This window comes from Desulfoluna spongiiphila (genome assembly GCF_900101345.1).
GTDB lineage: Bacteria > Desulfobacterota > Desulfobacteria > Desulfobacterales > Desulfolunaceae > Desulfoluna > Desulfoluna spongiiphila.
In genome coordinates this window covers 1-57,671 of record NZ_FMUX01000027.1, presented here as the reverse complement: position 1 = coordinate 57,671, position 57,671 = coordinate 1, and the positions used below count along the sequence as shown (strand labels likewise).

Genomic DNA, 57,671 nt, shown 5'->3' with positions numbered 1-57,671 from the left:
ACAGACTGTTTTCATCCCCACTTATGTTTGAACTGGTATCATCCACAACAGCCCACCTGGCATCACCTTGAGCTGACCAGGAGAACAAAACCAAATCACCGGTTTCAAAATTTTCAACGGAAGGTATGCTGTACGCGTTTGAAGGATCGCTTCCCCCAAAAAATTCATCGACATTGTTAACACTGTCATTGTCTTTGTCGAGAAGCGCATCCTCGGCGTTGAATGGGTCCAGGTTGTTTGCCGTTTCCCATGCATCTGTCATGGAGTCATTGTCGTCATCCATATCGGCATTGTCACCGACACCGTCGCCATCAAAGTCGGTTGACTCTTCGGGATCATCGGGAAACAGGTCAAGGTGATCAGGGACCCCGTCCCCGTCACTGTCCCTGTTGACGGTAATAAGAAATGGATTATAAATATGTCGCGTGGTGTTCTCGTCTTTGACGATTGCGTAGAGGTAAAATTCCCCTGAAAGGCCGCTGACATCCCAATCGGATATTCGAATCTCTTCATCCCTGCCGGACGTGATGACCGTTCCGTCTTCACCCTCACCATCGGTATCGAAATAGATGGCCGTCAGAGCATCGCTGTCCGGATCGAAGGTACGCCACTTCAACTCAAGAATGTCTCCTGAATCAACGGTCGAGTCAGCCGAAGGACTTACCCACTCAAACGACGGAGGCGTGTTTATGCCTGCTGATCGGACGAAAAATGGCGACGCATCTGTCCATCCGCCAGAAAGACCGTTCTCATCCTGGGCAGCGGCGCGCACATAATACCGTGTGTTGTCTGATAACTCGTCAGCGACTTTCCACTCTGTCCCTTGAGAAACCCCATCTGAAACGAGCGTTTCCATGGCTTCATCTGAAAATATCTCGAACTGATATGTAACCGCATCAGCTTCGGGGTCCGTTGAAGGGTGCGCCGAGAAAGTCGGCCGTGTTTTTCTTACCCATGCCTGTCCGCCAGGATTTTTCAAAACAGGGACATCAGGCGCACCATTATATAGAGAAACAAAAAAACGGCTTAAAGCCCACCGGCTCTCAAACTCACCGTCGACTGCTTTGCAACGCCAGTAGTAAAGGCTGTCATCTTTCAGGCCGTCCACGTGCCACTTTGCGGCATCACTTCCGGGAATGACCGGCTGCGAGGTAATTTTATCCGGAGAGTCAAAGGTGTCCACGCAATCGACTTCAAAATGGTACACCACCGTATCGCTCTCGCCGGTATCCCTAACAGAAAGGGTCACCTCTTCGGCCGCCAGTTCGGTTCCGGCTTCAGGCAACAACCCGGCGGGGTGTTTCGGAACAGCTCCTGAGAGGTCTACGGTAAACGATGACGCCGTGGTTTCAGTCACAAGACCATGGGCATCTTCTGCGACAGCGTTCCAGTAATAGGTTTCCCCATCTTCCAGGGAATTGGTACCTCCAGGCACTGTCCAGGATGTTGCCCCAAGTGCTCCCAGCGGGACACTTCCTGAGAAAGCAATCTGATCCGTCATCCCTGCATCGGAATAGACATCGAATTTACAGAAGAGAAGATCCCGGTCCTTATCCTTGGGATTGGTAATTTCAAGAGCAGGATTGAGTGAATTGACCTTGCCACCGTCGGCAGGAGCCGAAAGAAAGAAGGCATCCGGTGCATCGTTTTCCGTATTTACAAAAAAACGCCCATGATTCCAGAGGCTGTACCCGGCACCGTTTGTTGCACGTACCCGGACGTTGTATTCATGGTTGTCCATAAGATCTGCGTCGGGTGCCCAAACAGTCTGCCCATCCCCCTCATCCACAACACCTGAAACCGCAACAAGCTCATTGAAACCCTGGTCGGAATATATCTCAAATTCATAGGTCGTCTTTTTGCCGTCAAACGGGATGCTGTTCTTAAGGGTAAAGACAGGACGGCAGGACGTCACCTCCTCCCCTTCGCAGGGAGAAAGTATCATGGGAACCCCGGGAACGTTGTCTACGCTCGTTGGATCAGCCCCCAGCAGGAACTCATCCAAGTCTGAAATTCCGTCGCCGTCTGAATCTCCGAGACCATCCCGGTCAAGGTTACCAAAATATGTCATCTCCCAGAGATCTGCCATCTGGTCCCCGTCCGTGTCATCTTTGGTACGGATGACGAGGGTGCAGCTCTTGGAAGCTGTCAATTCACCATCTGAAGCGATGAAGGTAAGCCCGTAGCTGCCTGCCTGTCCTACGGCAGGGGTCCATTCAAAGGAGCCTTCTCCATCACCTCGATCCGTAAACACAGCCCCCACGGGGAGGTTCTTTCCAGTTAAGGTCGGTATGGTTCCATTGGGGTCAGACGACTGCACAACAAACGAGAGATTCGTCATCTCGACGCCTGTCCTGTCAGAAACAAATTGAATAACAGGCGGCTTGGGTGTTCCGTTTATCTCGTCAAAATACAAGGTATACGTGCCGGTTGTGTTCACATCAAAAATATTCAGAGAATAGACCCATTTCTTTTCGGCGTCTTTTTCTTTGCTGAACCAGACGTTTTCTTCCCGTATCTGTTTGCCATCTGACCTGACGGCTCGCTTCATCTGCTTCGTGCCGTTGAAAGGATCGTTGAAACGGGCATAGACAAAGCCAGCCGTCAATGGAATATGGACAGCCCCATTGGACTGAAAAGAAGATGTCTCAGACTGATCGGTCACAACCGTGTCCGTACCATCGGACTCAAAAACGGTCATGTTACTTGCTGCCTCATCAACGGCGAGGAAGTCACAGACGGCATCCCGCCCCGGAAGGTCGGCAATCACATCGCGCACGAGGAAATGCGTATTTACAGACTCGATCAGCGACGTCATTTCGCCACCAAGCTCATCGGAATGAGAAAAATCGGCAGTAAACTCCGTAAACCGACCGGACAGGCTGCAGGTCATGATCCAACGGGCGATTTTGGATGTGCTGGAAGGAATATCCCCAAAATCAGCGAGCAAGGTGGGTTCCTTGGGTTTATTGTCCACCTCGCATCCTTCAATAACAAAGCCGACCAACAATCCCTGCTCGTTTTCCACAATTTTGGGCTGTGCCGATTCGATTTTCAGTTTCCGGGCCGTCCCTTTGCCGGTGTTTTTAACTCGGACACCAAGGGTAAAGGGCTCAATACCCTCAACCTCATCCGTCAAGGGATCATCGCCTATAACGTTTTTGGTTAAAAAGTAGTCCAGCACGAGGTCAGGCATGGGCTTAACGAAAATATAGTCGGGATTAACCTCCGTCTTATTCTCCTCACCGCCGAGGGTATAGGTAAGGGTGGCACCGACATAGTACAATTTGCCCGCCTCGAGCCCGTTGGATGCCCCGGGTGAAGGAATGATCAGCCAATGGATATCAGCTGATGACGCAGGCTTTACGACTCCGGAGCCGGAGATATTCTCGATGTTGTCCTTGGTATCCACTCGGATAAAAAAAGAGGCGTCCTTGTCATCCGGATCAGAACTCGCCAGAACTGCCGTGCCCTCTTCATCTATAAATCGAACGGTTATCGCTACATCCTCTAAGGCAATGCTTGTCAAGCCGTTGTTGATTCTCATGTGGGCATCAAAAGCCTGCCGTTCAAGGGTGACTTCCTGCCTGATTTCGATCTTCACCTCTGCGCACAGGGTTTCCGCAGACCATGCCACCCCTGAAGCAAAACACAGAGAGTTTAATAAGAGAAAACCCACCAGCCATTTCATCATCCAACAGTATCGATAACCCATGCTGTCTCCTGACCGATCTTTGCATCCGTCATTGGCAATACAATTCCGTTATTATTCCTCAACAGCGTTTCACTTCAACCAAAACGCACTGTGCAGAACCCGTCTATAGCCCCTTAAGATGAACGACAGACGTGCACGTCCGCTCCCACGAAATCATGATGCGCTCCAAATCGCGATTGTCAAAGCCAGAGCGAAAACCCATCCGGATTGGTTAAAAAGCGCAAGGCACGATTCAATCAGCGGGCATGCTCGTTTAATTGTGGATTGACGATATATGCATCAGTGATTCATTTTGACTTTTAAATTGCTGTCCGAAATATCAAATCGTTCGAAGCTCCCCGGGCTTTCCCCGTGTTTTCCGTAAACCCTCATGGCAATGTAATCCGACCGTTCCGTCAAAAATTTCCCCCGTTGAGGATCAGCAATCTGCCAGGACCGACCATCGTAAAATTGGGCCCAATTATGGTACTCAGAGGGGCCCACAACACGGTCCCCCTCTGCAACATACCCGGCGACGCAACGTGCTGGAATGTTGACTGCTCGGCACAGGGCAACGAAAAGATCCATGTACTCCGTACAATCTCCGGTCCGTTTTTGTAGCGCATACAGCGCGCCCCTCTCATTCTTGAGATATCCAGAATAGTGGAGGTTATCGACAATCCATCGGTGAATTTTCTCTGCGGTTTCCCGGCTGTTATTCCCTTTCAGCTCTTCCGCTTTTTCGATCAGCAACGGATGGCCCGATTCTATGTACTTTGTCGCAGCCGTGTAGTCATCATGATCGGAACCAAGGGATTCCTTTACCGGCTGTTCACGCAGCACCAGCTTTGCTTTGACACGAATGATTTCGTCTGAGAAGGGGGTTATTGCGGGAATCCGGAAAGTAAGAATCTGGTTACCGTCATCATCGGAAAATCTCTCAAAAGAATGCGATGCGGTAAGTTCCGTGCACACCTGATTGGATGTCTCTGCAACAGGAGAATAAATCCTCAACACAGCATCATGAATGGTTCTGTTTGTCGTGTTGCGAACGCTCCACGAATATTTAAGCAGTTTCTCCACATCAACAGATGCCTGGTCCTGGGAATCTTTCATGCGAAAACACAACGACAAAGCCACAGCACATACCAGAATAACAGAAATAATAAATTTTGATTTCATCAAGCATCCGCCACAGCCGGCGTAGAACTCAGCCCGGAGTTAAAATTCTATATTTAGATATACTACAAAGAAGCATGACAAGCTTGACGCTCGCCTGTCGAAAAAATTTTACTTAGAAGAGCACGCACCAAAAACGTCTTTACTTTTGCGACCAGCAATATAGCGAAACACTAACAGTAGTGTTTAATACACAGCTTATTATTAACTTTCAAGAAAAATAATCAGTTTTAAAAAAAACCAAGCGCATGAATTATCGTGATTAAAACGCCCCATACAAAAAGCCATTCATCCTGACAGCCCATGATTGATTGGGTTCAGGCAAAGACATGTCACATCAAATTAAGGGGGAAGCCAGCCAGACACAGAGGAAAATGCGAAGCCGACTAAGTTAGACAAGACAGAACTGTGTCGCCGCAAAGCAACAAGAATACGACTGACTCGCATTTCACCACCCAACAAACAGCTCTGACTTGTTGCTTGGAGAATAGTTGTTGCCGATTTTTTGGAATATTGAGAAGAGATGAAATTTGCGGGAATAATATTTTTATCTTTTACCGTTTCTTGACAAGAAACCATTGAATGGTCTATTCGAAATACTTAGAGAAAAAAGCTATATTCAGTGTGGTTCCAATATTATTTTAAGCCCATATCTCGCAGATATACTTCTGGTGAGGCACATTGCCATAACGATCAGCGATTAATGTACACGGCAACCCCGGTATTTCAAATAAAAGTTACCTGTAAACAAAGGATACGGTTGAGACATGGACACTGTGGATCTGGAAACGACTCAGGAGGCATGTGACTTAATACTTACCGACGGCGTGTACGACTTTCATGTCCTGGCGAGTGATGGAACAGCCGACCCAGGAGCCGAAACCATCCGGTATTCAACGGTACGTGAGGCGGAAGAGCTTATCGAAACGTCCATAAGCTGCACAGGGGACACCCACGACCTGCAGAGTTTTGTCGCGAAACATCATCACGGATCGGCCTGGACCTCTTCGGACATAATGCTTCGCAAAAAGGCTGCCGAACTGGTCGTAACACGCGACATTGCCGTTGAATTAAGAGCTGTGACAGACACGGCACATGGGATGTCCGCCAACCATACTCCGACAGAGGCGATCGCAAAAAACTTCAGCATGGGAAGTTTGCTCCCCGACTTCGGGAGTTCGACCATTACGTATAAAATCGTCGAGGACCAGCCCGACGATTACATCCCCGGTGTGATGTTGAAAGTCACCCTCACCGATGACCGGTACAAAGAGCTGATCTCGGCAAACGACGGCAGGGTGGTCATTGAAAACGTCAAGGGGCGAACCAGCGGGTTTGAGCTTGACGGGCCCGGACTGTTCGGCGCCACCCTCGATAATACCTTTGCCTATGTTGCCATGGGGAACACCCCCACCGGCTCGGAAGAAGAGTCTCCCGGCAAGGCAACAAGGGTTCACCACCGCCGAAGTATCAAAAACAGGCAAAGCATGCGCTACATTGCTCAGATTAATGAGCATAAGGTCTCAGAAGGGGAAACACTCTCCTCCATTGCCAAAGACAACAACACGACATTCCGGGATCTCGCATTTTTCAACTGGGGAACCCACGACAGGGAAAAGGTCCTGGCGCGCATGACCCACGACGTGGGCTGCAAAACAAAATCGCCTGACGGCCGGGACCTTCGCTTCACGGGCGACGAATCCCCGGGGATTGTCTTCGTCCCCACGCCCCTTGCCATCTCCGATCTTCCCACCAACACAGAGCACACCATCCGGGTCAAAAAAACCGGATTCGACCTGACCTACCTGTACAAAATCGACCTCGACGACCCGGAAGTCAAAAACGACACCGTCACCTTGACCAGCGATGACGATACCTGGAAATACACCCTGCCCATGAGTGACCTCCAGGAGGCCGAAGAAAACTGGGTCCGGCTCGTGTTTCCATGTCCTCCGAAGAAGAAAAAATACACTCTCACCCACAACTCGGGAGACACCAAGGACGCTGTCGTTATCTTTGATAGCCTGCCCGAGGACCAGTTGCGTTATGACGTTACAAAAGCCTTGGAGCCAGGGGCGTTCACCTGACTAAAGGATGCGTTCCGGGCAGCAACAGGCTCGACAAAGCCTTCAACACAACCAGCACGGAGTATGCATTCCACTTCCAGGCCCCACCGACTATTCGGCCGTGGAAAAATGGAACGGCATCGCGTCCATCGATAAATGGGTCGGGGACATCCCGAGAATCATTGATGCACGATAACCCGTCCCCCTGTCGTTCAGCCAAACGCAAAACAAAGCACTGCCGCCAGGTTAAAAACCACATGGATGATCAGGTACACCACCAGATAAGCGAAAAACACGCCGGGAGTGGCGTCCCCGGTATTTGAGCGCTCTGTTGCAATACCCCAGGTGAACCAGCCTATGGATACGGCGTGGAGTCCAGGCACGAGGGCATAGAGCCAGTGGGAATGAAGACTGAGTTGAGCCGTCAGCGAAATGGTAAGAACAAGTGGTGCGAAAATGATCAGAAGGATCAGGAAGGATTCCATGGTTGCTCACCGCCCCTTTCTTGAGCATGAAGACATCCATACGTGTAATCAGCAGCTAAACATCACCGGATCCGCATCAATACAATACGTTGCATGCGCATAGCCCGGATATTTCATTAAAAAAACGCACCTATGCAGCTTGCAGTTGCCTCCGGCGGCCCTGCCGGGGGTCAAACGTTTGAAAAGTCCAACAAACAGGATTCACGAATTATTCCTATTTATTGGAGTTTCTTAGTCTATCGGCTGATTCAGCCCCCACCAATCCAGACCAACTGGTTATCACTGATGGTTACTGTAAATTAATCAAGAGATATCACAGAGTCAAACCGAAATTCACTGTTCTCTGTTCGATTTTCTCACCCTTCGGATAGAGGCTCGACTTCATCCGCACAAGTAAACCTTTGGTTTGTACTAAGGAGGTTAAAATGAGAATACTCATGGCGACGGTGCTCACCGTTCTCTTATGTTTTGAATGGGCCGCAGCCCAAAGCGAAGAACGGGCCGATACCACCTTCAACCTGGGGTCTGGCTGGGTGCTGGAACTGGACCCGAACGATCAGCCCTACCCGGACTACCTGGCCGATCCGCGACGGCCACAAATGCAGTTGGGCGTATCCGTTACAGACAGCGACATTCCGGAAACCTCATCCGGCCGCATCATGTGTGATCTGGGGACACGCTACACACTGTTCAAAGTCAGCCCCACAAAGGAAGGCAAAAACGAATTTGCCCTGGACGTCGAAGGCTGCCTCTTCACCCAGTTCGATCCGGGCAACAACCTGGACAACATTGGCTGGGACGGTCGTTACGGGATCTTTGGTGTCTGGGACTGGAGCGATAAGGTGGTGGCAAGGGTGGGTTACCGTCACATTTCAGCCCATTTAGGTGACGAATATATCGAGGAAACCGGTCGGCAGCGCATCGGCTACACCCGCGATGACCTGGCCTTCGGCATGGGCATTTACCTGAATCAGGAGCTCTTTATCTATGTCGAACCCAGCTGGGCCTGGTCCCTGGGCAATGACGACCGTCAGAAGCGATGGGCGGCCGAAGGCGGTCTCCAGTATCAGGGACCGCACGACCTGTGGAACAACTCCACGGCCTTTTATGCTGCCGCCCATGTGCGGGCCTTCGACGAAACCAGCTGGGAGCCCGGGGTAAGCTTGCAGGCCGGTTTTCACGTGACAAGGGATCAGAACAGCTCGAATCTGCGGATAGGCCTGGATGCTTATACCGGAAGGGCCATTTTAGGCGAGTTCGCCCTGGATTACGACGAATCCTACCTGACGTTGGGTATCTTTTTTGATTTTTATTAGATGCCAGACACCTACCCGACCATGGGTTTTCATGACCGTTACGCATCTTCGACTGTGCACAAGCACACCCCCATACCCGCGTCATCCCGTAGGAGGGGCAAAGGCAAACCGCCACCCCTACGAGCGACAAAAGCCTTGGCGCCGTGCCCATCTGGTGTAACGAGGAATTCCCACCGATGATTACTTCATGGGTGCGGGAGCCGCACCTCTACCCCGCCTTCTTCCCCAAAAACACCGCATGGCGATACCCGCCCTTGCCCGGACGCTCGCAGGTGGCTTTAAAGCCACCCCTGGTCATGCGTTTTAAAAAGGCCTCATCAAAGGTTTCGCCCCACACCGCAAAGGTGCCTCCGGGCTTCAAGGCCTTGCAGGCGTTGGCGATGGCCCTGGAGCCGTAAAAGGGATCGTTGGTTTTGTCGGTTTTGGGATGGGGGCCACGGTAGAGGTCGATGATGATGGCATCAAAGGGCTTTTCACCTGTTCCGCATGCGGTTCCGGCAATAAGGGCCGCCACGTCCCCCACGGAAACAGTCACCCGCGGATCGGAGACGGCACCGCCGGTAAGCGGTGCCAGGGGGCCACGGCACCACTCGACAATACGGGGGTTAAGCTCGGCCACCACCACCTCGGCGGTTTCGGGAAGGGCGTCCAGGACCGCCCGGAGGGTGCAGCCCATGCCCAGGCCGCCCACAAGGACACGGGGGGCCCCATGGTGTTCGAGCCCTTTGCATCCCATGGTCCCCAGGGCCATCTCCGATCGCTGGGCCATGCTGTTCATGAGCACCTGGGAGCCCAGGGTGATGAGAAAATCCTTTGCTCCGCGCTGGCGAAGCTCCAGGGTTTCGTTGCCGTCGGTAAAACGATCTAAAGTCTTCCAGGGTAAAGCCATGGGGTTCCTTAATAATAAAGTACATAGAATGCCGGTGCGCTTTAACCCGAGGGGCGTGGTTTAAAGCTGATTCCGGTGGCCCTGCCGGAGCCTAAACATCATATTCAATTCTTAAAAAACTGCCTCCGGCGGCAAGGTGTGCCACCTTGAAAGCAGGTTGCCACTGCGCTTTGCCACTGGAGCGCCGCACTCCTGTGCGGCACGGGTAACGACGGACTAAAAAGCCGCACCGGAGTGCGGCGCTCCGTTGCGGTCGATTTTTCTCATTTTTTTTGACGGTCGCGCCCAAACGTCATTCAAGAAAAACTATGAAGGCCTGCAACGACCTTATAAAATCGGGCAAACGTTTAACCCCATGCAGGGCCACCGGAGGCATAAGCGACATAGTTACAAAAATGCCCATCATCGTGTTTCCAGATGAATGAAATCAGCCTCTCCTGCAAAAACGGTTGTCACATGTCACACATCACGCGAATGCCCTGAGAACGATTGAATAATGGCTACCACCACGCATTCGCCATAGGGTTTCAAGGTGCCCCCACCTTGCCGCCGGAGGCATCACTTTTATCTGTTTTACTTTTGTCCCGTCGCTGCCGCCAGGCGCCCGCAACAGTCCGAAGGCACAGAGGTCATACCCCCTGTCTCCTTGGAAACCGAAAAAGCCTCCATGGAAAAAAGCACCCTCTCCGAGGCATTTTTTCCTTTTGTCCCCTCGACATCAACACGGTCCACCCTGGGTTGAAGCCCATGGCCGTTTGCAATCTGGATGGCAAGGCCGGGTCGGGCGTTCAGTTCCAGGATCATGGGGCCTTTGAGGCGGTCCAGGACGATGTCCACCCCGAGGTAGCCCAGCCCGGTGATCTCGTAACACCGTGCGGCAAGGTCGAGAAAATCCCGCCAATGGGGCACAGACAGGGTGGAAAGCTCTTTTCCCGTGTCCGGGTGGTGGGTCACCTGACGACTGAACTGTACGGCTTTCAGCGCCTCACCGGTGCCCACATCAATGCCGACCCCCACGGCGCCCTGGTGGAGGTTGGCCTTCCCTTCGGAGGCTGCGGTGGAGAGCCTTGTCATGGCCATCACCGGGTAGCCCTTGTAAACGATCACTCGGATGTCCGGCACCCCCTGGTAGGAGAAGCCCTCAAAGGCATCGGAAAAATCCACCATCTCTTCGATCATGGCCACATCGCTGTGTCCGCCGAGGCTGAAGAGGCCGCTCAATGTGTTGGAGGCATGGCGCTTGATCTCCCCGATGGTCACGCGGTCCCCGCCGGGTTTCAGGTAGTCCTGCCCGTGGCGTCCACTGATCACAAGGATCCCTTTTCCCCCGCTGCCCCGGGAGGGCTTGATAACAAAGGGCGGGCAGGTATCCAGAAAAGAGTCGAGCTCCCGGACGTTGCCCTGGGTTTTGACCACCCCCAGAAGCCGAGGTGCCGAGATGCCCGCCTTTTGGAGGAGCACCTTGGTTTTAAGCTTGTCATCGACGCTGGGGTAAAGTTCCCGCCGGTTGTTCCGGGCGATGAGCACCACGTTGCGCCGGTTCATGCCCACGACACCCGCTTTTTTCAATTTGAAGGGTGAGGCGAACATGGTCATTCCCCCCCTGCCAGCGGCTCAAATCGCCTCAGCTCGGTCAACCGGTAACCGGAATAGCTCCCGATCATGATGATCGCGGCAAGCACCACCAGCAACAGTTCAGGAAAGGAGTAGGTCAGATGGCCCACGACCCTGTTGCGCATGACAAGATAGACCATGGATGCAGAAAAGAGGCTGCCACCGCCTTGAATAAGGACATCTTTGGGCCCCTCCTCCTCCCAGAGAACGGACATGCGCTCGATGGTCCATGCGATGATGATCATGGGGAAAAAGGTCACCATCAGCCCCGCCTCGATCCCCATCCTGATGCTGACGACGCTCACCGCCACATAGATGAGAATGACAAAGACAAGGACCGCTGAAATCCTGGGCACAAGGAGCAGGTTCAGGCTGGTGAGGTAATACCGGAGGATCAGCCCGATGCCCACAATGATGACAAAAAGAGAGAGCCCCGCCAGCAGGTTGACCTGGAGAAAGACCAGGGCGATGAGAATGGGCATAAAGGTCCCCGAGGTCTCGATCCCCACAAGGTTTCGAAGGATGACGATAATAAGCGCGCCGATGGGGATAAGAAGCAGGAGCTTGAAGGTGTTCTGCTGGGCAATGGGGAGGCTGTAAATAGAAAAATCGATGAGCACATGGCCGGTGTATTTGCCATGCTGCACGGCAGCCTTCTGGGCGGCGATCTCATCGGCGATAACAGAAAACGTGATCTCTCCACCGCTTCCCCCGACGATCTCAAGGATGGATTCTCCGTTTTGCTGCCATGCCAGAAAGGCGTCCCTGTTTTCGAGCTCTGCCGTTCGCGGGTTGAACAGTTTGAACCCGGAGCCGTCCTCTACTTCGATATAGCTTTTCAGCTTTTGTTTGCGCTTTGCCTCATCAAGGTTGAGCCCCTTCAGCGTGCGGGCTTTGACACCGGCCCGGGCCATCAGCCCACAGGCAAGGGGAACACGGCCCCCGTATGCGTCGGCGTCGGCAAGGAGCAGTGAGGCGTTATTGTTCATGGGGTCATTAAGGGCCTTTAAAATCGCCCTGGCCACCACCTCACCGGAAGTATTATCGCCCTGGGCGGCAGAAACGATGCCATCGGCTGCCAGCTCATGCGGCCCATTGAACACAGGTGCCTCAGGGTATTTGATCTTCCCATGGGCCGCTGCTTCATCGCCGCTGCGACGGTAGGTCGTGGACCTCAAAAACATTTTCTGGGGGCCATGCTTGTCCTCCCCCTTCCAGACTGCCCTGCCCCTTTTTTTCGAAACCACATACCCCGGTGTGACTGATTTTTTCTCCAGCACAACCATGGTGTCGCTTCGGTCGGGCCGGTTCACCGAAACCTCCACCGGCCCACCGTCGGCCACAAAGGAAATCGTCGCCTCAACGGTCCAGGCCCTCTCTTTATCACCCGGGAAAAAAGGGAACCCCAGTTTCACATGTTTGTATACGGCTGCCCCCACCCCCACAACAATCAGCACAACAACAATGGCAATGATCTGAATCTGCTGTTTCATTTTAATTCTCACTCATGGGGCTGGTTACATTCTTGCGGTTCACATCCACAACAAACTCACCCTGAAGATAGTTTCGGCCGATAAGAACCTGATATGAAAAATCCGACCGATTCGTCAGGGAGAACTCGTGGTCAAAGGCAACCCCGCCCATCATGGTTTTTATCACGACAACGGGACGTTTGAGGGACTCACCCGCGTGGCTGATGATGTTGACGCGACGAAGCAGGGGGCATTGCATGGAGACTTTTTCACCGCTGCGCCTGTCGGCCACCACAAAGCGCACCCATTTTTCGCCGTCACGCTCAAAGGGTTCGATCTCCGTCGCATCTATAGAAGAGGTGGTGGCCCCGGTGTCGATCCGTGCCGGCATCGTCACCCCGGACGGAACCAGGGTAACCGGCTCCACTTCACCGACGACCCGAAGGCCGGAGAGGGAATCGGCGGCAGTGTCCGCATGAGGAGCCACAACAGGCTTTGTCGGCACGGACTTTTTTACCGCAGACTTCTTCACCACGGGGTTTTCAACGGGTTTTTTCACCGGCTTCACCTCGGGGGCAACCTCAGGCTCAGCCCCGGGTTTGGGCTCCGGGCTCACAACGGGCTCGACCACGGGCTTCATCACAGGTACCGCAGGTGGCCTGGCCGTCGTGCATGAATAGAAAAATACCGGCATGCATAGAATGAGAAACACGCTTCGCCACGAAAAGGGCATTCGATCCATCTTAATCCTCATAACCTTCGTAAAACCATGTCCTGTACAGATGCCCCCCACAATGATCCATCCGGAATGACGTAACCTTTCAAGGAACGATAATACACTGTTGTTCAGAGCCCACCACACCGCGGTCTCACGTCTAATTAAGCGGCTACACACCGAAATCAGCACTGACCTAAATGCCCCCGGCTGTCATTATTGTCAAGGAACAATTGACAAATCCCGCCCCCACAACCTCCTCTGAAAGGGAGACACCCCCCGCCAAACCCCATTGAAAGCCCACTCCCCCCCTTCCCGCGGCACACGTGCCAAAAGCCATAACAGCCCTGCTTTTTCCCGTACCAGGTTGCCCCATACCTTCGGCAGACTCCCGAAGGCTCAGGCCACAAGTAAGCCCTGGGCTTTCGCCCCGCTTTCATGGCCAGTCCATGCCTCATCCCCGGCCCCACCGAATCACTCCCAACAATACTCCCCCACCTTCCGCATAAAAACCATAGCATGTAAAAGTTACCAATGTTCCTTCTTGACACCAATCCGATATTATCATGATTCTAAACGGCTTTACGGTGGGCTCCTATGCCCCGGAGCGCATACATATGGTGTAAAGGCACAAGGGACCAGGCACGTTGATAGAAAAACAAGGAACCCGCGGTATGCTTTTAAAACTGCAGAAACAGATACAGTATTACGCCGAAACCATCTCAACGGTGACGGGGCTTGACGTGGATGTTGTGGACACCGACCTGATTCGCATTGCAGGAACGGGAAGGTGCGCCAAAGGAATCGGCGAAAGCATCAAAAACGCGGGCAACCTGCTCAAGACCACCCTCAAAGGGAGCAAGCCCCTTTTTATTGTCAATCCCAGGGAGAGCGAGATCTGCAAAGGCTGCCAGACCAAGGCCGACTGCCATGAACTCCTGTCTGTCTGCGCTCCCATTTCCGACGGCAAAACCACCTTCGGAGCCATCGACCTCATCTGTTTTTCCCAGGAAGCCCGGGAGCGGGTCCTGAGCCAGCGGGCCATCTACTTAAATTTTCTTTCCCTTCTTGCCATCAGCATCGCGGCCCGCGTCAATGAGCGCCAAGAGTTTGAAGACATCAGCGACCTGCTGGACATCATGAGCCAGGTTGTGAACACCAACAACAAGGGCACCCTGATCTACGACGCCAAGGGAAGCATCGTCTATCATAACGAACGGGCAAAGGAAATCCTGCACAAGACCCTGCCTTCGCAATTTGAGAATTTTTCCATTACCCCCACGGGCTGCACCTTCTCCGACCTGAACGAATACACCGTGGAACAGGAGAACAGGCAACAGCTCATCGTGGGCAAGTACGTGGAGCCCAAGTCCGCCGCCAGCCGGTTTTCCAAGGTCTTTGTCTTTGACACCATCCAGTCGGTCATATCCCACAGCCCCCAGGGATCCGCCCCCAGCTTCGACAGCAGCCTGGACAACATCATCGGTCAATCCCCGCTCCTGCTCCAGCTGAAAGAACAGATCACGGCCACGGGCAACACCCGCTCCTCCGTGCTCATCACAGGAGAGAGCGGCACGGGCAAAGAACTTGTGGCCCGGGCCATTCACGCCATCGGGGACAGGGCTGACGCCCCTTTTATCGCCATCAACTGCGGGGCCATCCCGGACACCCTGTTGGAAAGCGAGCTCTTTGGCTACGTGGGAGGCGCCTTTACCGGGGCCTTGAGCAAGGGACAAATCGGCAAATTCGAGCTGGCCGAAGGGGGGGTGCTCTTTTTGGACGAAATCGGCTCCATGCCCCTGTACCTGCAGGTGAAACTCCTTCGCGTGCTCCAGGAGCGGACCATCACCCGCCTCGGGGCCACCCGCCCCGTCTCCGTGGATATCCGCGTCATCGCCGCCTGCAACGACAACCTCCAGGAGCTGATGGCCCAGAACATGTTCCGAAGCGACCTCTATTACCGCTTAAACGTCATCCCCCTTCACACACCCCCGTTACGCCGCCGCCTCGGGGACCTGGACCTGCTCGTGGACCACTTTATCAGCAAGTACTGCACCCTCTTCGGCAAAAAGCGGTTTACCCTGCCCGCCCCTATTGTCCAGAAGATGAGGGACTACGACTGGCCCGGCAACATCCGTGAGCTGGAGAACACCATTGAATACCTGGTCAACATAGTCTCGGACCAGGGGGAGATCAACCAGTCGACCCTCCACGCCGGTTTTTTGCAAAATGAGAATCTTTCTCCTAAAACGCCCCCTGAACCCGACGCCCAGCAGCCTGTCATCCCCTTGAAAACCCTTGAGCACCAGGCCATTATGCGCGCCCTGGCCTATTACGGAGACACCACAAAGGGGAAAAAGCAGGCGGCCAAGGCCCTGGGGGTCAGCCTGGCGACACTCTACCGAAAAATAGAGAAATAGGCGCGTTGCCCCACAGCGATTCGCAAGATGAGAAACTTCTCAAATTGCGAATCATGTCCGGCCCGTCAAAAAGGCACTCAACCCCACTCAACCGATTGAAAACGCGAAACATCTCCTTCCAAAGCCTGGTTTGGCATACTCTCTGCAATACTTCCTTGCCGTTCACAATCAAGCTTACCAAAAAGGAGAAACACGTTGTCGAAAGTCGATATCAAGTTTAACGAGAATCCAAAAGCTCCCGACGCCGGAGCCGATGTTTCCATATTGAGCCGGGAGATCGCAGAGAAGGTGCGCAGGTTCCACAGCACCTTTGACACGTATGCCCCCACCCCCCTTGCACGACTCACCCATCTCGCCGACCACCTTGGCCTGGGGGAAATCCTGGTCAAGGACGAATCCTATCGCTTTGACTTAAACGCCTTCAAGGTCCTGGGCGGCACCTACGCCGTGGGCAAACTCCTTGCCCAGAAGCTGGGCAAAGAGATCGATGAGGTCAGCTGCAACGAGCTGCGCTCCGAAGAGACCCGCAAAGCCGTGGGCGACATCACCTTTGCCTCCACCACCGACGGCAACCACGGAAGAGGACTCGCCTGGGCCGCCCAGCAGTTCGACCAGAAGGCCATCATCTACATGCCCAAGGGGTCCGACCCCATCCGGCGGGACAACATCCGCGCCCTGGGTGCCGAATGCACCATCTCCGAGCTCTACTACGACGACTGCGTGCGCATGGCCTGGGACACGGCCCAGAAAAACGGCTGGCTCACCGTTCAGGACACCTCCTGGGAAGGCTACGAAGAGATCCCCACCTCCATCATGCAGGGATACACCACCCTGGCCCTGGAAGCCCTGGAACAGATGCAGGCCATGGGCGTCAACCGCCCCACCCACGTGCTTCTCCAGGCAGGGGTAGGCTGCTTTGCCGGGGCCATGCTGGGATTTTTCATGTCCGTGTTCGAAAAAGACGCCCCCACCTTCATCATCGTGGAGCCCGAGGCAGCCAACTGCTTTTACGTCTCCGCCTGCGAAAACGACGGCACCCCCCACGCCGTCACCGGTTCCCTTGCCACCCTCATGGCGGGCCTTGCCTGCGGTGAGCCCAACATCACCAGCTGGGAGATGCTGCGTGACTACCCCCTGGCCTACGCCTCCTGCTCCGACGACATCGCCGCCAAAGGCATGCGGATCCTGGGCGCTCCCATGAAGGGCGACCCCCAGGTCATCTCCGGCGAGTCCGGCGCCGCCACCACAGGGTTCCTGCAGTGGGTGATGCAAGAGGAAGAGGGCCGGGAAGCACGTGAAAAACTGGGCCTTACCAAAGACGCAAAGGTCCTTTGCATCAACACCGAAGGAGATACTTCGCCTGAAACCTACCGCGACGTGGTGTGGTTCGGACGAAACAACTAATCCACCAGAGTGATTTTAGGATAGAAACGATGAGCATACTCGAATCTGGATTCACCGCTGAAGATTTTGAAACGCGTACCGCCCGCATGCAGAAAGTCATGCAGGAGAAAAAGCTGGACGCCGTCTTTCTCACCACCGAGGCCAACGTCCGCTACTTCACCGGTTTTTACACCCAATTCTGGGAGAGCCCCACCCGGCCCTGGTTTCTGGTCATTCCCCTTACGGGAAAACCCGTTGCCGTGATCCCCGGCATCGGCGAAAGCGGCATGCGCAGCACCTGGCTGGACCACGTCCTGACCTGGTCCTCACCCAACCCCGAAGACGACGGCATCTCCCTGGTGGCAGGTGTCGTCAACTCCCTGCCCACCCGCTTCGGCCGCATCGGCGCCACCCTTGGCCAGGAGTCTTACCTTCGCATGCCCACGGCGGATTACCTGAAGCTGGCCTCCCTTGTGGACGGAAAAGAGTTTGTGGACATCGCCTATGAGATGCACCACCTGCGCGCCATCAAGTCCCCGGCGGAGATTGCCAAGATCAAAAGGGCCTGCGAGATCGCCGGCCACGGCTTCGACATGCTCCCCACCCACGCAAAAATCGGCCAGACCGAGCAGGAGATCTGCCGCCAGATGCGGATCAACATGCTCAACCACGGCGCCGAATTCGTCAAATACCTCATCTCCGGATCCGGCCCCGACGGCTATGACAGCATCATCATGGGCCCCACCCCCCGCCGCATTGAAGAGGGCGACGTGCTGATTATCGACGTGGGGGCGGTGCACGACGGGTATTTCTCGGACTTTGACCGCAACTTTGCCTTCGGCCATTGCAGTGACGAGACCCAGCGCGCCTATGACTGCGTGTATGAAGCAACGGAAGCCGGCCTGAAGGTGGCCCGCCCCGGAGCCACCACCACGGATATCTACAACGCCATGTGGAGCGTCATGGAAGAGGGCGGCGCCCTGGGCAGCGGCGTGGGACGCCTCGGCCACGGCCTCGGCAGCCAGCTCACGGAGTGGCCCTCCAACACGGCCACGGACAACACCACGCTGGAGGCGGGCATGGTCATCACCCTTGAACCCGGCATGGTCTATGCCCCCGGCAAGGAGATGGTACACGAAGAGAACATTGTGATCACGGAAGATGGCCCCGAACTGCTCTCCCCCAGGGCCGCCGAACACATGGTGATTATAAAATAGGAATCGTGATGTCTGATATGTATGAAAAAATCGTGTCCAGCACCGAGGATTATGCCCGGGACATCTGTGAGTTTGCCTGTGAACTCATCAAAACTGAAAGCCTCTCCGGCAACGAGAAAGGGGTTGCCGCCCTCGTTGCGGACAAGATGCGGGAGCTGGGATTTGATGACGTCACCGTGGACCCCATGGGCAACGTCCGCGGCTCCGTGGGAACCGGCAAGACCCTCATCGCCGCCGACGGGCACATGGACACCGTGGGTGCGGGCAACCGGGAGCAATGGACGCGTCCGCCCTTTTCCGGTGACCAGGACGACACCTGCCTCTACGGTCGCGGGGCCTCGGACATGAAAGCGGCCATCGCCTCCATGGTCTATGCGGGAAAGGTCCTGCGGGACCTCTCCCTCACCGACCAGTTCACCTACATGGTGTGCGCCACAGTGCAGGAAGAGCCCTGCGAGGGGCTGGCGTGGGAATACCTCATCGAAAACGAAGGGGTCTCCCCCGACGTTGTGATCATCGCAGAGCCCAGCGACGACCGGATCTCCCTCGCCCAGAAGGGCCGCATGGAGCTCAAGATCTCCGTGACAGGCCAGAGCGCCCATGCCTCCGCCCCCCACATGGGGGACAACGCCATCTACGCCATGGCAAAGATTGTGTCCGAGCTGGAAGCGCTGAGCACCAGCCTCACCATCGAAGACGAGGACCTGGGCAAAGGCACTCTGGTGGTCTCGGAGATGATCTCCGGCGCGCCGTCCCGCTCGTCCGTGGCGGATTACTGCGAACTGACCATCGACCGAAGACTGACATGGGGGGAGTCTCCCCAGTATGCCCTGGAGCAGGTGAAGGAGCTGCCTTCGGTTCAGGCGGCCCGGGCGACCGTTGAGTTCCACACCTTTGAGGAGCCGTCCTACACAGGCCTTATCCCCTGCAAAGAGTGCACCTTCCCCGCCTGGAAAATCGAAAAAGACCACGTGGTCACCCGCAGCACCGTCAAGGCCTACGAAGGGCTGTTCAACACGCCGCCCACACTGACAACATGGCCGTTTTCCACCAACGGGGTCGCCATCATGGGCAAGCACGGTATCCCCGTCATCGGCTACGGCCCGGGTGTGATCGCGGCATGCCACGTGCCCAACGAATACGTGGAAAAAAAGCAGGTGCTGCGTGCCACCATGATGTACGCCGCCATGTGCGCAACCTACGCAGCCGAGATCAATAAGGAGGGCGTATCCCATGCTCAGCCAGTCTGATTACGAAGCAAGCGAACTCTTTCTGGAACATTCCAAGGCTCCCCGGCCGGACAAGGTGCATATCGGGCTGGTGCAGCTTTCAACGGATCATTCCATTGAAAGGGACCTGAACATGCTGGTGGGATCCTCCGCCATGGTCTTCAGCAACCGCGTCTACTACTCAAGCGCCATGACCAAAGAGGCCCTGGCGGAGATTTCCCGGGGCATCACCCAGTCTGCAGAGCTCATCGCAACCGGGCTTCCCATGGATGTCATGGCCTTCGGCTGCACCTCGGCCTCCATTGTCATCGGCAATGAAAAGATCCGGGAGCTGCTCACCGCAAACACCCCCGGGATCCCCGCAACAAACCCGTGGGCCGGAGCCCTTGCCGCCTTCAAGCATTTAAAGGCCAAACGTGTCTCTATCTTTTCGCCGTATCCGACTGAGGTGAACTACCCGCTCTATCGGCAGCTTGCGGCAGAAGGCCTTGAAGTGCCCACCATCGGGGCGCTGCGCATCGAAAAAGACACCGACATCACCACGGTCTCCTTTGACTCGATGCTGGAAGGGGCCAGACGCATCCTGGCCCAGGCCCCCACGGATGCGCTGTTTATGTCCTGCACGAATTTACGTGCCCTTGAGCACATTGATGAACTTGAGGCTGAAGTCGGAGTTCCGATTGTTACAAGTACTCAGGCGATGTTCTGGCATGCAATGACGCTTGTTGGAAAACAGCCCGGAATAGAAGGATTTGGACAATTACTGAAAGGGTAGCGCCTTGGGGTTTTTTGCAGCCGCTTAACCTGTATTTATTCAGTTAGAGATTACATGTGTAACGTACCCGAAGGCATGGGTAGGAGGAGATTGCATGAAACTTTTTTGGAAAATTGACGACCTCATTGCACTGATTACGGAGTGGGTTCTGGCCAGTGGCGTAATGCTCATGGCCACCCTCCTGATTTGCAATGTCGTCTCCCGCAAGCTGTTTATGAAAAGCATGGCTTCAGCAGACGAGATCGGCGGTTCGCTGCTTATTCTCGTGACATTCAGCGGCATAGGCTATGCCGCCCGTAAGGGACGCCACATCAGGATGACTGCGATTTTTGATACGCTCCCCCTCAAGGCACAAAAGCTGCTGACGATCTTCATCTCGTTTGTGACCATGGCAACCTACGTTTACGTCAGCACCATCGCCCTCGACTATATTGAATACACCCAGATGCTGGGCAAGGTGACCTCCGCCCTGGAAATACCGGACTGGATTCGCGCTGCTGTTATTCCCGTAGGGTTCGGGCTCGGGGCCATTCAATATCTGATGAATATCATCATCAACATCAAAGAGCCCGGCCTCTACATTGGTACGGAAAAACCCGAGGAGGGGAAAATAGAATGCTGATTCTTTTTGGTTTAATGCTTCTCTTGCTGCTCATGGGGTTCCCCATGATGATGACCATGCTTCTTTCCACCCTTGTGTATGTACTCATGTATACGCCCATGGTTCAGCCCTTTATCGTGGTTCAGCAGATGATGCTGGGGGTTCAGGCCCCCGTGCTTATGGCCATCCCCATGTTCATTCTCGCTGCCGATATCATGAGCAAGGGACAGACCTCGGAGCGCCTGCTCGATTTTGTTGAAAGCCTGGTGGGTCACCGGAGCGGCGGCCTGGCCTCCACCACCTCCATCACCTGTGCCCTGTTCGGTGCCGTCTCCGGTTCCACCCAGGCAACGGTTGTTGCCGTCGGGACCCCGGTGCGGAAAAAACTTCTGGACCGAGGATACAGCGACAGCGAAGCCCTGGCACTTATCATCAACTCCAGTAACCTGGCGTATCTTATTCCGCCAAGCCTTGGCATGATCGTCTACGGCGTCGCAAGTGGCGCGTCCATCGGCAAATTGTTCATCGCAGGCATCGGGCCCGCCATCGTTATTATTGCCCTGTTCGTTGCGTACAACGTATTTTACGCAAAGAAAAATGACATTCCCCGTCTGCCCAGGGCGTCCACCGCTGAACGAGTGGCAGCCACCAGGCGGTGCATCCTGCCCTTCGGTTTTCCCGTCATCATCATGGGCGGTATCTACTCCGGGATTTTCAGCCCCACCGAAGCAGCCGCCGCCAGTGTGCTGTATGCAGCCTTTGTGGAAATGGTCATTTACAAGTCGGTGAAGATTAAAGACCTCTATGACATTTCTCTTTCCACCGGCGTGCTGACCACGGTTGTCTTCGTCCTTGTTGCCGTGGGCCAGAGCTTCTCATGGGTCATCTCCTACGACCGTATCCCGCAAATCCTTACCCAGGGTTTGCTTGGCGAGTCGGCCTCTGTCTTCCTTATCCTGCTTACCGTAAACCTCGTGTTCTTCATCGGGTGCATGTTTGTGGAAGCCGTTGTTGTTATCCTTATCCTTACCCCCATTTTTGCCCCCATCGCCCACAGTGCCGGCATTGACCTGGTGCACCTGGGTGTTCTGATTACCCTGCAGGTCGCCATCGGCTCCGGCACACCGCCCTTCGGCACAAGCATCTTCACCTGCTGTGCCATCTTCGACAAACCGTACCTTGAAGTCATTCGAAACGAAGGGCCGTATATCGCCATTCTGCTCTTTGCCTGTTTCCTGATTTCCGCGTTTCCCGAAATTTCATTGTTCCTGGGAGGGTTGATGAAGTAATTCATCAATTTGAAATAATAGATCATTTACTTAGGAGTGAGAGATGAAAAAGTTTTGTACGCTTGGTTTGATGCTGTTGATTGTTTTTGCCGGTGCGCTTCCCGCATCTGCCAAACGAGGAACCTACACCTTTAAGATTACCCACGAAGAGTACGCGGACACCGTACCGGACAAATACGCAAAGGAATTTGCCCGCCGCGTAACGGAAAAAAGCAACGGCCGAATCACGTTTGAGATTTTCCAGGTCGGCCAGCTCGGTGTGGGCGTGGACCTGGTGGAGCACCTGCTTACCGGTTCCACCCAGATGGCCATCGTCAGCCCCGGCAACGTCTCCACCATCGTGCCCGAAGGCCAGATGTTCGCCCTGCACTTCCTGCTGCCCTCCAGCGTGGAAAAAGCCTACGAATTCCTGGGTAAAAGCCAGGTGGTCAAAAAGGACCTCGCGGGTGCGTACGCGGAGAAGAGCCTGCGCCTGATGGACCTGTGGCCCCTGGGCGCAAGTGACTGGCTGAGTGATAAAAAGATCACGGGCCCTGCCGACTTTAAAGGCCTGCCGTTCCGCACCATGGACACCCCGCTGATCATCAAAAACTATGAGGCCTACAATGCCAACGCCACTCCGGTTGCCTACACCGACGTGTACAGCGCTCTTCAGCTGAACATGGTGGACGGCGTGGAAAACCCCCTGTCCGCGCTGGTGGATATGAAGTGGTACGAAGTACAGAAGTACCTCATCATGTCCAACCACATCATGTACCTTGAAGGTGTGTTCATGAACGACCGTTTCTTCAAGTCCCTGCCCAAGGACCTGCAGAAAATCCTCTCCGAAACAGTCACAGAGATGCGTGGCTACGCTTACGATCTCCAGAAAGAAGCCAACGAAAAGGCCGCCAAGACCCTTGCCGCCCACACCGAAGTCGTCAACCTGTCTGCCGAGCAGCATGCTGCCTTCAAAAAAGCGGCTCTGCCCGTACGCGAATATTATAAAAAGAAACTGAGCAAGCGTTGCGCTAACATGCTCGAAAAGCTTGAAAAAGAGCTGGCTGAGTTCGAATAAAACCCACTCCGTATAAAATAGCCGGGGTATGTCATCATACCCCGGCTTCGCCCCCCATGCCTTTCCTGGTCAACATCGGCTCAAAAAGCTTGCCTCCGGCGGCGAGGTGAGCCACCTCGAAAGCAGGTTGCGAATGCGCTTTCCCCTTCGTTCCTCAGGGAAAATCACATTCGCCTTTGGTTCAGATTAAACTGAATCTGTTTCTTTTAACCTGTTTATCAAACTTTTCAAAAGTTTGGCCCCCGGCAGGGCCGCCGGATGCAAAAAGCATATCGACCGCCTACTGAGAAATCTCCCGCAGCGCCTCCCTGAAATACGACTGGGCTGTCTTCTCCGTAAAGGTGGGGACCTTGTCCTGGAGCTGGACCAGGGAGATCTTGTTGACGATCTCCCGCTTGCCGGTTTTTATGGGGGTGACTGTTCCCCGGTCAAGCTGGTCACGAATAGCGTTTCGGGTCACCACCCCCAACCCCATGTCGCTTTCAATGGCCGAACGCACGGCCTGGACGCTGTCCACGGTGAGGACCACACTGGGTTTCACCGACTGTTTGCCGAAGTGGTGCCTGAACCAGCCGTTTAAAGCCTGATGGCTCCGTTCGTAGGAGATGAAATCCTGGGTGAGGATGTGGTCCGGGGAGACGTTTCCCTTCAGCCTGGCATGGAAATAGGCCGCCGAGCAGGCAAGGATCACCTCTTCATCGATGACCGGCTCCACATGGTAGGTCCCCAGGTCCGCCACGTATTTTCTCTGGCTTGCAAACAGGTCCACCATGGCAAAATCAAGCTCCCCGCTTTTGACCATGGCAAGGAGCCTCTCCGAATTGCCCAGGGTCAGGGAAAAGGTCACCTCCCCGTACTGCTTCCGAAACAAGGCCATCACCTTCGGGAAAAAAGCCTTGCCGAACTCCACGGGTGCCCCGATGCGCAAAAGCCCGGACGGCTCGTCCTTCCCGTTTTGAAAAAGCGTCAGCCCCGCCTGCAACTCCCCCAGAAACGGCTTGAGGATCGCAAACAGCCTGTCCGCCTCCACCGTGGGCACAAGCCGTTTGTGCATCCGCGTAAACAGCCGCACCCTGATCTCCTGCTCCAGCTTTTTCAGATGCTGGCTCACGGCCGACGGGGTGACGTTCAGCTCCTTTGCCGCCCCCCCGATGCTTTGCTGGCTGTAAATACGATAAAACACCTTGAGTCGGTTGAAATCGATATCGTTTAGCATAACTTAACCTATAGTTTAATTCGTTTAAGTTTACTTGATTATCTATGTGGGGTAATTTGTCAATTGAAAAACGGCGAACACTTAGGCTAAAACCGATGCGTGCCCTTCCACGCGGCAAGGGGAAACCAACGGCAATAACACTTCACCACGCTTACACGGGATGTTCAAATGGATAAGACACGCTGGAATATCGAGACAAAGGCAGTTCAATGCGGGTTCACTCCCAAAAACGGAGAGCCCCGCGTCACCCCCATTGTGCAGAGCACCACCTACAAGTACGACACGTGCAAAGAGATCGCAGATCTCTTCGACCTCAAGGTCCCGGGGCACATGTACTCGCGCATCAGCAACCCCACGGTGGAGGTCCTTGAAAACAAAATGGCGGCCCTGGAAGGCGGCGTGGGGGCCCTGGCCCTCTCTTCCGGCCAGTCTGCATCCACGGTGTGCATCCTCAATATCTGCGAGGCGGGGGACCACTTCGTGGCCCTGTCCACCCTCTACGGCGGCACCTTCAACCTCTTCAAGCACACCCTGAAGAAAATGGGCATCGACATGACCTTTGTGGACCCCGGTGCCCCTGTGGACGAGATCAAAAAAGCCTTCAAGCCCAACACCAAGCTGCTCTTCGGCGAGTCCTTGTCCAACCCGGGCACCCAGGTCCTGGACTTCGACAAGTTCTCAGCCATCGCCAAGGCCATGGGCGTCCCCTTCATCGTGGACAACACCTTCCCCACGCCTTGCCTGTGCCGCCCCCTGGAGCACGGCGCCGACATCGTGATCCACTCCACCACCAAGTACACCGACGGCCACGCCACCAGCGTGGGGGGCATCATCGTGGACGGGGGCTCCTTTGACTGGAACAACGGCAAGTTCCCCGGCCTCACCGAGCCCGACGAATCCTACCACGGCCTCAGCTACACCGAGACCTTCGGGAACCAGGCCTACATCGTCAAAGCGCGGGTCCAGTGGATCCGGGACCTGGGATGCTACATGTCCCCCCAGAACGCCTTTCTCACCAACAAGGGCCTGGAGACCCTTCACCTGCGCATGGAGCGCCACAGCAGCAACGCCCTGGCCCTGGCCGAATTCCTGGAGAGCCACCCCGGCGTGGACTGGGTCAAGTACCCCCTTCTTAAAAGCGACGCCAACCACGACCTCTGCAAAAAGTACATGAAAGCAGGAAGCGGGGTCCTCACTTTCGGTCCCAAAGGGGGCAGAGACGCCGCCGAACGCCTGATGAACAGCCTTCAGCTTGCCGAGATCGTGGTCCACGTGGCCGATGTCCGCACCGGCGTGCTGCACCCCGCCAGCATGACCCACCGCCAGCTCAGCGACGCCGACCAGATCAAGGCAGGCGTCCTGCCGGAATTGATCCGCATCACCGTTGGCATCGAGCACATCGACGACATCATCGCCGACTTTTCCCAGGCCCTGGACAGCATGGGTTAACAAGAATGCCTCCGGCGGCAAGGTGAGCCACCTTGAAAGCAGGTTACCGCCGGGCTTTGCCCCTCGTTCCTCGGGACAAATCCCAGCGGTATTCCGGCGACCTATCTTGTGTGGTTATTTACTTCCACCATGGTCGGGGACTGCAGGCTTCCGGGGTTACCAAGGCATCCGCGTTATGGAAGGCTCTCATTTCGGTGCACGGAGTGCCCCCTGCAAAACCCGGCATGACGGCGTTCATGGCAAAAAGAGCGCCGATTCTGTTTGTCACCGTGCCAAATGGCCCTCGGCCCGTAGGGCGCACTCTGTGCACCATGGTCGGGAACCGATGGCTTTCAGGGTTACCAAGGCCTCCGCGTTATGGCAGGCCCTCGTTTCGGTGCACGGAGTGCACCCTACAAAACCCGGCATGACGGCGTTCATGCCAAAAAGGACGCCAATTCCGTTTGTCACCGGGCCTAATGGCCCACAGCCCGTCCGGTGCACTCTGTGCACCATGGTCGGGAACCGAAGGTGTCGGGGTTACCGGGGCATCCGCGTTATGGAAGGCTCTCATTTCGGTGCACGGAGTGCACCCTACAAACCCTGGCATTACGGTGTTGATGCCAAAAAGAGCGCCGATTCTGTTTGTCACCGTGCCAAATGGCCCTCGGCCCGTAGGGTGCACTCTGTGCACCATGGTCGCAAACCGAAGGTGTCGGGGTTACCGAGGCATCCGCGTTATGGAAGGGTCTCATTCCGGTGCACGGAGTGCACCCTGCAAAACCCGGCATGACGGTGTTCATGCCAAAAAGGGCGCCAATTCCGTTTGTCAACGCGCCAAATGGCCCACAGCCCGTAGGGTGCACTCTGTGCACCATGGTCAGGGACCTTAGGTTTTCAGGGTTACCGGGGCCTCCGCGTTATGCCAGGCCCTCGTTCCGGGGTTATTTCGTCGAAACGGACACATAAAACGAAAAGCATCTTTAATTAGTTGGGAACAGTGCATGTTTATCTTTGATCAACCCTACATCTCCGATGTGGCCGAGAACTACCTCATCGAATCCCAGGCTCCTCTTCTGGAAAACGAATTTGCCCTGAAGTGCGTCTCTGAAACGGCCAACCACATCTCCGACGCCGAAGCCGTGGAGCAACTTGAGCGCGATAACTTCCGCTGGCTGTACAGCAACAGTGAAAACGCCATCGCCTGGATCGTCAAGACCTTCGGGGCGGACTCGGAGCTGGCCCTCAAGATCGACCTCTTCAAAAACAAGTTCAAATTCCGGGAAAAGACAGCGGCCCTGTTTCCCGACGTGTCCTTTTTCAAAATCGCGGCAGCCGACATTGCGTCCTTTACCTTTGACCGCGTGGGCGCCCCGTTTATCATCAAGCCCATGGTGGGCTTCATCAGCGCCGGGGTCCACAGGGTGAACACCGCCGAGGAGTGGGAATCGGTCCGGGCCCAGCTTTTGGAGGAGACAAAGGAGACGGCACACGCCTTTCCCGAAGAGGTGATCAGCAGCGCCTTTTTCATCGTGGAGTCCATCATCGAAGGGGACGAATACGCGGTGGACGCCTATTTCGATGATGACAACAGGCCGGTGGTGCTCAACATCCTCAAACACCGGTTCAACGGCGACCAGGACATGAGCGACCGGCTCTACATCACCTCCGCCGAGATCATCGCCTCCCGCCTTGCCTCCATCGAAGGCTTTCTCGCGGACCTGGCAGAGCTCGGGGACTTCCGGGGGCTTCCCGTCCACACCGAAATCCGCATTGATGACAGCGACCGCATCCGCCCCATTGAGGTGAACCCCCTGCGCTTTGCAGGCTGGTGCTCCACGGACATCGCCTCCTACGCGTACGGCATCAACGTCTATGACTGTTTTGCCAAAAAGAAAAAACCCGACTGGGACGCGGTGCTTGAAAAGGCCGGAACCGACACCTTTGCCATGGCGGTCATCGAGCGCCCCACGCCCCTTCGGGACGATCAGGTGTTTGATTATGACAAACTGGGCAAGGAGATCACCTCCGTCCTGTGCATGCGCAAAATGGATTACCGGACCTTTCCCATGTATGCGTTTCTCTTTTTCAGCGTCTCCAAAGAGACCGAGCACGAACTCGATACCCTGCTGACGTTGGATCCCGAGGCCTTTGTGGTCGATAATGCCCTTACCCCTGCCCACCGAAGGACGCGATGAAAACCGATCTTTTTCCCAACTCCGTAGGCCTTGTCGAGAAGCAGTTCTTTACCTTCGGTGACGGAGACGATGCGCTGCCCCTGGAAGCAGGCCAGAGCATCGGCCCTGTGACCCTTGCCTACGAAACCTACGGACGGCTGAACGAAAAGAGGGACAACGCCATTCTCCTCACCCACGCCCTCACCGGAGACTCCCATGCGGCGGGGTATTACGACGTCACGGACCGCAAGCCCGGCTGGTGGGAGTCCATGGTGGGGCCGGGCAAAGGCATCGACACCACAAAGTACTTTGTCATCTGCTCCAACGTCCTGGGGGGCTGCATGGGCTCCACCGGTCCCTCATCCGTGAACCCTGAGACAGGCAAAGCCTACGGCCTGGACTTTGAGGTCGTCACCATCGCGGACATGGTAAACGCCCAGAAGCGCCTCCTGGATCATCTGGGGATCGAAAAACTTGTCTCGGTCATCGGCGGCTCCGTGGGGGGCATGCAGGTACTCCAGTGGTGCCAGGCCTACCCGGAGATGATGCACTCGGCCGTGGCCCTTGCCACCACCTTGCGCCATTCGGCCCTTTCCATCTCCTTCAACGAGGTGGCCCGCCAGGCCATCATGAACGACCCGAACTGGAACAACGGGTCTTACTATGAAGGGCCCAGCCCCGACACAGGGCTTTCCCTTGCCCGCATGGTGGGACACATCACTTACCTCTCGGACGAGGCCATGCACGCCAAGTTCGGACGGCGCCTCCAGGACCCCGACACCCACGCCTCGGAGTTCGAGGCCCCCTTCAAGGTGGAGAGCTACCTTCACTACCAGGGCGCACGGTTTGTGGAGCGGTTCGACGCCAACACCCTTCTTTACATCACCAAGGCGGCGGATTACTTCGACCTTGAGGCCCAGTTGTCTGCCCCGGCCCCAGGGCCCAGGGCCAAATGCCTCATTGTCTCCTTCAGCTCGGACTGGCTCTACCCGACCTACCAGTCCAAGGCCATCGTCAAAGCCCTGAAGAAAAGGGGCAGCGACGTCAGCTTCTGCGAGTTGGAATCAACAGCAGGCCATGACGCCTTTCTCCTGCCCAACGAAAGGTTGTCCCGCATGATCCGCGGATTTTTAAAGGGGGTGCACCATGACGACTGATCATCATCCCATACGCTACGACCTTCAGATCATCGCGTCCTGGATTCCTTCGGGATCGAGGGTGCTGGGGCTGGGGTGCGGAGAAGGGGAGCTGCTCCATTTCCTGAAACACACCAAGGGCGTAACCGAGACCGGCATCGAGATCGCCGAATCCAAGGTGTCGGCATGCATCGAAAAGGGCCTCTCGGTCATACAAGGGGACATCAACACCGAGCTTGATGATTACCCGGATGCCTCCTTCGACTGCGTGGTGCTGAGCCAGACCATCCAGCAAACCTTTGACCCCGTCACGCTCCTTAAAGAGATCATGCGCATCGGCAAAACCGCGGTGGTGAGTTTTCCCAACTTCAGCCACTGGAAGGTGCGCACGCAATTTCTCTTTTCCGGCCATGCCCCAAAAACCGAGGTCCTGCCCTACGCCTGGTACGACACGCCCAACATCCGCGTCCTCTCCCTGCGCGATTTCACGCACCTTGCCCGGGAGGCCGGTTTTGAGATCATCAACGAAATGGCCATCAAAACCTCTTCAGCGGACCGCCATGGCAAGACCATCCGGGTGTTGCCGAACCTAAGGGCTACCTACGGCCTGTTTCTTATTCGAAAAGCCTGACAAGGGGCCCCGGAGCGCCCCACGCCAATACGGCAGCCCCCCATACACGCAAAAACGCCGCACAGGAGTGCGGCGTTTTATAAAAAGCCTGAAATATCCCCCTCCCCGAAGCGTCGCCCTACTTCACCACCACCCGCACGATATTGCCGGGGTGCATGTTGTCGTCGTTTTCAACGGCCACATGAAAATAGACCGCGCTCACCAGCTTGGGCAGCTTCACCCGCAAGAGATCCGGCACCGGGAGTTCAACCCTGCCCCTGGCCGTGAGGGTTCCGGGGATGGATCGCTTTTGTCCCTCGATATACAGAAAAATTTCCTTGTCTTCGGTGAACAGCCCGGCTTTATCGGGGGCCACGTAAACATCCACCCACAAGCCGTTAAGGGAGGCACAGGACATAATCGGTTCGCCGTTGTGGGCCATGACACCGGGCGAGACGTTCACCTCGGTGATGATGGCATCAAAGGGGGCCCTGAAACCCCCGGAGCCGTATTTCTGGCGCAAATGATCACGGTACGCCCGTGCCCTTTCGATCTCCGAAAGGAGCCCGTCCACATCGGAATCGTCTTTGATGGCGCTTCGGTTCAGGGTGGATTCACGGGCACGGTAACTTTTTTCAGCCTCGGCCTCGGCGATGCGGTTGGCTTCAACCACGTGGTTGTAGTGGTCACGGGCCAGGACATACTCGTGGTAACGAAGGTCTTTCTCGGTTTCCGCCGCCCGCACCTGGCGCAGGGTGGTGGCATCCAGCCGGTAGAGTTTTTCCAGGTTTTCGTGGCGCTCTTTCTTGGCTTCATACAGGGTCTTCAAACGGCGTGATTCAAAGCGGGCCTCGGAGAGCATTCGCTCACGGGCAAGGGCGTTGCCCTGCTGCTCCAGGTCAAGGAACATGAGCTTCTTTTGCAGGGGGGCGGCGTAGTCCCGCTCCTCCCCCGAATCCCCGGAGATGAGATCAAATGTGGAGAGTTTGGATTCCAGGGCCGCCTCCGCCCGCCTGATCCGGCTCTCCCCCTCCACGGAGTACTGGGTAAACAGCACGTCCCCTTTTTTGACGATGTCCCCCTTGGCCACAAAGATTGCCTGGATCTCCGTGGGCACATCGGCCGTCACCTCCACCACCCCGCCTGAAACCATGCCGTAGGTATACAGGATGTTTCGTTTGTAGAGCATGATGCCGCCCCCCACCAGTGCCGCCACACACAACACGATCAGCACCACCTTGCGCACAGGGGCCTTCCTGCGCTTGTGGTCCCGCATCTCGGGCTGGGCAGGTGAGACCGGTGTCTGGGATGTGCCCCCTTGTCTGAATGTAATCTTCATCTTAGTCCGTGCCCCTTTCAAAAATCAGCTTCAGCGCCGAGTAGTCGTGGAACGAGAGCCCTCGATACCCGGGGTTTTCCATCCATTGACGCGACAAGTCCTGTTCAACCAGGGCCCACCCGTCTCTGTCCAGGGGATACAGGGTATCCGAAGGCGGAGCTTTGCCGGAAAACTCCAGGCCGACCTCCAGGGGCCCGGCCGCCTCGTCAAAGACCTTGGCCACCACCCGGCTTGTGGTTTCAGGTGCGTTGAAGTAGGCCATCACCGTGATGCCGTCGGTAAGACGCGCCACCTGACGCATCAGGGGCCTGTGCACCTCCTGGGTAAACCACTTCACCGGACCGTCCGCCCACAGGGGCATGTCTTCTGCCATGCGGCTCCGAGCCCTCTTCAGGAGCCGGAGGAAGGAGACGTTGAGCTCTTCCCGGCGTGCGGAATCTGTCTCCCACCCCGGCACGGAGTGGGGCTCCAGGTCGATCTTTATTCCGGAAATCTTCGGTTCAAACCCACTTCTGGAGGCGTTAAAGGCGTTGATGCGGTCCACTCCACGGGTCAACTCGATCATCCCGTCAGGTCCCGTCAGCCACTCGGGCTCTCCCAGCAGCGCCCACACCTCGATGTTTTCCCGTGCACACGCATTCAAGAAGAGGATGAACCGCTCCCGGTCCATCATCTCCGTAAGGAGGCGGGAATCGGAATACAGGTACGCATAGACCCTGTTGACCCCGGCCTCTCTTGCCGTGGCCACAAAGGCATCCCGGCTCTCCTCTGTGTCCATGGCGGCCCGGGTTTCCCACAGCCAGACAGAGGCTGTCCGCCCCTCCACCCTCAGGTCGGAATAGGCCCACAGGTTGTCGGCCAGGAGCCTTGAACGGCCGGTCTCACGCCAGACGTTTACGTACCGGATACCCAGGTCCCGTTTCACCCGGGCCGTCCTGACCACGGTGCTCAAGTACTCCTGCTCGGCGGTGACCACCGCCAGGGGATCGTAGGTGTCGGCATCCCCTGCGGTGTCAATGGCCGCGTAGAGCCTTGCCACCCGTACTTTTTCCAAGGCATACCGGGCATCCCATGCCTTGGCCCGGCTGTCGTCCTGTGAGGCCTTAAAATCCATGAGGGCCTCATCAAGGCCCTGCCGAACCCTTCCCGCCACAAGGCCCAGCTCAATCCCCAGGGCGTCCTTCACATGACGCCAGTACGCAGTGTGGAGCCTGGCGGCCTTGCCGTGGGCCGTGGAGATGCCGCCGCTGAAGGTCAGGTTGATGACATCGGTCACCGCACTGGAGGTGCTCTTGCCGGTGTACTCGTACTCCGCCGCCACATTGAGGATCCCCCGGACTTCAGGCCCGGCCGACTCCAGGAACCGCGCCTTTTTCAACTCGGCGTTAACGGCACGTACCTGGGGATGGTTCAAGACCGCCAGCTCCCTCAGCACCGAGCCCTCTCCAAAATCCGCCTCACTCAGGTGAAAGGCGTCTGGGGCCAAAGAGATACGAACCTCCCGGGCAAGCCCGCATAGCTGCTTGAGGCGGTTCATCAAAAATGCTCGTCGGCGCCGTGTGTGCGCCTGCTCCGAGCTGGCCGCCACCAGGATTTTCTCGGCCGCCATGCGCTGCAGCCCCAGGGAGTCCCCCACGGATTCCAGGGTCTCGTAATAGGCCTGGCGCTGTTCGTACACCCCCAGAAGCGCGTCCTGCACGGACTCCAGTTCGTCAAGGTAGGCCACCTCAAAGCAGAGCTTCACCGCCTCGGCCACCCGTTCGTTAACCTCGTTGTCCAGGCGGCTCCGGGCCGCCTCAGCCGTCAGCTGGGCTGCCCGCCAGAGTTCCCTGTTTCGCCGGATATCGAGCAGGGGTTGAAACAGCCCGAGGAGCCCGTCGATGAGGGTCTGGGAAAAGAAGCTGGTCTGGTCGTTGAAGAGCCCGGCCTGGGACACCGTGCCCAGCTCAAAGTAGAAAGAGGGGTAATTGGGCAGGGTGGCAATGCCCACCTCCACAAGGGAAGCGGCCAGCTCTGCCCGCTTCAGGCTCACCTCCGGGTTCTGTGCCGTCACAAGGGCGGCGACTTCCCGGACCCCGAGGGTCTCCGGGACCCGGACCACCACCGGGGAGGCGGTGCCATCCACATAACGGCTGCGCAGGATATAGCGGCTCTGCTCCCCGGTTTCTGCCTCAATACGGCGGTAATCCGCCACCTCTCCGGTAACGGGGTCCAGCCTGTAGAGGGCCTGGTAGCCGGGCTTGTCCGATTCAAAGACCAGGGTGCTCCCGTCATCGGAATAAATGCGGCTGATGGTGCCGGCCCCTTCTTCAAGGTGGGTGGACAGGTCCTCACCGGCCTCGTCCACGGACATGAGGGTAGAGCCGCCCTCGTTGTCCCGGCTCAGGAAAAAGGCCCTGCCTGCCCCCCGCAGGTGGACGGGCAGCACGGGCTCTCCGGGAATGTCCCGGACTTTCTTTTTGCCTGCAAAACGGATCTCCCCTTCGTCGTCCACCTCAAAGCGAAGCCGCACAAGGGCCAGATCCTGCTCGCCGGGCAGCCATCGCCCGGTGCGGGACAGGGCTTTGAACACCACAAACGAATCCGAGGATTCCGACTCGTCCCCTGCCTCGGGGGCCTTGATCTCCGGAAGGGCTCTCAACTGAAAGGATCGGGAATCGAAATGATAGAGCGACCACCCCTCCCCGCAGTCATCGGGGATCCTGAAAAACACCACCCGCGCTTCGGACCGGACGCGGGGAGCGGTTCCCGGCTCCGGGATTCGCTTCACCGTCTGGCCGGTCACCTCAAACACAACAAGCTCGTGATCCGTGGTCCCCAGGGCAGCGAACAGCTGCTGCTGGCCAAAAAAGACCGGGGCCGTCAGCTCACGCACCAGCGCCATATCGGCCTCCTGCTCCACGGCCTGACGATTGTGCATGCCGCACCCCAGGCAACACACCATCACGAGGCACCCTATCCACGGGACCACACCCGCCATCCGTCGCCTAACCATCTGCAAAATCCGCCATGGCCCGGGAGACCAGGTCATCCACCGTCAGATGGGACGCGTCCCCCTGGACCACACTGAAGGAGACCTCGGGGCGACAGATGTCAAACAGGTATTCCAGCTTCTGAATGGCATCGTGAATTCGGTTCACGACCACGAGGGCCCCGTCGAAATCGGTTTCCGCCAGAATCAGCCCCAGGGTCTGGGCATCCCAGACGCAGGTGGTATCCAGCTCCCTCAAGCCCTGGCTCAGGGCCCTGAAGAGGTTGTTGACATACCAGGCGACTCGATCCGGGTGATTCTTCTGGATCTCCTCAATCTTCTCGATGCGGGCCAGGATCAGGGTAAAGGGGGCGTGGTATCGCTTCGTGCGGATCAGCTCCCGCTTCAACTCAAGCTCGAAGTATTGTTTGTTGTAGAGGTTGGTGTGGTGATCGTAGAGAAGGGCGCCTAAATCCACCCCCTTTATGACCCCGCTACGCACGGCCTCCCAGGCGTGGGGCGTCATCTCATAGGAGTAGATGTTCTTTTCCACGGTTTCATCGGGTCGGCAGACAAGGCCGCATACCAGGCATTCAAGCTCCACCACCGGCTCCGGGACGATGGTCTGGCACTGGGCACACTTGAAATAGTCCGTGGGCTTTTCGTAATCGATGCCGATGTGGCGCAGGGTCTCTTCGCACTTGGGACAGACAAGGTCCGCACCTTGCCGGAAGGTCTCCAGGGAGTCCACATGGCCGCAGGGAAAATGGTGGACCATCTGCCCCTTGACGATGTCGATGGAGGAGCATGCCGGGCACACCTCTCGGTAGTTGATCTGGTAGGACTCGCACATCTCGCAGAGGCGAACCCGGTTCCTCAGCTGTTTGGTGAAAAAGCCCCTGTCCGCCAGGGCATCCAGGTGGGCCTCTTCGTTCTCCAGCTCTCCGGTGATCTTAAGGACATCCGGGTAAAAGTGGCCTGTGGGCTTGAAGGGAGAAGAGACGGGCTCAATGACGGTGACCCCGCTTTCCGCCACATCCTTCAAAAAGGAGAGGACCGAGGCATCGGACAGATTTGCCTCCCGGTATTTTTTCGAGAAGAACAGGACATTGCGGATGGCGGGCAAGAGCTCTGCCCGGTACAGGGGGCGAAACAGGACATAGGCGGCCCCTTTTTTAAACGCTTCAAGGAGAATGCCCTTTTCATAACAGGAGGTCACAAAAATGGTTTTGTTCACGAACACCGGCACATGGCACTGGGCTGCCTCCTCCTCTTCCTGGCAGTAGATCATGAGGTCCGTCTGCCCGGAGAGGCGTTGCATAGACGTAACTTCGGCCCTGGAAATGGCGAGAGACGTCTCGAACCGGGCGGATTCCAGGCTGGTTTTAAGATTCCTGTACTCTTCTTCCCTGGCCCCGACAATGACCACGTTAAACACTTTTTTCATTCACACCTCACCATTTCTTTGTATTACGCCATGCAGACTCCGGTAGATAGCCTTCCTGGTAGTTAATCCTGAAGAATTCAAGCATCAGCGCCCCGAACCTCACCCACCTGAACAACGCTTTGTACCCTGGAAACAGAAACACCGTGGGGAGCAGGGCCAGTTCCTGGCTGCGGCGCTCGCTGAAGACAAGGGAGATGGAAAAACAGAAGAGAGTGACCCCCACGTAAATAAGATAGGCCAGGCACCAGACAAAAATGAGAAGCCTCGGATAATACCAGAGCATCAGCACCAGATAGAGCGCATAGACAAAGGTCAGGAACACCGTGAAAAAAAACTCCATGGAAATCTCAAAGGCGTTGCGCCAGTCGTACTGCCAGAACTTCAGGATGTCGGCGTGCTTGCGAAAGTAGGTCCGAAAGCCCCCCTTGTCCCACCGGAACCGCTGTCCCCTCAGCACCCGCCACGTTTCCGGGGCGTTGGTCATGGCAATGGCCGCCGGTTCAAAAACAATCTTCCAGCCCACCTTCTTGATCTTCAGGGTCAGGTCCGCGTCCTCGGCCAGCTCCGGATCCCAGGCCCCGAAGGAGAGCAGGGCCTCCCGCCGGAAGGCCCCGAAGGCCCCGCTTACCTGCATGCCCATGCCCAGGAGACCCAGCCACTGCTTCCATATGGTAATGGACAGGGCGTACTCCACGGCCTGCAGCCGGGTCCAGACAGACACCCCAAGATTTCTCACCTTGATGTTGCCCGCCACGGCCCCTACCTTGGGGTCGTAAAAGGGACCGATCATATGAAAGAGCATGTCCCGGTCAAAGGAGGTGTCTGCGTCCACGGAGACAATGTAATCGCCGGAGGAGAGGCACAAGGCCATGTTCGATGCGGTGGGGCGCCCCGAACGACCGGTGGCCGCGCTGTTGCGATAGAGTTTGACCTGCCCTCTGTCTGCAAAGGGCCTGGCCTCCTCATACATGCGGTCTTCCGAATTATCATCGATGACGATGATTTCGAGGTTGGGGTATTCGAGCTCAAGGAGAGAACGGATGGCGTTGGCCACGCTGGCCTCTTCGTTGTAGCCCACAAGCAGGACGCTCACCGAAGGAGTTGTGGCAAAGAAGGTTGTTTTTTCACGCTCGTCATGGGGCAGGCGATCGGCTACTTTGGCAATAAGGAGAAATACGGCAGGAAAAATATACCGGGGAAACTCCCCGAAGATAAAGACGGGCATGAAAAAGAGAATCCACTCCCACAACGCCCGGGTGGCAAACTGGCCTTCGATGAGGTGACGAAAGTCGACCAGTGCAAACAACATGTGATTCAGGAGATCCGTCATATGACACCTTGAGCTCCCAAAACAGACAACCCACCAAAATCATTCAATGCAATACCAACCCTTGTTCACACATCAATGCGACGGATTTTTAAATCGCAACCATCTTTGAGACCAAAACATTTTTTCCTGGAGATGTGTTCATCATAGCATACAGGTCGGTTTTTCGCACCTTATAAAGGAATAATCATTTGTGGCGATATGGCTCGGGGTCGATACCGTAACGTTTCATCACCTGCTGGAGGGCCTGGCGCTCCATGCCGCACAAACGGGCCGCCCGGGCAACGTTGCCGGATGTCTTGTCCAGGAGCGCGCCCACATAGGCGTCGTTGAACTCTTTAAGGCATTGCTCCTTGGCCTCCTTGTAAGAAAACGCTGTCAGGTCCGGCACCTGAGCGCCCCCAGGGGAAACGGCGGGTGCCGCAGCAAGGACCTCCCGAAGGTCCTCGGGTTCCATCATCTCCCCGGTGGCAAAAAGAAGACCTTTCATTACGAGGCTCTCCAGCTCCCTGATGTTACCCGTCAGAGGCAGCTCCATCAAAAGGGCCATGAGCTTATCCGAGACGGGCAGAGGATCTCGCCCCATGGTGTCGGCGTGCTTATGGATAAAATGACTCACCAGGGCCGGGATGTCTTCTCGCCGCTCCCGCAAAGGCGGAAGCCGCAAGGGAAGAACGTTCAGGCGGTAGTAGAGATCCTGGCGGAACTCGCCCTCTTCGATGGCTTTCACCAGGTCCTTGTTGGTGGCGGCGATAATCCGCACGTCCACGGGGACGGACTTCGTCCCCCCCAAGGGTTTTACCTCTTTTTCCTGGATCACCCGGAGCAGCTTGGACTGAATGGCCGGGCTGATCTCTCCGATCTCATCTAAAAAAAGCGTGCCCCCGTCGGCCGCCTGGAATAGCCCCTGGCGATCCGAAGACGCCTGGGTAAAGGCTCCCTTTTTGTAGCCGAAGAGCTCGCTCTCCAGGATCTGCTCGGGCACCGTGGGGCAATTGACGGTGATGAACGGGCCGTTGCGGCGCTCGCTCTGGGCATGGATGGCCCGGCAGGTAAGCTCCTTGCCCGTGCCGGATTCTCCGGTGACAAGCACGGTCATGTCGGTGCGGGCCACCATGCGGATGATCTCGAACACCTTGAGCATGGCGGGGGAGCTGCCCACGATGTTGTGAAAGGTCTCCTTCTCGCGAAAGGCCTTGTGCAGGCGGATGTTCTCGCTGATGAGCCGGTTTCGCTCCAGGGCCTTTCTCAGCCGGAACACCAGGGTGTCGTGATCAAAGGGCTTGGCGATGAAATCATAGGCCCCGGCACGGATGGCCTCCACCGCTGAATCGATGGAACCGTAGGCCGTCATCATGATCACCGCGATGCCCTGCTTGAGCTCCTTGATCTGCCGCAGCAGCTCCGCCCCGCCCATGCCGGGCATCTTCATGTCCGACAGCACCAGATCAAACCGCTGCGCCTGGATCATGGCAAAGGCCTCCTCACCGGATGAGGCGGTCTCCACCCGGCAGCCCAGGTCCGGCTCCAGGCTCCGCTTGAGAAGCCGCAGCATGTCAATTTCGTCGTCTACGATTAAGATGCGATGTGTCACTGTTTTTCTCCGAAAAAGGGCTAAGGGCTAAGGGCTAAGGGCTAAGGGCTAAGGGCTAAGGGCTAAGGGCGTTTAGCTGAACGCGGCCCCCGGGTCAATCAAAAAACATAAAAACCTCACGCCCTGTTCACCATTTACCTATTTTCCCTATGGCCTGATTTTCCTTCACCCCCCACCGTCGGCAAATGAACCGTAAACGCAGTCCCCTTGCCCGGTGTGCTGATCACATCGATCTCGCCACCGTGGTTCTTGACGATGCCGTAGCTCACCGAGAGGCCCAGGCCGGTGCCCGTGCCCGTGGGTTTGGTGGTAAAGAAGGGATCGAAAATCCGGGAGCGGGTCTCTGCGTCCATGCCGGAGCCGGTGTCGGCAACGGTGACAAAAACGGTCTCAGGCCCTTCGGACCCGGTGGTGACATGGATTTCGCCCTGGCCGTCGATGGCGTGGACGGCGTTGATGATCAGGTTGATGAGCACCTGCTTGATCTTTTCGGCGTCGGCGTGGATCTCCGGCAGGTCCGGGCCCAGCTCGGTGATCACCTGGATGCCGTCCATTTCAGCCTGGTGCCGGGTAAAGGCCAGGACCTCTTCGATGATGGGGTGCAGATGGCAGGCTTGTTTTTCCGAGGGGCCGCTCCGGGCAAAGTTGAGGAGGGACTCCACCACCTTCTTGCATCCGATGACATGCTTTTCAATGACGGAGAGGTCCTCTTTGAGGCTGCTCTCGTCTTCGGCGCTGCGCTTGAGAAGCTGGGTGTAGCCCAAGATAATGCCCAGGGGATTGTTCACCTCGTGGGCCACGCCTGCCGAAAGTTCGCCCACGGCGGCCAGCTTCTCGGTGGTGGCCATCTGCTCCCGCATGGTGAGGGTCTCCTCCACGTCCCGGACCATGAACAAAACGTTCCGCTCCCGGCTGTCCATGTCGGTGACGGTGACCCCGCTCACCAGGGCCCGAAAGCATCGGCCCCCGACGCCCTTCAAAGCCGCTTCGGTGTTTCCGATGCGCCCTTCCCCGGAGACGGTCTCCATGATGGCGTGAAACTCGTCCCCGTCCACAAACAGATCGCCAAAGGATGCACCGGTGTCGAGGCGCTTTCCTCCGGCGGGATTTAACGCCAGGATGTTGCCCTTCCCGGTGGTGACCAGGATCATGTCCTCGGAGAGTTCGAACATCCTGCGGTACTTCTTCTCGGAGACGGCCAGCGCTTCGGTGCGTTCCCCCACAAGCTTTTCAAGGTTCCTGTTGAGCCAGGAGAGCTCTTCATGGGCCTGGCGCAGGGCCCTTCTGTCCCTTAGAATCGCCCGGTTGATCACCCAGACCCGCTCGAAAAAGACCGTCACCGAGGCCACCAGGATAAAGGTCAGGGTGTTCACCGAGCCGCTGAAAGGCCGGATATGCCCCCACACCCCTGTAAAATTGAGAAACAGCAGCAGTTGCTTCAGGATATGCCCTGCGGATCGGGAGACGGCAAAAATGGAAAGGGCCGCGCAGACAAAGAGGAGGTAGGTCCAGAGGATGTTCTCCTTTTCAAGGGTGGTGAGGCGCACCATGCGCCCGAAACAGAAAAGGGAAAACACGATCATCAGCATGGAGCCGACGAGATCGACGATGAAAATGGGAAAGGAGGAGACAATCATGACGCGTCCCCCTTTTTGCGGCGTGTTTCCGCCTGGGTCAGGAGTTGACCGAGTCCCACCCAGAGAAAGGCAATGGCCGGTACGCAGAGGAGGTGGTCCAGCTTGGCGATGTAATACATAACGGCAAGGCCCGGCACGGGCGAGGTGATATGAAGCTGCCCCGTGGCAAGGCGCTCCACCGTGACCAGCTTGACCTGCTCGTCCACAAAATGGACAAACACCGTGTCCACGTTCCACAGAATAAAAAGAACGGCTGCGTACTGAACGTTGCGCCACCCTTTACGGACCGGCAGCTCATCCCGCTTGATACGAAAGGCAAGAAACCCCATGGCCAGGGCAAAAAGCACATGGGCCGCCTGATGGACCAGGATCCCCTCGATGCCCCCGTGGCCCTGGGTGGCGTAGGCCGGTGAGACCACAAGAAAAATAAAAAGGGATAAAAAAACGACAATGCGTACCATGGTGTGGGGGTCCTTTCAACGCCGGCACAACGAAAGCCCCGTAGGATGGGCAAAGCGCCAAGCGTGCCCATCTTTCACCGGGAGGCCCGAAGCGGTGATGATATGTTACATTCCGGCAAGCCGATTCCGGCCTCCCGCCGTGGCCGGTTATTCCCGTGCCCGATGGGCACGGCACCACCTTTGCCCATCCTACAAAATTTCACCTTTAGCCCTTAGCCTTTTGCCTTTAGCCTTTTGCCTTTAGCCTTTTGCCTTTAGCCTTTCCCCTTTAGCCCTTATTGCCTTTCACCTTCTTCACCCCCCACCGCCCCAACGCCGTGGTAATCAACGTCACGTTGTAGAGGTACAGGTAAAGCGCCCCGGCCCCGATGGCCTGGGAAATGCCCGGCAGCATGAGCCCGCGGCTTCCGGTCAGCGCTTCCAGGTGGTCCGGCGTAAAGGCGTGGTATTCGACCCAGAGCAGAAAGAGGAACATGGGAAAAAGGTAGGTGATCCCCATCTCGAAAAACTTGTCGAGCATCAGGTGTTCATAGGCTTCGTCGGCTTCACGGTCCAACCCCTTGTATACCGCACTTCGCACTGTTTTGTCATCAATCTCCCGGGCCTGCTGCTTTGCGGAGAGGCGCTCTTTGAACCGCTTTGCGGCAGTCGTGCCTGCCTTGCCCTTTCTCATGCGGGTAAGGCCCATGGAGAGCAGGGCCCCTACCAGGGCCGCCACGCACACCTGCAGGGCGGGCGAGGCCCCTGACAGGGGAGCAAAACAGAGGCTGATGAGAGAGGCCAGGGCCTTCATCAGGGGGATCACCACCCCGCCAAAGATCCAGTCGGCGGCCAGGTCCAGTATGTCGTTCAATGCATCCATAAACACCTCAAACCTTGCTTCCGGAAAGCGGGGTTACCCCGATATCCCGGAAGGCACACTCGCAGCCAGGCTCTGCCTGGAAACGAAAAAAGCCGCACGGGAGTGCGGCGCTCCATTTTGCATGCCGATGGCATTCCGATGCGAGACGAGTCGACGGGCGACTCGTCTCGCAACCGAGCCTGATGCGTGGCGGAGTCCTTCTTTTCCGAGCTTACTTCTCAACCTCTTCAAACTTGACCATGGGGCAGCCCGAGCAGACATCGAGGCCCGGCCAGGCCTGACCACCCTTGCCGAGAAGGGAGGGGCCGCCGGTGGTTTCGATGCGTTTTTGGAGCTGAGCCGCGGTGTCCAGAATCTGGTTGCCGGGGACAAAGACGTTCATGTAGTTCATCTCGGTCTTACCGGAAGCCTTGGAGCCCGCGCACATGGTGGTCATGTTCAGGGTGTTGTTCTTGTAGGCGTAGACACTGCCCGAGCACACCGCGGAGTTGGGGGTGCAGAACAGGGGCAGGTTGCACTTGCCGGTGCCGCCCATGTAATCGTTCATGATATGGTAGGCCTGGAAGGGTACCACCATCATAAAGACCACGTGGGGCTCAAGGCCCGCCTCGTCGAATTTGTCCAGGGGCGCCATGAAGATGCCCTTGCAGGCACCCACGTCGAGCCTGGCCTTCTCCTGGGGAGCCTGCCAGGAAAGATCCGGGTCGAGGAGATATTTCTCGTGGTTCTTGCCGTCCACCTCACGTGTGAGGTCGCGAAAGCCGAAAACCGGCTGGGCGTTTTTGCACTGGAGGCGATCCGGGGGCATGAAGAGGCTGTGGCGCGCGGAGCGGGCTGCGGCCAGGTACATGCAGTAGGAGATCTTGGCCTTGGATTTATGGGTCACGGGAAGGCTTTCAATCTCGTCTTCGTCAAAGATGTAGCGAATGCCGACGGGGTCGTAATCCAGGCGAAAGTTCCAGATAAAGGCGTTGTGGGCTTCTGTATAGTTCATGGCAAAACCTCGTGATGACTTAAGGCCCCCAACGTGCCGGGGGCCGTGTGGTTATATTTTTTTAAGAGAGCCGCCCTTACCTACCGGAGGAAGGGAATCGCATTGGTATACTTAAGAAATACGATGAGAAGAATCAATGCCAGAGCGCGTTTCAAAAAGATTTCCGGCAGTTTCTTCTGAATCTTGGGCCCGATCTTGCCGCCCATGATGGCCCCAACGGCAATGAGGGCCGCCATGATCCAGTCCGGAGAGTAACCGGAAAGGATGTAGCGGGAGATGCCGCCCACGGAGGTTCCGAAGGTGCCGCACAGGGAGATGGGAACGGCCAGGTACATGGGATAGCCCATGACGGTGGTCATGAAGGGCACGAGCATGAACCCGCCGCCCACACCGAAGGCCGAGGCGATGCAGCCGATGAGGATACCGCCGAAGAAAAGAGCCACGGGGTTGGCGCGGAAGGCTTCCCCCCAGAAAGTAAAGCTGATGTTGGTGGCATGCCACCCTTTTTCCAGGGCGACCTTGCCCATTTCAGCGGCACGGCCCTCTTTCTTGGCAGCGGCCATTTCCATGTCGAACTTCTTGACGATGGCTTTAACGGCCTTGTTTTTGTTGATGGATTTCTGGGTTGATTCGTACCAGAGCTTGATGAACAGAACGAGGCAGAAGAAGCCCAGGTAGAACTTGTACGCCTTCATGGGAAGGTACTTGGCAGAGTATGTGGGACCGATCCAGAAGGCACCCAGCAAAATACCGGTGACGAAGAAAAGGGCCACGGGCCAGGCAAAACGCCCCTCTTTAAAGTAGGAGTAGACCCCGGTAATGGGAGAGCAGAGGGTGAGAAAGAGGTTGGTGGGCTTCACGGCGTTGGCGGCGTTGACACCCACCATGCCCTGGGTCCCGATGACGGTGATCTGGAAGGCTGCGGTGAACAGGCCACCTGCGGCCCCTACGATGACGAACATGCACCCGATGACAAGGGCCCCTAAGAACACAACCAGGGGGTTCATGTAAGTGCCGCCGATGCGGAAGTAAAAGCCGCGCTTCTGAACGGAGACGTCACCGGCTTTCTCGCCGTTGACGAAAACGTCCAGGGAGGTCTCCGGGGCGATACGCTTGCTCACTTTAAAGGAGGCGGTAAACTCGCCGGTGGCCTTGTCCAGGGCTACAGCCACGTCTTTGTTCCAGCTCTTGGAGGTGTCGCCACCCATGACCATGCGGGCGTTGCCGCCGCCGATGGGGCGCTCTTTGGAGACGGTGTTGATCCCGAACTTGTTCTCGTGGGTGAAGGTGAGGAACTTCCACTGATCGGAAGTCTTCACGGCCCCGAGCTTGCCCTTTACGTCCTCGGGAATGGTCTCCCAGGCGTTGATCTTGTTAACCTCGATGTCCCATTTAAAAGGGGCTACCCACTTGCCCTTGGAGACCACCTTGGGGGTGGCCAGGGCTGCGGGGTTGCTGGTTACGGCATAGAACACCGGGGGAATCTCGGTGTCGCCGAATTTTTTGCCAAGCTTGGCCGCTTCCTGGGAGCCGATGGAGTCCTCGGCCTTGAACAGCTCGGAAGAGCTCACCACCAGGTAGAGGTCTTCACCTGGGGCGATCTTACCCTTCACTTCCAGGGTGTCCCCGGCCTTGGGAGTCGGGGTTTCAATGGTTACCTCCGGCGCCGCAAACGAGGTTGCGCACCACATAAGCATCAAGCCGGTCAGCACGGCCATCATTAGAATTCGTCCCTTAACACGCATCGCAACATCCTCCAAACACGAATAAAACGCTTTATTAAACAACAGTGGTTCATCAAATTTAATTGATGATCTTCATTTATTCTCTTGGTGCTCGGTATTACAAACTGCGTGCCAAAAAAGGACGGAGCACCGTTTTTTTACCTTTTTCCTTATCATCTTAATCAGTTCAACTGATGATTCTATTTCAACCCAGCGGGAACATACCGCTGATATCGCAAGCTTTTGGATGCGGTGCCATAAAAACATGGCGCATTTTTCTTTATGCAGCTGCACCCTTCCGGTAACAAAAAGCTGACATGTTGATCTTTGGAGGGAAGCGTAATAAAGCAGGAGATAGGAAATGGGTAAGAGGGGATAGGTTAAGGTCTAAGGGCGGAACTCGAAGTGGTTTTGAATTGGCGCGGGGCCGGATGCTTGCGATACGCCAATCGGTGCGGGGGCCGCACCCTACGCGCCGCCCCAACGAGATGCCACTTCGTTGGGTGCGCCGTGCGCACCGCGAAACCCCGAAAGGTCCGGTGGTTTTGATCAATCGGAGCCCCGAAACGGGGTTGCATGGACGAAAGGCCGGTGGTTCGCGTTACGCCAACCGGTGCGAAACCTTATATACATATGAAAGCGGCAACCCCATGAGCGATCTTCTTCTGAGCGACGTTGTCTATCTTGACCTGGAAGCCCACCCGGACGGGACCATTCTCGATGTGGGGGCGGTGCGGGGGGATGCTGTCTTCTCCAAGACCGGCGCTGCCATGCCCGGCGTTCTCGCCGAGCTGGACGATTTCTGCCGGGGAGCTTCGGCCCTTGCCGGCCACAACATCTGCCGCCACGACCTGCCCCTGCTTCAATGCAAAAACGAAAAACTTTCCCTTTTTGCCCTGCCAGTCATCGACACCCTGATCCTCTCCCCCCTGGCTTTTCCCGAAAACCCGTACCACCGACTGGTGAAGGACTACAAACTCGTTTCGGCCAGCCGCAACAACCCCGTTGCCGACGCCCGTCTTTCGGCCAACCTGCTGGCCGATGAACTGGAGAGCTTCGGGCACATGGGGGAAGGCAACATCCTTCTCCCCGGATTTTACGCCCACGCCTTTGCCCGCGCCGGAGGCCATCACAACACCATGGCCGCCCTCTTCGGCAGCGATGCGGTGGAGGCAAACCTCTCGGACACCGAGGCTTTAGAACTTCTCTTCTCCGTGGCCGAAGGGCGGGTCTGCCCCCATGGGCAAGGGTGGCTCCAAGGGCTCTCGTCCATGCCCGACTTCTGGCTCTGCGCCGCTTATGCCCTGGCGTGGCTCACGGTGGCCGAGGGCAACTCGGTGCTACCCTCCTGGGTCCGCCACAGCTACCCCGGGGTCAAAAACATCCTCAGCGAACTCCGGGAGACGCCCTGTGGTAAGGAAAATTGTCCTTACTGCGATGCCGTGCACAACCCCCGCACCCAGCTTGAAAAATATTTCGGGTTTTCCGACTTCCGTCCCCTGCCCGACGGGCGGCCCCTTCAGCACGACCTGGTACTGGCCGCCATGCAGGGGGAGTCTCTGCTCGGCATCCTGCCCACGGGGGGCGGGAAATCCCTTTGCTATCAGCTCCCGGCCCTGGTGCGGTACCAGAGGCGGGGCGTCCTCTCCGTCATCCTCTCTCCCCTGCAGGCTTTGATGAAGGACCAGGTGGACAACCTCAAGGAGCGCCTGGGCACCGAAGCGGTGGGGGCCATCTACGGCATGCTCACCCCCCAGGAGCGCGGGGCCATGATGGAGGCGGTGCGCATGGGGGAGATCGGTCTCCTTTATCTCTCACCGGAGCAGCTGCGGAACCCATCCGTGGTAAACACCCTTGCCACCCGGGAGATCGACTGCTGGATCTTTGACGAGGCACACTGCCTCTCCAAGTGGGGCCACGACTTCCGGCCCGACTACCTCTACGCCTCGCGCTTTATCCGGGAGAATCACCAGGGCGAAAACCCGCCCCAGGTCACCTGCTACACGGCAACGGCCAAAAAAGAGGTGATCAAAGAGCTCACAGACCATTTCAAGACCGAGCTGGATGTCACCCTCTCCCTGTTTGAGGGGGGCGTGGAGCGGGAAAACCTCACCTTTGACATCCAGATGGTCACCGAGGCGGAAAAAGAGGAGGCCATCCTCCACCTCCTGGAGACCCACCTGGGCTCTCCACCAAAGGGGGCGGCCATCATCTACTGCGCCACGCGAAAGCGGACCCTGGCCTTTGCCGAAGCGCTAAACGCCGCCGGATGGCGGGCCGACGCCTTCCACGGGGCCCTGCCCGCCCCGGAGAAAAAAGAGGTGCAGAACCGGTTTACCAGCGGAGAAACCCCGGTCATCGCCGCCACCAACGCCTTTGGTATGGGCATCGACAAGGACAACGTGCGCCTGGTAATCCACGCGGACATCCCCGGCTCCTTAGAGAACTACCTCCAGGAGGCGGGCCGGGCCGGACGGGACCAGGAAAAAGCCCACTGCGTGCTGCTCTACGCAGACAAGGACATCGAGACCCAGTTCGGGTTCAACGCCCTGTCCGAACTCACCAAAAGCGACATGACCAAGATCTTGAAAGAGCTGCGGGTGGCAAGCGCCAAAAAGGGGGCAGACGGCGAGATGGTGATGACCACGGGGGAGCTCCTGCGCCGCCACAACGTGGAGTTCTCCTTTTCCGACAGCGCCGGGGACCGGGGAGACACCCTGGTGAAGGCGGCCATCTCCTGGCTGGAGCGGTCGGGCTATGTGCAGAGAAACGAAAACCGCACCTCGGTCTTCAACGGCAAGCCCGTGCACGCAAGCGATGAGGAGACCGCCGCCCACCTGGATCGCCTCAACCTGCCCGCGACCACCCGCCGCCTCTGGGAGGCGGTCCTTGCCATGTTTGCAACCGCCGACCCGGACCAGGGCCTCAGCACCGACGGCATCGCCGAAGGGTTGGGGAGCATCGCCGGAATCAACAAACAGATGTTCAGCGATTCCCGCAGCGTTCTTTCCCTGATCCACCAGATGGCCGAAGCGGGCCTTCTCACCAAAGGGGCCACCATGACCGCCTGGGTCACGGTGAAAGGCCAGCACCGGTCCAAGGCCACCCTGGACGCCCGGTGCGCCCTGGAAAAAGCCATGCTCAAGACCCTCATGGAAGAGCACTCCGAGGGAAAAGGGGACGACTGGCTGCCCCTTTCCATCACCCATCTCTGCCGCAAGATGGTGGCCGACGGCCACGAAGAGGCCAAGGCGGGCCTGATCCAATCCCTTATCAAGGGCCTCAGCATGGACGGCCGGGGCGAAAAAGGGGGCGCAAGCCTGGACATCCGCCACCGGTACCAGAATCTTTTCAGCCTGCGCCTCAACCGGGAATGGAACGCCATCGCCACCATCATGGAGCGCCGCCACAACCTGGCCTACACCCTTCTGGAGGCGATCTCAGAGGCCGTGGGCGGAGCAAAGGCGCCCCAGGGAGCCCTTCTGGCCTCGTTCACCAGCATCGACATGGCCGACGCCATGCGCCGGAACCTCAACCTCCATGTGCAAGAGGAGAAAATGCTCGCCGCCATGGACCGGGGGCTTCTCTTCCTCCACGAGCAGGAGGTGATCACCCTGCAAAAAGGGCTCTCCGTCTTTCGCCAGGCCATGACCCTTCGCCTCACCGAGGCGTCCAAGGGACGAAAATACGCCAACAAAGACTTTGAGCCCTTGCTGAACCACTACGGCCAGCGCACCTTCCAGGTCCACGTGATGAACGAGTTCGCCCGTCAGGGCCTGGAGAAGATGAGCCGCGCCCTGAACCTGGTGGTGGCCTACTTCACCCTGGGCAAGCGGGCCTTTATCAACCGCTACTTCCCCGGCAAAGAGGAGTTCCTGGCCCTGGCCACGGGGGAGGCCTCGTTCAAGCGCATTGTCGAGGCCCTGCACAACCCGGCCCAGGAAGCCATTGTCAGGGCGCCTGCAGACGAAAGCCGCCTGGTCCTGGCAGGCCCCGGCTCCGGTAAAACCCGCACCATCGTCCACCGCTGCGCCCACCTGGTCAAAGTCCAACGGGTCCGCCCCCAGTCCATCCTTGTTCTCTGCTTCAACCACGCCACGGCCGTGGAGCTGAGAAAACGGCTCCGGGACCTGGTGGAAGACCAGGCCCGGGGCATCTCGGTGATGACCTACCACGCCCTGGCCCTTGCCATCACCGGCAGAAGCCCGGAAGGCAAAGGGGAAAGCCTCAGCCAGACCCTGGAAGGGGTCATCGACGAGGCCGTGGCCATGCTGGAAGGAGGCGTAGGCCCCGAAGGCATTGAGGCGGACACCCAACGGGAGCGCCTGCTGGGCGGCATCGAGCATATTCTGGTGGATGAGTATCAGGACATCGACGGCCGCCAGTACAAGCTGGTGGCCGCATTGGCAGGAAAGAACAAAAAGGAGGGCGAAGGCAAACTGTCCCTCTTTGCCGTGGGAGACGACGACCAGGCCATCTACGGGTTCCGGGACGCCAGCGTGGCCTACATCAAAGAGTTCCAGAGCGACTACCAGGCGGAAACAAGCCACTTGGTGGAGAACTACCGCTCCACAGTCCGCATCATCGAGGCCGCCAACGCCCTCATCAACGAAAACCATGGCCGCATGAAAACCGAGGTCCCCATCACCGTGGACGCATCCCGGAAAGACGCACCCAAAGGGGGCCGCTGGGAGGCCCTCGACCCCGAAACCCAGGGCCACGTCCGCATGGTGCAGGCAAAAAACCTCTCGGACCAGGCCCGGTTCGTGGCCGCAGAGATCCGGCGCATCCTCGCCCTGGACCCGGACACCACGCCTTCGGATATCGCCGTCTTTGCCCGCACGGGCATGGACCACGCCCCCCTCTCCCTGGTGCGCACCGCCTTGGGCACCCCCGCACCAGAAGAAAAAACCACGCCCCTTCCCGTCTCCCTTTCCCTGTCCGGCGGCACCGGCTTTTCCATCACCCGCACCCGGGAATTCCGCCGCGCCGCCGCCTGGCTGAAAGCCCACAAAACCGAACGGTTCACGGCCACGGCCCTGGCCGAGCACCTGAAAAAGGAAGGCCTCCTCGCCCCGGAGAGCCTCGGGTCCCGATTCCTCATCGAAACGTTAAGCGCCTGGGATGCCCAGACCGCAGGGGCCAGCCAGCAGGCCGGTTACCTCATCGACTTTCTCCACACCGCAGCCCGTGAGGAGCGCCGGGACAAACGCAGCGGCAAGGGGATTTTCCTGAGCACCGCCCACGGGGCCAAGGGCCTTGAGTTCAAGCACGTCTTTGTCCTGGACGGCGGCTGGCCGAACCGCCCCGCCGATCTCGAAGAAGAGCGCCGCCTCTACTACGTGGCCATGACCCGCGCCATGGAGACCCTGACACTCTTTACGTTGGCAGGAAGCGAAAATCCCCACATCGCCCCCGTAACCCAAGCCCCCCACCTGACGAGCATCGCCCCCACAGCCCCCCTTCTCCCCAACCTGCGCTACCACCTCCTGGGCATGGACCAGCTTTTCCTCGATTTCGCCGGACAACGAATCGCCCAGGCCCCCATCCACCAAACCCTGGAAGCCCTCTCCGTGGGCGACGCCCTCACCCTTGCCCACCACAAAGGCGTCACCGGTCTCTGGAAAGGGCAAGAAATCCTCGCCCGCCTCTCGGCCGAAGGCGCAACCCGCTGGCTCCCCCTCATTCCCGCCATCCAATCCCTCACCGTGGTGGCCATGGTCCGCCGCACCCGCGAAGACGTCATTGAGCCCTCGTTTGCTCAGAAACTAAAATGCGAGGCATGGGAGATTCCCATTTGTGAAGTCATTTTCAGAATGGCAAATTAGATAATAGGCCGAATGGCTAAGGGCAAAGGACAAAATCCATAACGAAACCCTTCATACCCGCGTCACCCGTAGGATGGGCAAAGGCAAACCGACACCCTCACGAGCGACAAAACCCTTGGCGCCGTGCCCATCAAGCGTAACGATTCCCCCCACCAATCGTCCCCTCTAAACCAGCAATCAAGCGTCACCCCGTAGGGTGCACTCCGTGCACCATCTCCATCCCCCCTCATCGTTCAAACCGACCACACCACACATTCACCGTACCGAATACCCACTACCACACCCTTTTCTCGGCATACCGGCCAATCCTCATGACTCTATAATGAATTTGACAACGAGCATCACACAGAGTATCTATCAATAACGCCTCGCCAATTACCTCCCCGCAATCATTAAATTTACCAACAAAAACCAAACACACATAGCCTTAGAAAAGCAATTCCTAACAAACAGGAATCCACATCTATGACTTTTGAAGAAAAAGAAAAATGTGCTCAAATCTGGGAAATGCTCACAGGGGAAAAAACAGATGCAAATGCTTGGTGTGATCAGGCAGGAGACACCCTTGCCGAAGCTCTCGCCTCTATCCATTCCTGTTCGCACGCCATGAAACACGTCCCGAGGCCCCTTAGCCCGAATATTTCACGAGTCGAGTGCGCCCATATTCAAGGCATCAGAGCTGAAGATGTAGTGGTTTACCTCAAGGCTCTGATAACGCAGAAGATGGGTGCACTCGGCTCGCCCGAAGGGTGAGAAAATCGAGCAGGTAACCGGGAATTACATTTTGTGTTTTTGAACTATCTAAATTCCTATCAATAAATATTTGAAATAATTTTCATTACTTCAGGCTGACCGTTTTCTCATGAAATATCCGGGTTAACTCCAGACCTGGTTACGGGTGGGTCGCAGGCTACGTATTCACCGTAATGAATCAACGCTACGGCATGAATAAAGATTTGGTATTCAGTTCTTGTGAAACGGTTCGTCTATGGCAATGGAAACATGCCATTCAAATCGAGTTGGGAGCATGCCAACGTTAACAGGTACACGCCTATACGGAGATCCCCCATGAAAAAATGTTTTCTGGTCCTATGCCTCATCCCTTTATGTGCCACCTGTGCCTTTGCTCTGGATGGCACCCTTTCAGATTTCTCACATTACCGATCCTCACCCTTCCAGTGGGTCTACCCAGAGTATTTTTATAAGGCCGATATTGTATCCGTGAAGTCGAAAAGCGATCTGAAAGAATCCGTGACCCGGATTGAATTTTTCGGTCTGTCGGCATGTATTCCGGATCACTACGTGAAATCGTCCCAAAACATTTCAAGAAAAACAATTTATTATCACTCAAAAAACGATAAGAATGAGATGTTCTTCTTGGCCATCAACGATGAAAAGATCATTACAAATTCTAAAGCAGCAAGGGAAAAATCCAAGGATTTTTTCTCTGCGTTCTCCACCGCCGAAGAGTTCCACAACAAAGTCTTCACCCTCACCCCCGACGTAATCGATGGAACAACCCCCACAGGCGATCTCTGGATGATCCATGCAAAAGGGATGCTCTTTGAAGACACTCAGCGCATAAAAATTATCAAAGGAGACAGGTTCACGGCCTACGCCAGAATGTTCAAAAAAGAGTACCCGCGATTGACTGAGCACGTTGCCTTTTTTCACAAGCAGCTTCCCGAAAATAAATTCCTGACCATGGGGTTCCACACACACGACAACACGCCTGACATCATCCTTTCTACTATTCAATGACAGGGAGGATCGCTGCCCACCGGTGTTTTTCATAACTCGAAAAGCCGCAACGACAATTAGCCCCCGCAAAACCAGCGGCTCGCGTTACGCATATCGGTGCGGGAGCCGCACCCTACGCCCCCAACTATAATCATCTCAGGTCACGATACCGCGTAGGGTGCGCCGGGCGCACCGCGAATCACGGAAAAATCCCGGTGTTATTCATCTGCCGAAACGCAAAAAAACAACTCACATCCCCACATTCACCCCCTTCATCTTCTCCTGCTCCTCTTTATAAATGGCCATGATCCGATCAATTTTTTCATACTGCCGGGCCAGCAAATCCTCGGTGATGGTTCGGATCCCCCACTTTTTAAAATCGATCTGAAGGCCGTTGCCGCCCGGTGCCTCGGCCTGTTCCAACTCGATGTAAAAAGCCCCCACTGAAGACAAAAGCCTGTGAACATCTTTGATGGAGTCGCAAAGCTCTGATATTTCCGACCCTGCAAACATGCCGGGGCCGGTCTGGGTATCCAAAGAGGCCATGGTGATCTCCTTTGTCCGGGTTGCACATGAAGCATAGAGAAGGATCTGGGAGAAGCTCGGGCGGGCCTCCCCCAGTCCTTTCCCCCCTTCCCTCCTCACGCCACGGCACGCCGTATCGCCCAAACATGCAGAAGAGGCAAAGGCGCACCGCAACACTCTCGTGCCCGGGCAAGGCAGGCTGAGAAAAGGGCACCAGTGGTGCCTTGCCCGGATAAAACCGTGCGAAATACTGATCAGCGATCCACGAGAGGCATTTTTTTTACAGGGCGACCTTCACTCAAACCGAGCAGAAAACCACCCTGAAACCGAGCCTGAAACGGGCAGAATAAGGACGCACCTTCGGGAAATAAAAAAGGAGATAAACTGGCCACGACCACAAGGGACAGGGCTGTCCGTCACCACGCAGGAATCCCGAAGGGCGTTATTCAGCCCGTCAGGCAAAAATGCGTGTGTTCATGGGCCATTTGAAACGGCAATAGCGTTGGTAGAAGGGCCGCGGATTACCGCGTTGCGAGGAAAAAACGTCTTGAAATGGATCGGGGCGTGATGTAAAAAACCGCTTAGCCATGACGACCTCCTTTGAAGGTTGCTCTGGTCAGGCCTGGCAGGATGGTCGCACATCCTGTCGGGCTGCTTCTTGAACTCCATGATCTCCGCAATCACTAGTGATTACGTCCCACCCTAATTTCATCTTTTTGATGTGTCAATAGTTTTTATCGTTAAATCTGCGGGTTATTCATTTCGAAGCTTGTAGAAATACGAATAACAGAATCGATTCTACGTGGACCGGCATCGTTCCTAATCTACCTATTCTGACCGAAATACCTCCATCGTATTCGTAAAATTAAGCGTTACCTATTGGGTCAGTCATGTGTATAAAATTCGTTGAGGAAGGCCAGCTCTGGAAGAGGTATTTCCTTAAACTTCTATGCATGATGAAGAACCCAATTCTGGGATTTACATAAACTGGACAAAATTCTTTCTGAGGCAATATAAGTTTTTTAAATTGAAAAGCCGATATTTCAGGCGTATGAATTAAAAGGTATCGAACAGGCGATTTGAAGTAACTTTCAGCTCCAAACGTAAATTAGATGTGTGAGCATCAAAATAACTTTCCATAGAGGTACCTAAAAGGTAAAGCGTTACCTCACCTACAATATACAGGCTACATGCCACAAATGAGCCATAAAATAGTTACTATTTATTTTAATCATTAATCTCTAAGAGAGACTATTTATGCTATAAATTTGAGCATCAACACTTGTTAGTCGAATCAAAATATAAAGGAAGTCATGGAGAATTACAAAATATTCGTATCTCATGGCAGTAAAGATCTTTGGTTGGCTGGTCAAATATCAAAAGAAATTAGAGAAGCTGGGGCTAATACTTTTTTAGATGAGACCAACATTCCAAAAGGTTGCTCTGACTATAAAAAGGTTATTCGTAAAGAGATCAAAGAAAGCCAAGAACTATTAGCAATTTTTACCCCTTGGTCATCGTTGCGATCTTGGGTTTGGATAGAGATTGGTGCCGCCTGGAATAGAGAAATACCGATTATTGCAGTATTTTATGGGATGAGTGTTAACGATTTAGAAGAAACTGGACAAGGCAAAGCGATTTTGGAAGATATTAACATTATAAACATAAATGACCTTAACTCGTATATTAAAGAACTTCATTTGCGGATAAAAGAGGTCTAACAATGAATAAAGTATTTATTTCATATTCCTTATCCGATTTAGAAATAGCATCAAGTTTGCATACGGAGCTAGAAGGTATTGAAGTTGCTGGATTGCTTGACCAATCTGATATTACAGCAGGCGATGCAATATCTGCCAAGGTAAAAGAATCACTACATCAAGCCAGTGCACTTATTGTTTTAGTATCTCAGAGCTCAATAAAAAGCAAATGGGTTCAATTTGAAATTGGTGCAGCCTATGCTATGGAAAAACAGATAATTGCAATTATTACTGGATCTACGCATACAGAACTTAATCTACCCGAGTGGCTAATGGGTTTCATGTATATTGATGCCAGAAATCAATCAATGCAAGAAGTTGCTCGTAAAATTGAAAAAGCTTTAAATGATGGTAAATAAACAAGGTAAATACTCTTGATAGTCAAAAGCGTCGCTTCGCTCCGTTTTGTAAGTCGACAGATTGAAAAGTAGCCTACTTAATTATAAGGATCAAGTATATATGAAACATCAAAAAATAAAAAACCGAAAACCCCAAAGCTCAATAATCAATTTTGTTTCGAAGCTTCGCAAAATCAATAGAAATAAGAATAAATACAAATGGAAGCAATGGCTTAAAAAATGGGGAATGACGTCTCTAAAAATAAAAGCCCCTTTTCTGGAGATGGATTTTAACCCATCTGATCCTGACAGAAAAGCTGCATGGGAATTATATATTGAGTTAGTTACACGTGTTACAACACAAAAAACATATTCCAATGAGAGTGATCAGCTAACAGCATTGAAAAGTATTTATTCTCTGTTTCCAATTACACGCACTATCATAAAAGAGAATGGGAAAGAATGCATTGAATTTACAAAGTTAGCTGTAATTGTTCTAAACCAAAAAATCCGACCATTTACCGCAAAATGGCACAAAATATCAATTGATTGTGGATTTGAAGATAACGCAAAAAAAGAAATTTTCTATAAGGAACTAACAGAACTTCAAGATATTCTAAAAATATACTCTAAGATGTTGGCAGATATGGCTGGCGTTGAGGATCTGACTGAAATGGAGAAGTGAATTTCCTCCCGCAGGAAGCACCCTCAACTTATGAAAAACACATACGGGGCTTAATGAACGTTACTGAAAACCAAACTCCTATTATTCGTCGTGTACTTCCAGCTCTGATATATTAACTTATTGTCGCTTCATCTATACCAAAAGTGTAAACCCGAAAGTAGTTGCGTCTTTAATACCTTACGATTAGTCGAGACAGCGATCTTTCCCTTCAAGAAACCAATTATAAAGCCTAAGCTGAGCTGACAGTCTCCCTTATTCGGCACAAGGCCTTTAGCATCTCTCCAACTTACGTTCGAAATTTGCAATCCAGCTTCTTTTGGCAGTGCTTCGTCACGATTACAAAATGATATTTGTAATCACATCGGGTATGGGATAGGCTTCCCCAATCGTGTATTGATTCCTCTTCCAGTTATTCCCATCAGGGGCTTTCCAGAGGAAAAAAATATTTCTTTTCTCGCGGATCGATAGAACCTATCCGGGTTATCCACCAAAGGTGGATGATTTACATCTGTATTAATTTTCAGTAAAGCTCTCTACAACTTTATGCAATTACGGATATGAGAAACTATGTTATCAATGCTATTAAATTGATCAAGATCTATCAAATCAATGTTCTCATTCTCTAAAAAGAAATATTTATCACATGTTCTACTTAATTTTTGGTAGATCATATTTATGTCTTGCCAATTGAGAACTTGTTCATAGATGGACTCATCATTTGTCCTAAAAGGCTGTTTTTTCGTCAAAATAAAAATATGAACATCAAACAAATTATTTAATCTTGAGTAAATAGATTTGTGAATATTATGTATTAGATTCAATTGATTTTGATTTAAACCGCAGAGTTCTCCATAAACCAAAGCAGAAATATAGCACCTATCCATAACGATGGTATTTTCAGAAATCAACATCGTCTCGTAAAAATCGACAGTATGAGATATGGAATGTAATAATTGTCGAGCAAATGGCTCAATATTTTGTTCTTTTTTTACCACATTACGCAAAAATCCAACTGAGTTACTTGGACTTGGCTGCTGGATAACAATAGCGTTTATTTCACGAGCCAGATTCTCAGAAAGTTTCGATTTCCCTGTATTATCTGCTCCATCTAACACAACTATCTTCTTTTTTATGTTAGTATCCATGAGTCAAGTTATCTATACCTTTAACAATTAGCATTACTACCTCATCAATAAATTCACTTTTAAACAGCCGCTTATTCTGATCTACTGTTAATCCGTTACCCCTCGACAGTCCTTCAAGACCTAATGTTGCTATTTCACCTAAAACGCCACTATAATCAATATTACTCTCAGAAGGATCTTTATAGAATAATTCACTCAATTTACTATAACTTAAAGTATGATCTACCTGCCAATCATAAGTCAGCTCTTCGGCAATATTTCCGCCAATGATAAAGTCACAGACCCTTGATGTAATACCACCAAAGCCACCAATCAAATAAAGAGGCTTTTTTAATTTAATTGAAATTAAAATCTCTTCAAGAACTCCTGGATATTTTCCCTTGTAACCAAATAACCTACCACCTGCACAAATTCGATAATCACATTTATCAATCATCTCGTTGCGCATTTTAGTCAAGGAAAGGCTCCAGGCAAAAAGATTTAGTGGACTATCTGGTGGAAGAAATTTATCTGTATTATAACCACTTCGAACTTTTGATGGGGGATCAACTTCTATCATTTCCGCAATTTGATGGTTTTGTGAATTCCACTCTATAACTCTATCGTTTGTGATATTATAAATAGGCCATGCAGAAAAATTCTTGAGAAGAGGACCAAATTCCTTTATGCAATCCTTCACAATTAGAGCTTCTTCACACAAATACTCAGTGAAATTATTCCTTAATCGAAGATCTCCACCGTACACTAATGTGGCACGGCGAAACAACAAATGACGAGCTATTGTTTGTGATAAATTGATTAAATGACTTTCACTTTGTCCAATCTTCGATATTTCTTTTTTGTCAGGCTCTGAAACCGAAATACCAATAGTTGACCCTTTCAACAAAGGAGCATAGTGGCTTAGCGGGGTTTCCGCCTTAATCCCAAAAGGGACTAAAAATTTTAATTCGTTTTCATATACAGGCGGCTCTGGATATAAAATTGCGTTAAAATTTTTATCAATTTTACCACCACTATTTTTTATAAGTAATGGGATATCTGTAAGCTCTGGAGGCCTATTTAAAATCAATACTGAATCGCTATTATAATTTTCTAAAAATTGCGTGTGATAATGATGTCTTAATGTTTCAAGCAATGCAATTGTAATCACCCGATACTTTTCACCATCAGATATTTCACTATTTGATTGGACCCTTACAGATGGGACATTCACACAATGTGGAAAAATTCTATCTTCACTTTTTTTAAGATGGTTTACTACAACCATCGGCTTATTAGACTCTTTTGCAAATTGAATTTCTTTTTGACACCAATATCTATTGGAAT

Annotated in this window: 41 protein-coding genes (1 of these 41 running past the window's edge); 20 read left to right on the top strand and 21 right to left on the bottom strand. The window is 55.0% G+C overall.

What is annotated here, in order from left to right; translation table 11 throughout:
* Together BLQ12_RS24485 and BLQ12_RS24480 are read right to left on the bottom strand one after the other, a co-directional pair.
* Window positions 1–3,715, bottom strand: partial view of an Ig-like domain-containing protein gene (locus BLQ12_RS24485; protein ID WP_092215211.1) — the 5' portion only. The gene continues 1,799 nt to the left of window position 1, outside the view; 3,715 of the gene's 5,514 nt are visible here — the first part of the coding sequence; it begins with the start codon at window positions 3,713–3,715; the stop codon falls past the left edge of the window.
* A 279-nt stretch (window positions 3,716–3,994) separates the two neighbouring features.
* Window positions 3,995–4,876, bottom strand: coding sequence for a transglutaminase-like domain-containing protein (locus BLQ12_RS24480; RefSeq protein WP_092215209.1), 882 nt, complete (start codon window positions 4,874–4,876; stop codon window positions 3,995–3,997).
* Window positions 4,877–5,640: 764 nt separating this feature from the next.
* On the opposite strand from BLQ12_RS24480, the gene BLQ12_RS24475 reads away from it, so the two are divergent.
* Window positions 5,641–6,960, top strand: a complete 1,320-nt coding sequence (locus BLQ12_RS24475) for a LysM peptidoglycan-binding domain-containing protein (RefSeq protein ID WP_139164099.1) — start codon at window positions 5,641–5,643, stop codon at window positions 6,958–6,960.
* A 191-nt stretch (window positions 6,961–7,151) separates the two neighbouring features.
* Here the strand turns inward: BLQ12_RS24475 and BLQ12_RS24470 are convergent, their stop codons facing one another.
* Window positions 7,152–7,424 carry a hypothetical protein gene (locus tag BLQ12_RS24470; RefSeq protein WP_092215205.1) on the bottom strand — a complete coding sequence of 91 codons (273 nt, stop codon included), beginning with the start codon at window positions 7,422–7,424 and terminating at the stop codon, window positions 7,152–7,154.
* A 425-nt stretch (window positions 7,425–7,849) separates the two neighbouring features.
* Between BLQ12_RS24470 and BLQ12_RS24465 the strand changes: the two genes are divergently transcribed.
* Complete coding sequence (locus BLQ12_RS24465; protein WP_092215203.1) at window positions 7,850–8,740, top strand: DUF1207 domain-containing protein; 891 nt, start codon at window positions 7,850–7,852, stop codon at window positions 8,738–8,740.
* 208 nt (window positions 8,741–8,948) lie between these two features.
* Here the strand turns inward: BLQ12_RS24465 and BLQ12_RS24460 are convergent, their stop codons facing one another.
* The 4 genes from BLQ12_RS24460 to BLQ12_RS24445 form a co-directional block, all read right to left on the bottom strand.
* The gene (locus tag BLQ12_RS24460) at window positions 8,949–9,629 is read right to left on the bottom strand and encodes a spermidine synthase (RefSeq protein WP_092215201.1); all 681 of its coding nucleotides are present in this window, start codon (window positions 9,627–9,629) and stop codon (window positions 8,949–8,951) included.
* A gap of 573 nt (window positions 9,630–10,202) precedes the next feature.
* Window positions 10,203–11,219 (bottom strand): alpha-L-glutamate ligase-like protein, encoded by a 1,017-nt coding sequence (locus BLQ12_RS24455; RefSeq protein WP_254782110.1) that lies wholly within the window; start codon window positions 11,217–11,219, stop codon window positions 10,203–10,205.
* Window positions 11,220–11,221: 2 nt separating this feature from the next.
* A complete protein-coding gene (locus BLQ12_RS24450) occupies window positions 11,222–12,736 on the bottom strand; it encodes an inactive transglutaminase family protein (protein WP_092215197.1) in 1,515 nt (504 codons plus the stop codon).
* Between the two features lies 1 nt (window position 12,737).
* The gene (locus BLQ12_RS24445; protein WP_175470052.1) at window positions 12,738–13,355 is read right to left on the bottom strand and encodes a putative ATP-dependent zinc protease; all 618 of its coding nucleotides are present in this window, start codon (window positions 13,353–13,355) and stop codon (window positions 12,738–12,740) included.
* Window positions 13,356–14,104: 749 nt separating this feature from the next.
* Between BLQ12_RS24445 and BLQ12_RS24440 the strand changes: the two genes are divergently transcribed.
* The 8 genes from BLQ12_RS24440 to dctP all read left to right on the top strand — a co-directional run bounded on the left by BLQ12_RS24440 (window position 14,105) and on the right by dctP (window position 23,401).
* A complete protein-coding gene (locus tag BLQ12_RS24440) occupies window positions 14,105–15,850 on the top strand; it encodes a sigma-54 interaction domain-containing protein (protein ID WP_092215190.1) in 1,746 nt (581 codons plus the stop codon).
* A 195-nt stretch (window positions 15,851–16,045) separates the two neighbouring features.
* Window positions 16,046–17,254, top strand: coding sequence for a diaminopropionate ammonia-lyase (gene dpaL, locus BLQ12_RS24435; RefSeq protein ID WP_092215189.1), 1,209 nt, complete (start codon window positions 16,046–16,048; stop codon window positions 17,252–17,254).
* A 29-nt stretch (window positions 17,255–17,283) separates the two neighbouring features.
* Window positions 17,284–18,450 carry a M24 family metallopeptidase gene (locus tag BLQ12_RS24430; protein WP_092215187.1) on the top strand — a complete coding sequence of 389 codons (1,167 nt, stop codon included), beginning with the start codon at window positions 17,284–17,286 and terminating at the stop codon, window positions 18,448–18,450.
* Window positions 18,451–18,458: 8 nt separating this feature from the next.
* Window positions 18,459–19,700: a YgeY family selenium metabolism-linked hydrolase gene (locus BLQ12_RS24425; RefSeq protein WP_254782109.1), complete on the top strand. Its 1,242-nt coding sequence runs from the start codon at window positions 18,459–18,461 to the stop codon at window positions 19,698–19,700.
* Entirely contained in the window at window positions 19,684–20,454 is a 771-nt protein-coding gene (locus BLQ12_RS24420; protein ID WP_092215186.1) for a maleate cis-trans isomerase family protein, read from the top strand. Before BLQ12_RS24425 ends, BLQ12_RS24420 begins: the two co-directional genes overlap by 17 nt.
* Before the next feature lie 94 nt (window positions 20,455–20,548).
* Window positions 20,549–21,076, top strand: a complete 528-nt coding sequence (locus BLQ12_RS24415) for a TRAP transporter small permease (protein ID WP_092215184.1) — start codon at window positions 20,549–20,551, stop codon at window positions 21,074–21,076.
* Window positions 21,070–22,344, top strand: a complete 1,275-nt coding sequence (locus tag BLQ12_RS24410) for a TRAP transporter large permease (RefSeq protein WP_092215182.1) — start codon at window positions 21,070–21,072, stop codon at window positions 22,342–22,344. The genes BLQ12_RS24415 and BLQ12_RS24410 overlap by 7 nt, the downstream gene beginning before the upstream one ends.
* Window positions 22,345–22,387: 43 nt before the next feature.
* The gene (gene dctP, locus BLQ12_RS24405) at window positions 22,388–23,401 is read left to right on the top strand and encodes a TRAP transporter substrate-binding protein DctP (RefSeq protein ID WP_092215180.1); all 1,014 of its coding nucleotides are present in this window, start codon (window positions 22,388–22,390) and stop codon (window positions 23,399–23,401) included.
* Window positions 23,402–23,681: 280 nt separating this feature from the next.
* Here the strand turns inward: dctP and BLQ12_RS24400 are convergent, their stop codons facing one another.
* The gene (locus BLQ12_RS24400) at window positions 23,682–24,617 is read right to left on the bottom strand and encodes a LysR family transcriptional regulator (RefSeq protein WP_092215178.1); all 936 of its coding nucleotides are present in this window, start codon (window positions 24,615–24,617) and stop codon (window positions 23,682–23,684) included.
* Window positions 24,618–24,785: 168 nt separating this feature from the next.
* Between BLQ12_RS24400 and BLQ12_RS24395 the strand changes: the two genes are divergently transcribed.
* The 4 genes from BLQ12_RS24395 (at window position 24,786) to metW (ending at window position 29,989) form a co-directional block, all read left to right on the top strand.
* Entirely contained in the window at window positions 24,786–26,066 is a 1,281-nt protein-coding gene (locus BLQ12_RS24395) for an O-acetylhomoserine aminocarboxypropyltransferase/cysteine synthase family protein (RefSeq protein ID WP_092215176.1), read from the top strand.
* 983 nt (window positions 26,067–27,049) lie between these two features.
* Window positions 27,050–28,243, top strand: coding sequence for an ATP-grasp domain-containing protein (locus BLQ12_RS24390; protein WP_092215174.1), 1,194 nt, complete (start codon window positions 27,050–27,052; stop codon window positions 28,241–28,243).
* Window positions 28,240–29,379 carry a homoserine O-acetyltransferase MetX gene (gene metX / locus BLQ12_RS24385; RefSeq protein WP_092215172.1) on the top strand — a complete coding sequence of 380 codons (1,140 nt, stop codon included), beginning with the start codon at window positions 28,240–28,242 and terminating at the stop codon, window positions 29,377–29,379. The genes BLQ12_RS24390 and metX overlap by 4 nt, the downstream gene beginning before the upstream one ends.
* Window positions 29,369–29,989, top strand: coding sequence for a methionine biosynthesis protein MetW (metW, locus tag BLQ12_RS24380; protein ID WP_217640398.1), 621 nt, complete (start codon window positions 29,369–29,371; stop codon window positions 29,987–29,989). The genes metX and metW overlap by 11 nt, the downstream gene beginning before the upstream one ends.
* A 118-nt stretch (window positions 29,990–30,107) precedes the next feature.
* Here the strand turns inward: metW and BLQ12_RS24375 are convergent, their stop codons facing one another.
* The 10 genes from BLQ12_RS24375 to BLQ12_RS24330 all read right to left on the bottom strand — a co-directional run bounded on the left by BLQ12_RS24375 (window position 30,108) and on the right by BLQ12_RS24330 (window position 44,345).
* A complete protein-coding gene (locus BLQ12_RS24375) occupies window positions 30,108–31,307 on the bottom strand; it encodes an HlyD family secretion protein (protein WP_092215170.1) in 1,200 nt (399 codons plus the stop codon).
* Between the two features lies 1 nt (window position 31,308).
* A complete protein-coding gene (locus BLQ12_RS24370; protein ID WP_175470051.1) occupies window positions 31,309–34,227 on the bottom strand; it encodes a TolC family protein in 2,919 nt (972 codons plus the stop codon).
* 67 nt (window positions 34,228–34,294) lie between these two features.
* Complete coding sequence (locus BLQ12_RS24365; RefSeq protein ID WP_092215166.1) at window positions 34,295–35,725, bottom strand: TackOD1 domain-containing metal-binding protein; 1,431 nt, start codon at window positions 35,723–35,725, stop codon at window positions 34,295–34,297.
* 7 nt (window positions 35,726–35,732) lie between these two features.
* Complete coding sequence (locus BLQ12_RS24360; protein ID WP_175470050.1) at window positions 35,733–37,034, bottom strand: glycosyltransferase family 2 protein; 1,302 nt, start codon at window positions 37,032–37,034, stop codon at window positions 35,733–35,735.
* 205 nt (window positions 37,035–37,239) lie between these two features.
* The gene (locus tag BLQ12_RS24355) at window positions 37,240–38,646 is read right to left on the bottom strand and encodes a sigma-54-dependent transcriptional regulator (protein WP_092215162.1); all 1,407 of its coding nucleotides are present in this window, start codon (window positions 38,644–38,646) and stop codon (window positions 37,240–37,242) included.
* A gap of 134 nt (window positions 38,647–38,780) precedes the next feature.
* Window positions 38,781–40,283: a two-component system sensor histidine kinase NtrB gene (locus tag BLQ12_RS24350; protein WP_092215160.1), complete on the bottom strand. Its 1,503-nt coding sequence runs from the start codon at window positions 40,281–40,283 to the stop codon at window positions 38,781–38,783.
* Window positions 40,280–40,744 (bottom strand): hypothetical protein, encoded by a 465-nt coding sequence (locus BLQ12_RS24345; RefSeq protein WP_092215159.1) that lies wholly within the window; start codon window positions 40,742–40,744, stop codon window positions 40,280–40,282. The genes BLQ12_RS24350 and BLQ12_RS24345 overlap by 4 nt, the downstream gene beginning before the upstream one ends.
* Window positions 40,745–41,012: 268 nt before the next feature.
* Window positions 41,013–41,606 (bottom strand): hypothetical protein, encoded by a 594-nt coding sequence (locus BLQ12_RS24340; RefSeq protein ID WP_092215157.1) that lies wholly within the window; start codon window positions 41,604–41,606, stop codon window positions 41,013–41,015.
* 211 nt (window positions 41,607–41,817) lie between these two features.
* Window positions 41,818–42,600 (bottom strand): DUF169 domain-containing protein, encoded by a 783-nt coding sequence (locus BLQ12_RS24335; RefSeq protein WP_092215155.1) that lies wholly within the window; start codon window positions 42,598–42,600, stop codon window positions 41,818–41,820.
* Between the two features lie 80 nt (window positions 42,601–42,680).
* Window positions 42,681–44,345, bottom strand: a complete 1,665-nt coding sequence (locus BLQ12_RS24330; RefSeq protein ID WP_092215153.1) for a sulfite exporter TauE/SafE family protein — start codon at window positions 44,343–44,345, stop codon at window positions 42,681–42,683.
* Window positions 44,346–44,974: 629 nt separating this feature from the next.
* Between BLQ12_RS24330 and BLQ12_RS24325 the strand changes: the two genes are divergently transcribed.
* The 3 genes from BLQ12_RS24325 (at window position 44,975) to BLQ12_RS24315 (ending at window position 51,913) form a co-directional block, all read left to right on the top strand.
* The gene (locus tag BLQ12_RS24325) at window positions 44,975–50,152 is read left to right on the top strand and encodes a RecQ family ATP-dependent DNA helicase (protein WP_175470049.1); all 5,178 of its coding nucleotides are present in this window, start codon (window positions 44,975–44,977) and stop codon (window positions 50,150–50,152) included.
* 465 nt (window positions 50,153–50,617) lie between these two features.
* Window positions 50,618–50,905 carry a hypothetical protein gene (locus BLQ12_RS24320; protein WP_092215148.1) on the top strand — a complete coding sequence of 96 codons (288 nt, stop codon included), beginning with the start codon at window positions 50,618–50,620 and terminating at the stop codon, window positions 50,903–50,905.
* Between the two features lie 315 nt (window positions 50,906–51,220).
* Window positions 51,221–51,913, top strand: coding sequence for a hypothetical protein (locus BLQ12_RS24315; protein ID WP_092215147.1), 693 nt, complete (start codon window positions 51,221–51,223; stop codon window positions 51,911–51,913).
* 228 nt (window positions 51,914–52,141) lie between these two features.
* On the opposite strand, the gene BLQ12_RS24310 is transcribed toward BLQ12_RS24315, so the two are convergent.
* Window positions 52,142–52,438: a hypothetical protein gene (locus tag BLQ12_RS24310; RefSeq protein ID WP_092215145.1), complete on the bottom strand. Its 297-nt coding sequence runs from the start codon at window positions 52,436–52,438 to the stop codon at window positions 52,142–52,144.
* Window positions 52,439–53,730: 1,292 nt separating this feature from the next.
* Between BLQ12_RS24310 and BLQ12_RS24305 the strand changes: the two genes are divergently transcribed.
* The 3 genes from BLQ12_RS24305 (at window position 53,731) to BLQ12_RS24295 (ending at window position 55,200) form a co-directional block, all read left to right on the top strand.
* On the top strand, window positions 53,731–54,138 hold the full coding sequence (locus tag BLQ12_RS24305) for a toll/interleukin-1 receptor domain-containing protein (protein ID WP_092215143.1): 408 nt from the start codon (window positions 53,731–53,733) through the stop codon (window positions 54,136–54,138).
* Window positions 54,139–54,140: 2 nt separating this feature from the next.
* Complete coding sequence (locus BLQ12_RS24300; protein ID WP_092215141.1) at window positions 54,141–54,536, top strand: toll/interleukin-1 receptor domain-containing protein; 396 nt, start codon at window positions 54,141–54,143, stop codon at window positions 54,534–54,536.
* Between the two features lie 100 nt (window positions 54,537–54,636).
* Window positions 54,637–55,200, top strand: a complete 564-nt coding sequence (locus tag BLQ12_RS24295) for a hypothetical protein (RefSeq protein WP_217640397.1) — start codon at window positions 54,637–54,639, stop codon at window positions 55,198–55,200.
* Between the two features lie 533 nt (window positions 55,201–55,733).
* On the opposite strand, the gene BLQ12_RS24290 is transcribed toward BLQ12_RS24295, so the two are convergent.
* Together BLQ12_RS24290 and BLQ12_RS27585 are read right to left on the bottom strand one after the other, a co-directional pair.
* On the bottom strand, window positions 55,734–56,315 hold the full coding sequence (locus tag BLQ12_RS24290; protein WP_175470048.1) for a nucleoside/nucleotide kinase family protein: 582 nt from the start codon (window positions 56,313–56,315) through the stop codon (window positions 55,734–55,736).
* Window positions 56,316–56,334: 19 nt separating this feature from the next.
* The coding region (locus BLQ12_RS27585; RefSeq protein ID WP_217640396.1) for a hypothetical protein at window positions 56,335–57,671 on the bottom strand (1,337 nt) is incomplete at its 5' end.

Excerpts from the sequence above, each read along its gene's own strand:
- BLQ12_RS24395 (WP_092215176.1), top strand. The coding sequence starts at position 24,786 with ATGGATAAGACACGCTGGAATATCGAGACAAAGGCAGTTCAATGCGGG.
- BLQ12_RS24340 (WP_092215157.1), bottom strand. The coding sequence starts at position 41,606 with ATGGATGCATTGAACGACATACTGGACCTGGCCGCCGACTGGATCTTT.
- BLQ12_RS24295 (WP_217640397.1), top strand. The coding sequence starts at position 54,637 with ATGAAACATCAAAAAATAAAAAACCGAAAACCCCAAAGCTCAATAATC.
- BLQ12_RS24370 (WP_175470051.1), bottom strand. The coding sequence starts at position 34,227 with ATGCACAATCGTCAGGCCGTGGAGCAGGAGGCCGATATGGCGCTGGTG.
- metX (WP_092215172.1), top strand. The coding sequence starts at position 28,240 with ATGAAAACCGATCTTTTTCCCAACTCCGTAGGCCTTGTCGAGAAGCAG.
- BLQ12_RS24310 (WP_092215145.1), bottom strand. The coding sequence starts at position 52,438 with ATGGCCTCTTTGGATACCCAGACCGGCCCCGGCATGTTTGCAGGGTCG.
- BLQ12_RS24330 (WP_092215153.1), bottom strand. The coding sequence starts at position 44,345 with ATGCGTGTTAAGGGACGAATTCTAATGATGGCCGTGCTGACCGGCTTG.
- BLQ12_RS24335 (WP_092215155.1), bottom strand. The coding sequence starts at position 42,600 with ATGAACTATACAGAAGCCCACAACGCCTTTATCTGGAACTTTCGCCTG.
- BLQ12_RS24420 (WP_092215186.1), top strand. The coding sequence starts at position 19,684 with ATGCTCAGCCAGTCTGATTACGAAGCAAGCGAACTCTTTCTGGAACAT.
- BLQ12_RS24360 (WP_175470050.1), bottom strand. The coding sequence starts at position 37,034 with ATGTTGTTTGCACTGGTCGACTTTCGTCACCTCATCGAAGGCCAGTTT.
- BLQ12_RS24425 (WP_254782109.1), top strand. The coding sequence starts at position 18,459 with ATGTCTGATATGTATGAAAAAATCGTGTCCAGCACCGAGGATTATGCC.
- BLQ12_RS24350 (WP_092215160.1), bottom strand. The coding sequence starts at position 40,283 with ATGATTGTCTCCTCCTTTCCCATTTTCATCGTCGATCTCGTCGGCTCC.
- BLQ12_RS24460 (WP_092215201.1), bottom strand. The coding sequence starts at position 9,629 with ATGGCTTTACCCTGGAAGACTTTAGATCGTTTTACCGACGGCAACGAA.
- BLQ12_RS24325 (WP_175470049.1), top strand. The coding sequence starts at position 44,975 with ATGAGCGATCTTCTTCTGAGCGACGTTGTCTATCTTGACCTGGAAGCC.
- BLQ12_RS24480 (WP_092215209.1), bottom strand. The coding sequence starts at position 4,876 with ATGAAATCAAAATTTATTATTTCTGTTATTCTGGTATGTGCTGTGGCT.
- BLQ12_RS24320 (WP_092215148.1), top strand. The coding sequence starts at position 50,618 with ATGACTTTTGAAGAAAAAGAAAAATGTGCTCAAATCTGGGAAATGCTC.
- metW (WP_217640398.1), top strand. The coding sequence starts at position 29,369 with ATGACGACTGATCATCATCCCATACGCTACGACCTTCAGATCATCGCG.
- BLQ12_RS24455 (WP_254782110.1), bottom strand. The coding sequence starts at position 11,219 with ATGTTCGCCTCACCCTTCAAATTGAAAAAAGCGGGTGTCGTGGGCATG.
- BLQ12_RS24345 (WP_092215159.1), bottom strand. The coding sequence starts at position 40,744 with ATGGTACGCATTGTCGTTTTTTTATCCCTTTTTATTTTTCTTGTGGTC.
- BLQ12_RS24300 (WP_092215141.1), top strand. The coding sequence starts at position 54,141 with ATGAATAAAGTATTTATTTCATATTCCTTATCCGATTTAGAAATAGCA.
- BLQ12_RS24415 (WP_092215184.1), top strand. The coding sequence starts at position 20,549 with ATGAAACTTTTTTGGAAAATTGACGACCTCATTGCACTGATTACGGAG.
- BLQ12_RS24400 (WP_092215178.1), bottom strand. The coding sequence starts at position 24,617 with ATGCTAAACGATATCGATTTCAACCGACTCAAGGTGTTTTATCGTATT.
- BLQ12_RS24390 (WP_092215174.1), top strand. The coding sequence starts at position 27,050 with ATGTTTATCTTTGATCAACCCTACATCTCCGATGTGGCCGAGAACTAC.
- BLQ12_RS24445 (WP_175470052.1), bottom strand. The coding sequence starts at position 13,355 with ATGAAGCCCGTGGTCGAGCCCGTTGTGAGCCCGGAGCCCAAACCCGGG.
- BLQ12_RS24450 (WP_092215197.1), bottom strand. The coding sequence starts at position 12,736 with ATGAAACAGCAGATTCAGATCATTGCCATTGTTGTTGTGCTGATTGTT.
- BLQ12_RS24475 (WP_139164099.1), top strand. The coding sequence starts at position 5,641 with ATGGACACTGTGGATCTGGAAACGACTCAGGAGGCATGTGACTTAATA.
- BLQ12_RS24305 (WP_092215143.1), top strand. The coding sequence starts at position 53,731 with ATGGAGAATTACAAAATATTCGTATCTCATGGCAGTAAAGATCTTTGG.
- BLQ12_RS24470 (WP_092215205.1), bottom strand. The coding sequence starts at position 7,424 with ATGGAATCCTTCCTGATCCTTCTGATCATTTTCGCACCACTTGTTCTT.
- BLQ12_RS24410 (WP_092215182.1), top strand. The coding sequence starts at position 21,070 with ATGCTGATTCTTTTTGGTTTAATGCTTCTCTTGCTGCTCATGGGGTTC.
- BLQ12_RS24465 (WP_092215203.1), top strand. The coding sequence starts at position 7,850 with ATGAGAATACTCATGGCGACGGTGCTCACCGTTCTCTTATGTTTTGAA.
- BLQ12_RS24315 (WP_092215147.1), top strand. The coding sequence starts at position 51,221 with ATGAAAAAATGTTTTCTGGTCCTATGCCTCATCCCTTTATGTGCCACC.
- BLQ12_RS24430 (WP_092215187.1), top strand. The coding sequence starts at position 17,284 with ATGAGCATACTCGAATCTGGATTCACCGCTGAAGATTTTGAAACGCGT.
- BLQ12_RS24440 (WP_092215190.1), top strand. The coding sequence starts at position 14,105 with ATGCTTTTAAAACTGCAGAAACAGATACAGTATTACGCCGAAACCATC.
- BLQ12_RS24365 (WP_092215166.1), bottom strand. The coding sequence starts at position 35,725 with ATGAAAAAAGTGTTTAACGTGGTCATTGTCGGGGCCAGGGAAGAAGAG.
- dctP (WP_092215180.1), top strand. The coding sequence starts at position 22,388 with ATGAAAAAGTTTTGTACGCTTGGTTTGATGCTGTTGATTGTTTTTGCC.
- BLQ12_RS24375 (WP_092215170.1), bottom strand. The coding sequence starts at position 31,307 with ATGAAGATTACATTCAGACAAGGGGGCACATCCCAGACACCGGTCTCA.